Genomic DNA, 57671 nt, shown 5'->3' with positions numbered 1-57671 from the left:
CGTTTTAGTAAAACCGAAAGAACAAGCCCCGTGAATAGCGCCAATATTTCCCAGTTGCACCGCAACTACCAGGCATTTCTTTCAGCCCACCCCACGGCTGCGCAAGATTTTTCCGATGCCATCGAGGATGTTCTTTCGGAATTCGGTCTCACCTACGACAGGATCAGCGTCCGGATCAAAGAATGGCGGTCGCTGCGCGCCAAGGCCAAGAAACGCCGCGCCGACAACAGTCTCGTCTATCCCGATCCGTGGTCCGATATTCACGACATCATCGGGGTACGAATCACCACCTATCATTCCGCGGAAATCCCGCAGATTGTCGACGCATTAAGCGACATGTTCGAGGTGGTGCGCAGCGTCGACAAGGCCGCGCAAACCCGGTTAACCGGCGACTTCGGATACGGCTCGCATCATCTTATTCTCAAAGTCGATACCCGTGTCGAAGAACTGCGCGACTATATCGGCTGGGAATTTGAGGTTCAGATTAGAACCGTCCTCCAACACGCTTGGGCGGAATTTGAGCACGACATTCGGTATAAACGAAGCGGCGACGAACTGGCCCCGGAAGTGGACCGCGCGTTCACCCTCGCCGCCGGACTCATCGAATTGGCGGATCAGCAATTCGACATGATCGCCGCAGTGAAAGAACCCGCCCCCGTTTCAAGCGATTCCGATTTTGACGTCGAATTCAGCGCCAAAACGCTACCTGGGGTTCTGACCGTGTTGCAGGGAAATCGTTTTCCCCAGTCCCGGTCAGAGCATTACCAGTGGCTGGAAGAACTATTGCACGCCAATGGGATCACCACGGTCGCCCAGCTCAAAGACTTGCTTGCCGATAAAGCCGTCGAGCGGGTGCAACGTGCTCTCGGGTACCGGTTCCAGCCGGGGCATGTGCGCATCATCGATGATCTGCTGTTGGATAAATACGGACAGCAACACATCGAACGCACCGGAACCACTGGCAAATATTCTGCCCAGCGCCGCGGTCGACTGCGCAAGCGGTTAGCGCAGCTGAAAGCCGCAATGACCGAGGAATCCCCTACTTCCTAATGCCGGTTGCGTAAAACGCCCTAGCGGCGGCGTATCCCCTGAAGCCGGTCGATTTCACGGCGTTCCTTCTTCGTCGGCCGACCGGCGCCGCGATCCCGGCGCGGCATGGAGAGGATGATCTCTTTGTCCGGCGGTGGCGGCGAATGATCGATATAGCAACTGCGGGCTAGGGGTGCGCCGACTCGTTTTTTAATGGTGGCAACAACCTCTACCGTGCGGAGCCGGTGATCCGCCCATACGGTGACGGTGTCGCCGGGGACTACCTGCTGCGACGGCTTCACCGAATGGCCGTTGAGTTTAACGTGTCCCGCCTTGCAGGCGTCTGCGGCGGCGGAACGGGTTTTCAGCAGCCGAACCGCCCACACCCAGGAGTCGATGCGTACCGGTTCGGAGTGTGCTGAAAAGTCCAGTGTCATGCGTGGCCTTACGGTCTTTAGTAGTTGTCTTTGTGGTTGACGATCTGGTTGACCTTGCGCCAGAAGTACCCGACACCGGCGATGCCGAGCAGGAGGAAAAATACGAACACCGATAGCTGGCCCGATAAAGCCCAGAGCACTAATCCGGTACCGACGGTACCGACGCCGGTTTGCAGCGCCAGCCGGGAGTACCGCCGAACGGCTTGTTTACGTTGTTCGATGGGATTGCTGGGACGTGGTTGAAGTGTCATGGTTTCTTATTCTATTCCACCCATGCACTGCCGGAGGAACGCAAGTGTGGTTGTTCGCCCAAAAGGGCGGCTACCTGGCCGGTGAGTTCGTCGGAGGTGCCGGGTTCTATCGCCATGGTGATGGTGACGTTTGCGCCGTAGGTGACGTCGTAGATGGCAATGCCGCGGCTGCGTAGTTCCGATTCCACCCGTCCTGCCGCCGCGTGGCTGAAGTGGCCGGTATATAGTTCTTTGCGGCTGCGAGTGACCGCGCGGACAAGGGGGAGGCATTGGGCGACGGAGTCGGAATAGGCGTGTACTAGTCCCCCGGCGCCGAGTTTAATGCCGCCGAAGTACCGCACGGTGACGGCGGCGATGTCCAGCATCCCGGAACCGCGTAGCACGTCAAGCATGGGGGTTCCGGCGGTGCCGGAGGGTTCGCCGTCGTCGCTGGATCGTTCGACGGGGTTGGCGTCGTCGACGTGGTAGATATAGGCCGAGCAGTGGTGCCTGGCATCCGGGTAGCGGCGCTTGATGTCGGCGATGAATGCTCGTGCGTTCGTTTCCGATTCCACGCGGGTGATGAAGGTGAGAAATTTTGAGCGTTTTATTTCCAGTTGGTGGAAGAATTCTTCATCAGCTACGGGGCGGCGGTACATAGGTTGCTAGTCTAAAACACCGCCACCGGCTTTTTAAAAGGCTCACAATCTTCACCTCTCACCTGTGCTTGTTGGTTAAACTTGGGGGCATGTCTATTTCGCTGGTTTATCCACCCACCTTTGATTCGGCTGGCCGGAAGGTTCGGGAATTTCGATTGTGGGCGCCGTATGCCGAATCGGCGGAATTGGTGTTGCGGGGTGAATCGCTGCCGATGGCCCATGAAGGTGAGTTTTTCCACGTTAGGGCTCCGGCTGCGCATGGGGATCGCTATGGGTTTCGGCTTCTGAAGTCCACTGGTTGGACGCAGGTGCTTCCCGATCCGGAGTCTCAGTGGCAACCAGAGCAGGTGGCGGGTTTCAGCGCTGTTGTGGATTCCGATGTCGATTGGGGTGCGGACGGTGCGTTTCAGCCGTGTTTCGACGTGATCTATGAGCTGCATGTTGGGACGTTTTCTGATTCCGGTGATTTTGCCGGGGTGGAGCACGCATTGCCGTACCTGGCGGAGTTGGGGGTGACTGCCATTGAGTTAATGCCGGTGCAGCCGGTTAGTGGGAGATGGAATTGGGGTTACGATGGTGTGCTGTTCCATGCGGTTAGCGAGCGCTATGGCGGGCCGCTGGGGTTAAAGCGGTTGGTGAAGGCGGCGCATGCCCACGGCATCGCGGTGATCCTTGATGTGGTGTATAACCACTTCGGAATGGAGGGCAATTACGTCAACGCCTTCGGTCCGTATTCCACTGCGGATACGCCGTGGGGTGCTGGGGTTAATCTGAGTAACCCGCAGGTTAGGCACTATGTGTTATCGGCGGCGAACCGGTGGTTGACGGAGTTTCGGGTTGATGGGCTGCGGCTTGATGCAACGCATGCCTATGCCGATAAAGGGATCCTTCGGGAATTTTCCGAGCTGCCCGGGGTGATGATCGCCGAGGATTTGCAGGACGAAGCGAACTTGCCTGTCGACGCCCAGTGGAACGACCAGTTGCATCATGCCCTGCATACCGTGGTGTCCGGGGAATCGCACGCGTATTTCGCCGACTTTGGCCAGGTAGAACAACTGGTTGCGCAGTTGCAGTTACGCTACCCGAGCGTGGTGTACACCACCACCCACGACCAGGTGGGAAATCGGCCACGGGGAGATCGGCCAAGCATGTCGCTTTCTGCGGAGCAACAAATATTCAAGATCGCCCTAATCGCAGCCCTTGATGCGTGGGTGATGCTGTTTATGGGTGAAGAATACGGCGCCCAAACGCCGTTTCCGTTCTTTTGCGACCACGAAAGCGCGCAGCTTCGCCACGACACTGTGTGGTTTCGTGGCCGGATGTTTATCGAACACGGTTTGACGCAGCCACCGATTGATCCCACCTCACCGGAGGCGTTTTACCAGGCAGTGTTGGATTTTCGCGGCGACCCGGTAGTGGCAGATGGCTACCGCAGTATTTTAGCTTTGCGACGCTCCCACCCGATCCGTTCCCAGGAAGTAGCACATATTCCGGGAGGTTCCGTGATTGCGTTAGTGGGTGCCGACCACGCGTTGCTGGCGAATTGCTCTCACGAACCGGTGGACCTGACGGAAGAGGATTGCCACAGACTCGCGCCTTCCATCCGCTTGGCGGAATCTACCGTGGTGTTCGCTTCCCCGGCAACCCATGAAGCGGGTAGTAGCCTCGGTGGCACCGTGGCCCTCGCCCCGTGGTCGGTGCTGTGGCTTGCGCTGCCTTAAAAATCAGCTCACGACGAATTCGTATTCCGGGGTGCCAGGTTTCAAGTGCTGGCAGGTGATCCGGGAGGCTTCCATGCGCTCAATAAGGCCGTCGAAGTCGCTGGCCTTACCCAATTGCAATCCCACCAATGCGGTCCCGGTTTCCCGGTTATTGCGCTTGAGATATTCAAAAAGCGTGATGTCGTCATCTGGGCCCAAAATATCGGATAGGAAACTACGCAATTGCCCCGGTTCTTGCGGGAAATTCACGAGGAAATAGTGTTTCAGCCCCCGGTGCACCAAGGAACGCTCCACCACTTCCGCGTACCGCAGTACATCGTTATTGCCGCCGGAAATGATGCACACCACCACTTCACCTGGGGTGAGGTTTAATTCGTGCAAGGCCGTGGCCGATAACGCCCCAGCCGGTTCCGCGATGATTCCCTCGTTTTGATACAGCTCGATCATCTCGGTGCACACGGCACCTTCCGACACCACCATAGGGTGCAACCTACCGAGGTTAGCCTCAATGATCTTGTAATTAAGATCGCCGATTCGTTTAACCGCGGCACCATCGACAAACGGGTCGATGCTGTCCAAGGTCACGGGCCCATCTGCCGCCAACGCCGCCGCCAAGCTCGCGGCACCTTTGGGTTCCACCCCCACCACCGCGGTGCGGGGCGCTAATTCCGCGAGATAGCTTAAAACGCCGGAAATCAATCCGCCGCCGCCAACTGGAACAACAATCGTGTCCGGCGACTTGCCTAAGGCACTGAGCTGCGCGAGAATCTCGGCGGCGACCGTACCTTGGCCGATAATGGTATCCCGGTCCGCAAAAGGTTCCACCACCGTCGCGCCGGTTTCTTTGGCAAAAGCGTGCGCTGCTTGGGACGCTTCATCAAAATTGGCGCCGGTGACCACCAATTCCACGTTGTCGCCACCGTGGATCATGATCCGATCGCGTTTTTGCTTCGGGGTGGCAGCCGGGACGAAAATGTGCCCGGTTATCCCCATCGTCCGGCACGCCAACGCCACCCCTTGGGCGTGGTTACCGGCAGAAGCCGCAACGATACCTGCGGCCCGTTGGGCGTCGTCAAGCTGCGAAATGGCGTTGACCGCGCCACGGATCTTATAGGAACGCACGTCCTGGAGGTCCTCGCGCTTAAGGTACACCTCGCAGCCGGTGAGGTTGGACAACCGGGGGCAATACTGAAGCGGCGTGGGGGCGATGGTCGCAGAAATTCGTGCCTGTGCCAGCTGAATATCGGCAGCGTGGATCGCCTCATCGGCGAAGGAGCTAGCAGTGGCGGTCGAATGCTCTGCGGTTTTGTTCATAGCCTTACAGCATAGACCGTTTCCATACTTCGAATACAACCAGCATCAACCAACCGCACGATTAGCCCCGCTATTAACCGATCGCACCACGTTCGGTGAGACAGGTGAGAGTTTGCGGCTTTCAACACCTAATTACTGTTAATAACAGTTTCGACCTGATAACCTAGGCCATTGACTACAACTGATCGTGACATCATCCCAGTTTTATTTGAGGAGATCCCCGTGCGTGCCATCCGTACTACCGCAATCGCCGCGCTGACCGCCGTCGCATTGCTCACCCCCGGCCAAGCCTTTGCCCAGGAAACCGCAACCGAAGCAACCACCACCCTATCTTCGGAGAACTCCGCCGCAAGTTCCGACAGCAAGGACGACGGAAAGAAGAAAGACGACACCAACTCCGGCTCTGGCGCTAGCTCTGACGATAAAACCGATAAGGATAAGGGCAGCGCGCCTGGCCCTGGCTCTAATTCCGGTTCCCTCGATTTTGACGACAAAGGTTCCCTGATTCGCCTGGGTTCAATGGACGCCGACCACTTGAAGATCGCCACCGCCGTCGTTTCCCTGTTGAGCGCTATCGCTGGTGCGCTTGTTGTTGTCTTCAAGTTCATTCCTGGCGCCAAGGATTTCCTGCGTCGCTAACAACGCCAGGAAAGTCTCCGCAAGATTAAGTAGGTTTTCATGAAACGCACCCTCATCGCTTTAACCACCGTAACCGCAGTGGCCCTCGGTTCCATCGCGCCAGCCGTCAGCCAAGAAGCGACTGGTGAAACAACCGCCACGGCTACCGGCACAGCCAAAGCCACGGCAACAGCTACCGGCACAGCCAAAGCCAGTGAAACCACCACACCTGACGTTCCTTCCCCGAAGCCACCTGTGACGTCAAACAAGTCCTCCGACACTGGTTGGTCCTCTTCTGGAAGTACTCCCTTGGACCTGTTTCTCCTCGTCGGCGGCATCGGCACCGCAGTCTTCGCCGCGTTTCATATCTACCGGCTGGGACTAAAGGAATTTAACCGCACCATCCATGACGCACTCAGTTCCGGCCCGGGCGGCGCCATTTCCCAGCTGATCTCCGACCGGCTTTCCAGCGAAACATCTTCGCAGAACATCGCCCAATTCAAAGAGGCAACCGGGTCTTCCTAAAGCATCATCTACAACAAGCCGCAGCAGCCACCAATAATCCGTTGGCAGCTGCGGCTTTTGCGTGTCCGATCAAACTAGTGAGCCGTTACGGTGAACAAGCACGGCGGCGAGAACCACCACCGCCAGGAAGAATCCGCAGCCAACATACATAACCGCCGCGCTCATCCCGTAGGCTGACCACACCGGGCCGAAAATGAGATCGGTAACGGCCATCGCCATTCCGATTGCCGCGCTGAATATCGACCACTGCAAGTTTCGGTGTTCATCGGCGAAATTCTGGTGTGCGATGATCACTGTTGTCGTCAGACAAAAACTAATCACCACTTCCGTCAACAAAACCGCAACAATCGCGGTGACCGCACCCGGATACACCCCGAACGCCACGAAACTTAAGGACACGGCGCAAAGCCCAACCACCAACACGAGGCCTAAGCGCGAAGCGGAAAGCTTCCAGTTAGAACCCCACGCGCCCAGGGCTGCGCAGATCGTCATGAGCAGTAGCGACAAACCGTTGATTTCAACCCCGATGCCCGCTACTTCATTGAGCATCGGCTGCCAGGCAAACAGAATGACTGAGAGCAAACCAGCGGCGATCATCGACACGCAAAGCGCCACGGTCACTGTGCGGTTCCAACCAGTAGCAGCACGACCCAGAAATCCGGTGAACGTTGATGTTGTCGCGTGCTTCTCCGACTCGGGCCATCTCAGCGCCAACCACACAGCCAGGGTCACGAGAATCACACCGGCACCACCAACTAATTGGCGGAAGTCGAACACCCAGACACCGAAAAACACGACGGCACCGCCGCAACTGCGGCCGATCCACCCTGCAATGCTATGCCACCGAACCGCGTGATCCCGCCACGTAACTGCCTGCTGCGGAATCGCATTGATTGTCAACGACAACGGCGCACCCGAGTACAAGGCTTGCCCAATAGACCACACCGTCAACGCCCCCAGCATCAACAGCGGCATGGTTTCGGCGTAGACGAAGAGCACCAACGCCAGCCCCCACAGCGTCAAGCCGTAACAGGCGAGTTTCCGGTGTCCCCACCGATCGCCTAAGTCGCCGCTGAAAATCTCCACGACTGTTGCGATAGCCATCATGAGGAAAAAACCAACGCCTAATCGTTTCGGATCGAGGCCCGCTTCCAGCATCAATGTCACGTACACCGCGCCGAATACGAAATCGGCCAGCCCCACGAGAAACGCAAGCCACGCCAGGCGGGTGACCGCGCCTTTGTGGCGGTGTCGCTGCGGCACTGGTCTCCCCTTGTCGTTTCACATCTACTTGGTTGGGAATTGGCAAACTAAGCACTAGTAGCAATGATGCCATTAATCTGGCCCGGCGCGCAGCTAAACGCCGGAACCAGTGCTTAAGTGCCAGCGCCGCACTCAATCCTCGGCACGCTGAGACGTCGAAAAGCGGATTACCCCAAAATCCCGGGACCCATGGTTGCTTTCAGGTCGCCCATGAGGCTTGCGGAGCGATTAACGCGCAAGTGTTCGCCTAAGATAACCACCTTCGATTCCTCACCGCAGACCAGGTTCAGGTATACGTCCGAGTCGCCGCTATTGGCCAGCAGCACGCCTTTCAGCTTGGCAATATTAGCCATCGTGCATTGGTCGGTGCGCATTGTTAAACGCAACGGCAAGCCGGCACCATTGCCGGGACCTAATTCCGGAACCTTCATGTCGTCGCAGAACACGCCGAACCGATCATCACGAATGGAAACGTGGGCTTTGGCCAAGACGATATTATCTTCGACGATCTGCGGACCGACTATCGCATACACCTTGTTAAAGACCAACAGTTCCACCTGGACACCGTGCTGGTCTTCGATGGTGACGATCGCCCAGGGCGAACCGTCTTTCTTTGATACCCGCCGGTCAACGGCGGAAATGATGCCGCCGATGTGGACTTCCGCACCGTTTTTTAATTCCCCGGAAGCAATCAACGACAATGGGGTATCAATCTGGGCGTCTAGGGCGTCTTCGAACCCGTCCAGCGGATGGCCGGAGACGTACAGTCCCAGCATTTCTCGTTCCAGAGCCAATTGGTGTTTCTTGTCCCATTGATCGTCCGGAACCGTGACGTTGAAGACGTTCTGGGCGGTTTCGTCTTCCCCGCCGAACCCGGCGAATAGGTCGAATTGGCCTTTGTCCATGGCTTTCTTCGGACCGATGGCGGCGTCGACGGCGTCTTCGAATACCATCATCAGCCCCTTGCGGGAATGACCCATGGAGTCGAACGCACCGGCTTTAATCAGGGATTCCGTGACGCGTTTATTGCAGGCTGTCAGGTCGATCTTGTCCAGGTAGTCGGAGAAATCCTTATACAAGCCTTTGGCGTTTCGTTCCTTCACAATCGACGCCACCACATCTTCACCGACGTTACGCACCGCTCCTAGCCCGAAGCGGATGTCGGTGCCTACCGGCAGGAAGTTATAGGCGGATTCGTTCACGTCCGGCGATAGCACGGCGATGCCTTGGTGGCGGCAGTCGGCCAGGTAGATCGCGGATTTATCCTTTTTATCCGACACGGAGGTCAGCAGCGCCGCCATGTATTCCGCGGCGTAGTTCGCCTTCAGGTAGGCGGTCCAGTAGGACACCAGGCCGTAGCCTGCGGCGTGCGACTTGTTAAACGCGTAGGAAGCGAACGGTTCAATCGTTCCCCACAGGGCGTCGACGGCTTCTTTGCTGAATCCGTTTTTGAACATACCGGCGGAGAATTTTTCGTATTCTGCGGCCAGCACTTCGGGCTTTTTCTTACCCATCGCTTTCCGGAAACCATCGGCTTCGCCAGCGGTGTAGTTGGCCACTTTGCGGGAAATCGCCATGATCTGCTCTTGGTACACGATCAGGCCGTAGGTTTCGTCAAGGATTTCCTTGAGGTCTTCTTCCAGCTCCGGGTGGATCGGGGTGATCGGTTTGCGTCCGTTTTTGCGGTCCGCGTAATCCAGGTGAGCGCCCACACCCATCGGACCTGGTCGGTACAGCGCCAAGGAGGCAACGATGTCGTTGAATCCGGTTGGTTGCATTCGTTTCAGCAGCTCCTGCATGCCGCCGGAGTCTAGCTGGAACACGCCCAGGGTCTCGCCCCGCGATAGCAGCTCATAGACCGCCTCGTTGTCGGTGGTGAGGTTTTCTAGATCAATGTCCTCGTCGCGGTTGATCTTGATGTTTTCCAAAGCGTCACCGATGACCGTGAGGTTACGCAACCCCAGGAAGTCCATCTTCAAAAGGCCAATGGCCTCGCAGGCCGGATAGGGCCAGCCGGTAATCAGGGCACCGTCGGCTGGGCGTTTCCACATAGGGATGCAGTCGAGCAGCGGCACCGAGGCCATAATCACGGCGCAGGCGTGCACACCGGCCTGGCGGACCACGCCTTCAAGACCTCGGGCGGTTTCGTAGATTTGTTTAACATCGGGGTCGGTTTCGATGAGCTGTCGGACTTCACCGGCTTCCGTATAGCGTTCATGTTCTGGATCCATGATGCCCGCCAGTGGAATATCCTTGGCCATGATTGGCGGCGGCAGCACCTTGGTAATGCGGTCGGCAATCTGGTAGCCCGGCTGACCATACAGCGCACGCGCGGAGTCTTTCAGCGCTTGTTTGGTTTTCACCGTACCGAAGGTAATAACCTGGGCGATCTTGTCCTCGCCCCACCGCTCGGTGGCGTACCGAATCATCTCCCCGCGACGACGATCGTCGAAGTCGATATCAATATCGGGGGCGGAGGGGCGTTCGGGGTTGAGGAACCTCTCGAACAGCAAGCCGTGTTCCATCGGGTCGATATTGGTGATGGTGAGCGCATAGGCCACCAGCGCACCTGCGGCGGAGCCACGACCGGGCCCCACCCGAATTCCGATGCTGCGGGCGTGCTTAATCAGCTCGGCCACGATGAGGAAGTAGGAGGGGTAGCCTTTCATGTCGATCACGTCGATCTCGAAATTCGCCCGTTCGATGTATTCCCGCGGCACTTCCTTACCGGGGAACCGTTCCTGAAGGCCTTCCATCACCTGGTGCCGCAGCCACGTGGTGGGGGTGTGCCCTTCCGGGACGTCGGCGATCGGCATGCGGTCGTGGGGATGTTCGGCCCACACGGAGGAATAGTCTTGGACGCGTTCGGCGATCCACAAAGTGTTGTCGCAGGCGTCTGGCACCAGGTGATCCCAGATTTCGCGCATTTGTTCCGCAGACTTGACGTAGTAACCGGTTCCGTCGAATTTGAAGCGATCTGGGTCGCTCATGGTCTTGCCGGTCTGCACGCACAGCATCACCTCGTGTGCGTGCGCTTGGGATTCCAGAACGTAGTGGCAGTCGTTGGTGACCAGCGGCGGCAATCCGAGTTTCCGGCCGATTTCTAAAAGTTCGCTCCGCACCCGGTTTTCGATGTCGAGCCCGTGATCCATGAGTTCGAGGAAGTAATTGTCTTTACCGTAGATGTCCTGCCACATCGCGGCGGCTTCAAGAGCTTTGTCGAATTGTCCAAGCCGGAGCCGGGTTTGCACATCGCCGGAAGGGCATCCGGTTGTGGCGATGATTCCGGTGGCGTGTTCGGCGATCAATTCCGCATCCATGCGCGGCCATTTACCAAGCTGTCCTTCATAGGACGCCATCGACGAGAGGTAGAAAAGATTATGCAGACCTTCGGTGGTTTCGGCGATCATCGTTTGGTGCAGGTAGGCACCGGAGGCGGAGACGTCATCGGACTTTTGGGATTCGTCACCCCACCGTTGCCGCTTCATGTCGAAACGTGAGCCCGGCGCGAGATAGGCTTCAATGCCGATGATCGGTTTGATGCCAGCTTTGGTCATGGCGTGGTAGAACGCGTCGGATCCGAACATGTTGCCGTGGTCGGTCATGCCGACGGCGGGCATGCCTTGGCGTTTTACTTCTTCGGCGAGGAGATCGACTTTCGCCATTCCGTCCAGCATGGAGTATTCAGTGTGGTTGTGGAGATGGACGAAGGAAGATTTTTTGGCCATGGGGCTAGTTTAGTTATCGTGTCAAGCCTTCGTCATGCTGCGGATGTCTCGGTGTGTCGACGCTTGCTTTTCGACGTCGACAGGCGGCGGACACTACGATGTAGCCTATGATTTTTGCGCTGGCGGCTTATCTTTTGTGGGGGCTATTTCCGGCATTCTTCCCGTTATTAGAGCCCGCCTCCCCGGTGGAAATTATCGCCCACCGCATCGCCTGGACTGCGGTGATTATGGTCGGGGTGGTTGTTGTTACCGGCGGTTTCCGCCAGCTTCGCACAGCGTCGCTGAAGCTGTGGCTGCACATCGCGGCGGCTGGCGGATTGATTGCGGTGAATTGGTTGGTGTACGTGATGGCGGTTAATTCCAGCCACGTCGCGGACGCCGCGTTGGGGTATTTCATCAATCCGTTGGTGAATGTGCTTCTCGGCATTGTGTTTTTGCACGAGCGGCTGCGCCCAGCCCAGATGGCAAGCATCATCATCGCGGCGACTGCCGTGGCGATTCTGACGCTTCTTGCCGGGCAGCCGCCGGTTGTCGCATTGCTGTTGGCGTTTTCTTTTGGGTTTTATGGTTTGGTGAAAAAGCGGATTCCGCTGCCGGCCAGTGTGTCGTTGGCGGCGGAAACCTTGGTGTTAGCCCCGGTAGCGATCGGATACATTGTGGTTATTGAAGCCACCGGCACTGGCACGTTCTTAAGCCACGGTGCAGGACATAGTCTTCTGCTTGTCTCCGCAGGATTGGTGACGGCGGTTCCGCTTTTGCTTTTTGGGATGGCCGCCAAGCAGGTGCCACTGTCGACGATTGGCATGCTGCAGTATTTAACGCCGACGATGCAGATGTTGTGGGCGGTATTTGTCACCCGGGAACATATCGAACCCATCCGCTGGGTGGCGTTTAGCATCATTTGGGTGGCCGTTATCCTCTTCCTTTTCGATACGTACCGCCACCGCCGCACCCCACGCCCTGCCAGAAGCGCATCTGTCAGTAGCGAACCGGACGAACCGAGAACTGGTTCCACGCCGCGTCCGGCGGCAGAATCTCCACCGCCGCCACCGCCGGGTCATGACTGAGCCTGGCAAGAGCCGAAATTCGATCGCGCACCACTACCCCAGTGATCTTATCTGCGGGTAGGTTGTGGATGTGTAATTGCTGGACTATCTGATCTGCTCGGCTGGTGTGCACGGGCTCAGGAATACCCACTACCGGATTGTCTGGGATCTGGATGGCGTTGACTCGCGCAATGTTACCCACCACGGCTCCAGCAACCTGCGCTGATTGCGCTGGGCGAAAAGTCACCAAAGCATAGCCGATATAGTCGCCGTTAGACTGAGCCGAGGCGATAGATTCCGTGGCGCGGCGAACATATTCATCAAAACTTTCGGATGTTTCTTGGCCGAGACTGTCGCCGTTAATCCGCATGGGTTTTGCCACCCGGTCACTACCGGAAAGCACCGCTACCGCCGCCAGCAAAACGACGCAAGAGAATCCGGCGATTGCTACTCGCCACCGGTCGATTGTGTCCACAATGTATAAGAGTGCAGCACCTTATAATAAAAAGCCAAAACCGCGCAGCTTCAGCGATTGCCGACCGTGAAAGGGCGACTTATGCGGTGAGAAAAAGCTGCGCGGAATCTAGAAAATTATGGGTTACTGGTCTTATTTGGGTCGATATCGCAGGTGGACTTACCCAGAGCTTTGTAGATTGGGCAGAAGCCGATGATCGCGGTGACCAGGAGGATAACCGACAAAATCCACAAGATGAAGGTCACCAGCGCGCTGCTGGTGAGGAAGCTACCGAAGCCCACCAAGAAGGAGGCTACAATGCGGATAATGCGGTCTTGATTAGAAAGATTCTTAGTCATTCCATGTATGGTATTCCGACATCGGAAAAACACCAGCCATTGTGGCGCAAAACACAAGATAACCTGCGCTTTTCCTCACCCTAAAGTGGTAAACCACTAAAGCTTCTAATTATCAACCCGCAAGACATCAAGCGCGTGCTGCAAATCCGGCGGATACGGTGAGGTGATCTCCATCCACCTACCGTCGGCCGGGTGGTGGAACCCAAGAGTCACCGCGTGCAGCCATTGCCTAATAAGCCCTAAGCGCTTGGACAGATTCGGGTCCGAACCGTACATCGGGTCACCGCAACACGGATGATGCAAGGCAGCCATGTGCACCCGAATCTGATGAGTACGGCCAGTTTCTAAATGAATCTCCAACAGCGAAGCTTCCGCGAACGCTTCCAAGGTTTCGTAGTGAGTAACGGCGTGTTTGCCGTCGCTGGTCACCGCGAATTTCCACCCGGATGATGGGTGCCTGCCGATCGGCGCTTCGATCGTTCCGGTCAGCGGATCCATGTGCCCCTGCACCAAGGCATGATACGTCTTGGACACGGTGCGTTCTTTAAACGCACGCTTAAGCACCGAATAGCCCCGTTCGGAAGCCGCAACCACCATCACCCCACTCGTGCCCACGTCCAAGCGTTGCACGATGCCGTTTCGCTCCGGAGGGCCGGAAGTGGAAATCCGGAAACCGGCCGCAGCTAGGCCACCGACAACCGTCGGGCCGTCCCAACCGACGGTGGGGTGGGCAGCCACACCGACGGGTTTATTCACCGCGATCACATCGTCATCGGAATAGAGAATGTCCATTCCTTCAACAAGTTCTTCTTTGGGCAGCAAGGGTTTCTGCGGTTCTGGAAGCAGGACCTCCAGCCAGGAACCGTCGTTAAGCTTGTCCGACTTCGCCACCTGCTTGCCATCGACGGTCACATCGCCCGCTGCGGCAAGATCGGCCGCAACTGTCCGCGATAACCCCAGCAGCTTCGATAATGCTTGATCCACCCGCATGCCCGCCAGCCCCTCGGGGACCGGCAGGGACCTAAATTCCCGGCTCATTTCTCCCCCTCCTTACCGGCGCTAGCGATCCGCGAGTGGCGGCGCTCCTCAAAAAGCATCGCGGCGATAAACAGAACCACCCCGACCGTGATCGCCGAATCCGCGACGTTGAAAACCGCGAAATTGCCGACGGAAATAAAGTCCACCACGTGCCCCAGGAAAAACGCCGGCTCCCTAAACAATCGGTCGATAAGGTTACCCAACGCACCGCCACCGATCAGCGCCAACCCGAGCGCCGACCAGCGGTCTTCTACCTTGCGGGAATAGATGATGACGCCTAATAAAAAGGCGATTTGAAAACACGTAAATAGCCACGTTGAGCCGGAGCCGATGGAGAACGCCGCGCCGGGGTTAAATAACAGACGGAACCTAAACCAATCCCCGATTATGTAGATGATGTGACCGTCGGAAAGCAGGCGCAGCATCGTAATTTTGGTTGCTTGGTCAATCACCGCCACTGCCACGATGACGATCAGCATAAACGCAACAAATGATCGGGTAGTTCTCCTGTCTGTTTTAACCACCCGTCTATCTTTTCAAATACACACCAGTCTGCGCCACCTCAGAGGTAAACAACCTCGCTACAGTGGTGAGGGTGACTGATTTTCCAACGTTTGCCGACCGCCGCCCCAAGCTACAACCCGAAGCCGCCAATGAGCGTGCTTTTCGACGCCGCACAGCACCACATATATTGCTGTGTTGCGTTTTCTCCGCCAGCATTCTGTTTGCTTCTGCTTGTTCCGAAACCGACACCACCCCCAACGTCGCGGTGGAACAACCCGTGGGTGTGCAGTTAGAAACCCCACGGATAACCCTGACCGATCCCGGCACTGGCCCGTTGCAGGTGATCGAATTTGCCGACGTTGACCAGAAGAAACAGAAACTCACGCTCAGCATCGCCGACGGCTTCACTCAGTCGATTACCACCCCGGATAAAGTCACCGAAGAAGCCGACGATGCCGCTAAACCCAGCAATACGTTTAGCGCGCCGGTGACCGCACACACGCTAGCGGCGGAAAACAGTGAATCGTCAAGCCGCAGCGTGTTCTTAGAGCTGGACACTCCCACGTTAACCGGCGATATCACGCAGAAAGTGACCGATATTGACACCGCCCGGGGCTTTGCCTTCGGCTGGTTTGCCAATAACCAAGGGCAGGTTTCGTCGCTGAATTTCACCGCACCGGTAACCGCCAGCGATGAGGCACGTGCGATTACCGAACAATATCTCAGCGCCCTGGTGGGGATCCCCATTGTTTTCCCCACGGAAAAGATCGGTACCGGCGCAACCTGGATCGTGGAATCCCGGATCACCGGCCAATCCGCGATGCTGCAGACCATCACTTATACCCTGAAAAAGCTGGACGAAACCGAATCCGGCACCACCGTCACCCTTGATGTCGATGTTCAACGCCGCCCGGCGCTGGGCGCATTGCAATCGGAAGAAACCGACGACGAGCTGAAAGTGCTTTCCGCCACCACCACGAGCGAAGGCACGTTGGAAGTGAACCTTTCCCAGCCGCTGCCGAGCTCCGGCGACATAGAAATGACCACCCGGGTGGTCTACGGTGAGGAAAACTCACAAGTCCGGGTGGTGCAAGATACCGCCACTGCGGTGAGGTTTGAAAGCCGTTAACGCTTCACGGTCACCGAGTCGATGGTGACGGTTTCGGCTGGTGGGCCGTCGAAAAGCCCGCCCTGGGCGCCGCGATCGGTGATGGTTTTCAGCGTTTCCATGCCCTCAGGTTTGATCGTCCCGAACAAGGTATACGCTGGCGGCAGCTGCGAATCCTGGTAATTCAGGAAGAACTGGGAACCATTGGTATTCGGCCCAGCATTCGCCATCGCGATGGTGCCCGCCTTATACAGATCGGTTCCGGCGGATTCCGCCTCCGTCACCGGATACTCATCGGAAAACCTAAAACCCGGACCACCGCTGCCGGTGCCGGTGGGGTCGCCACACTGCAGCACGTAGATTCCCTGGGTGGTTATCCGGTGACACGTGGTGCCGTTGTAAAAACCGTTCTCCGCCAGATGTGCAATGATGCTGGTGGTGCACGGCGCTTTGTCCGCGTCCAAGGTCACCGGAATATCGCCAGAATTGGTGGAGAACGTCACATCCACCGTGCCTTCGGCCAAAGAATCCGGAACCAGCAATTCACCTGTGGCACCTTCAGCGGTGACACCGCACTTGTCCGCCACGGAGTTAGCCGCGGCCGTATCAGTGGATTTCTCTGAAGAACAGGCCGTTACCCCCAGCGACAGTGCGGCAACGGCGACAACGAAATGGGTTTTCAGTCTACGCATGGCGAACAGTCTAGCCCACCGGAGCCCATCGCCTATCCGAAACAATGAATCACCAGAACAACGGCGGTCATGGCAGACCTTTATTGTGATGGTTTTCGGCCGCACCCCTTTCCGCCGTCAGTCTTGACTAAACATATTAGAAAGTTTGCATGACGACATCTAGCGAGTACCAGATGTGACCACATGGACAAAAATATATTCATAGTGGCTAAATGTCGCCCACAGTCATACCCGATAATTAGTCTCGTATTGATTGGAAAAGTACTTGATCGGAAGAATTACGAACGGTTCCCCAGTTCATCCACCACGCAACCGCACCCCCAACACCACAAAACCGCCGCAACCTGATGCATTCACCAGGTTGCGGCGGCTTAAAGTTAGCCTATCAACCTCAGACGACTTAGTTAGCAGGCGGTTGATCCGCAGGAGGGGCATCAACCGGTGCATCCGCAGGTGGGGCGGGCTCCTCAATTGGGGCTTCCGCAGGTGCTTCCTCCGGAACGCCAGCATTAGCATGGCACATCGGTGGAACCTGCTCCGGCTCCACGGTGTTGGTAATCAAGGTACAAGCCCACGATTGGGACAACTTCCACACGCCGTTCTCGTAGACGAACTCAACGTTCTCCGCAGGCTGCGCCTCCCGATCCGGCAAGGTGAAATTCACCGTGGCCAATACTGAATCTGGGGTATAACCCGGAAGGATCGGCTGAACCACCTGGAAATCGGCTCCCGATTCCTGCTTAGACCGGGCCATGGTTTCGAACAATTCTGGGGCGGCCTCACCGTTTTGTACGGTCTGGGTACGCTGTTCGATCGGCGCATTCGGATCGGAGGCCAATGCCAGAATCGCATTGAGTTCTTCCGCGGTTGGCAAAGACAACGGCGCGGTCGCCGAGGCGGTGCTTTCTGCGCTGGAGCTACCGGCGTCAGACGTTGCCGATTCGTCACCAGAACACGCGGCCAAACCCCACACAGTCACCGCAGACACGGTTGCAACAAATAGTTTGGAAAACTTCACAGAAAACTCCTTTAAAGTTCTGCATCCACTCGGCATTTTTCTTCTTAGCCAAGCGCAACAAAATGCACCACACTTTCATACAGATCCCGTTTTGACCCATAAGGCGATGCGGTGGGATGGGCATCAATCTTTTACTACGAAATGGTAACGCCTAAATCTGAATTTCGCATAAACCTCACCATAAACGTGCGCACAATAACACAATTTCTACACGCTCCCCTAGGCCACACCCCACCGCGATCACCACGGAAACCCGCAGCTACACGCACCGTTAGGCGTCGAAAAGCTCCGCTAAACCTCACCCCCCACACACCAACAGCAAACCTGATAATAAAATTAACGCGGTTGGCGATCCCCCACCCCCAAATCAAAAATATGGCACTCTTTATACCCATGACCACTACCCAAGCCCTCCCCAAAGTAGTAGTAATCACCACCGGCGGCACCATCTCCTGCACCACCGACCCGAACGGCGCGCTCATTCCCACCGTTGACGGCGCAACACTGGTAGCACCCGTCGCCGAACGATTCGCCGGAAACCTCGACGTCGAAGTCCAGGAATTAAACCGGCTTGACTCCTCCGCCATGACGTTCGCGGACATCGACGAAATCGTCGCCGCCTGCCACAACGCGCTTGCCGATCCCACCGTCACCGGCGTTGTGGTCACCCACGGCACCGATTCAATGGAAGAAACCGCCATCGCACTCGATACCTTCCACGCCGACTCCCGCCCCATAGTGCTTACCGGTTCCCAAAAACCACATGACCACCCTGAATCCGACGGTTTTACTAACCTCTTCGAGGCAGTCATGATCGCCTCCGATACTTCCGCCCGCGACATCGGTGTCCTCATCGTCTTCGGCCACGCGGTCTTACCCGCCCGGGGTGCAACCAAATGGCATACCACCGACGAACTCGCCTTTGCCACCAACGCCCCTGAGGAACCACCCCGCGCCGACCTCGTTGCCACCACCGCTCTTGCTCGCACCCGCGTCGACATCATCCATGCCTACCCCGGCGCGCCCCGCACGCTTGTCGACGCCGCCCTCGCCGCCGGTGCCGACGGCCTGGTGATCGAAGCGATGGGTTCTGGAAATGTCGGCACTGAAATGGGCGTCGCGCTGGGCGAAGCCTTAGACAACGGCGTTCCGGTTGTCATCACTACCCGAGTGCCGCGCGGCGATGTTTCCGGCACCTACGGTGGTGCTGGCGGCGGTGCCACCCTGGCGGCCAAAGGCGCAATCGGTTCCACCTACTTTCGGGCCGGACAATCCCGCGTCCTGCTTGCCATTGCTATTGCCAGTGGTGTGAATCCGTTTACGTTGTTTTAAAACCGACCGAATACAAGCGACTGAATACAAACTCTAGAAACGTGCTCTGGGTGTATCCTGCGTGGTGCGAAATCCCTAGGAGCACGTTTTTGGAAAGAGCCTTCCGCGTCGTTGCCCGGGCTTTAAGCGCTGAACACCTCTCAACAGTTTTGCCCCGGTTGGGGGTCGTTACATGGTAGCTGGACGCAGGGCGCGAAGCTTGCGGTATGCATGAGGATAATCCACCAACCACCGCCCCGCCTACCGCCGCTGGGCGGGACTTAACTGCTGGTTTTCCCGCCGGTACCGCCGTCTCGTTGCCCAAACGCCGTGACCGTGATCGAGTTTTCGCACGTCGAATTGTCGGGTGCGCCCGAATTACAAAGGTGGGGTATTCGGGGCACATTTGTTGTGAGTTCTTGTCTAAAATAACCACGTAATGTGGAAATCGTCGGTGGGTTGTCATTGGCGTTTTCCAAGAAATCACAGCAAGCTGAAAGTGCACAATGACTGATTCTGTAGACGGTTGGATTCCTGCTGGCGACTATTTTCTCAAGCTGGAAGACGGGCGGATCGTCGCCCGGAATGCAAAGGGAAAAACCTTAAAATCTGTCCCGGCGAAGGTGAAAAAGACTCCCGAATTTGAGCAGTTAACCGGCTTGGTTACCGTGTTGGCGCAGCACGATGAGGAATGCGCAGACAGCGTTCGGGGGTGGTTCCTAGGGGGCCACAGCATTCCGGTTATTGCGGTCCAGCAGGTATGGCCGGACCCAATCTGGCGGAAATATTTGGAAAATCTGGTGGTTACTGACGGCACGGTGGTCGGGTTGCTGCGCGGGGTGACCGACACTGGTTTGGCGATCGTGGATTTGGACGGCGAGTCGGTCACCTGTGAATCGGAAACGATTTCGATTCCGCACCCAGCAGTGATTGAGGATATTGATGATTGGCGGGAGTTCGCCTCCGAACTGGGCGCCCAGCAGGGTATCGATCAATTGTTCCGGGAAATTCACCTCAAGCCCGCCGATGCGAAGTCGCTGCGTGAGCAGGTACGCAAGTATCAGGACGGCACGTTTGAACAGGCCTCGCATGTGATGAGCCGAGGCCGCAGCGGTGGTTTCCGCATGAATCTGTATTCCGCCAGCGTCGAAGTTGCGGAAAACGACCAATTGGTCACCGCATTCTTGCAGCTTGAGGCCTATGATCCGTTCGACGAGGCCCAGCTTGGGGTTTTGAGTTTCAGCGTTAATGAAACAGACATGAATTTGGAGGACGTGGGCCCGATCGCGTGGAGTGAAGGCATCCGCATGTGTGAGTACTTGTATGCAGGTCGCAAGGTGGAAAACGCTGAGGAGAACTAATCCATGGCTGTTGGCTTCATACGCCCACACGCAGAACTTAACGACGTCCCCCTGGTGGCAGCACGATACGAAACCGGATTAGGTGACGGTTATCCGGTGGTGCGACTTGTCGCGGAACCCTTGGTTGAAGCCGAAACCCGCGCATTAGGCGCAATGGGCTTGGCCAAAGCGGGGCAGACCGCCGTCGGGTACACCACCGCCCGTGCCGTTGGTTTCCCCGCATGGGCAATTCTCAGCGACCCGGATAATGCGCAACACGCCCTTAATCTGGTGACGGACGTGGAGTGGGCGCGTCGAAAAGCAAAGAATCATCCTGGCCAGGTGAAAGCACGCATCGACGGGTTAGTGGGTTCGTTGCAGGCTTCGGCCCCGCACTTCTTGCCAACGTTTTTGGAGGAAATCGCCCGGATTTTCGCGGCGGCGGACAACACCAATTACGCCAAGCAATACTTCGGCAAAGCCCGCGAAACTGAGCGTGTCCACGCGGTAGCGGTCGACCCGGATCGCCACGCCCAAGCGTTTAGGGAATTTGCGGCCTTAGGTGTCGTCAGCGCGAAGGCGCTTTCGGACGAATCCCGCGACGTTGCTAACCGCACATCGCCGAAACTCGCCTACGACTATTTCTTAAGCCTTGTCATCGACCAAGCACGCGCCGGGTCAGGGGTTTATACCAATGTGTTTAAGGATCTTCAGGCGCTGGGCAAGAAGATTGGGTTGAGCGCGCGTGAGGTAAATCTGGAGTTTACTGCGGCTTATATTCCAACCCGAAGCTTCCCGTACTCGCCGGATACGCTCTTGAACAAAATCTTGAGCCTGCTGCCGGAGCTGAAGAAAACTCAACCCAAGCTTGTCGATATTCTGTTGACCACGATCCCCTACAATTGGGATTTTGATACGTACCTTCAGCACCTAGAAAAGCTGGGGCTATGGGATGAGCTGCGCACTTCGCCGCAACGTTTTGCCCAGTGGCTTGATTCTTTGATCGACCACGGAAACTCACGTTCTGGTTTCTTACAGCATTCCAACGCCACATTATTATCGGCGGTCAGCGACCTCGCCGAAAGCGTGGCGGGTATGACGCTGCGGACCTTCAGTTCGCACTATCACCTGGATTACTTGGACGCTTTTCTTGCTGCCGGAATCAATTGGTCGTCCCTGCCGTTGAAAAACTCCTGGGATCGGATGTTTTCCTTCGCGGGTTGGTTGGAGCAGCATCACCGTGACCTGGTGCATTTGGTTTCGCACGTAGCGAGCCAAACCGATTTGATCGATTGTTTGAGTTTTGAGCAGGTCGCCACCTACACCGACGAAATACTCAGCGGCGCACCGACCAAAGCGCTCGTTTCGTGGAAACTGGAAACGCTGCGGAAGCCGCGTGAAGAGGCCACCGGTTCCAAGGCGTTATGGGCAACCGTCAGTCACAGTATGGAGTACATTAGCGACCCACGGTTGCGGGAGTTAAACCCCGAGGCGGTCGATGAGATTCTGCGGTTCGACGCCGCCGAGGAATTGGCCGAACGGCTACGTCGGGGTACGGCGGTGGAATACGCGTGGCCGACATTGGAGGAACTCGCGCCGAAAATCGATAAAGAAAAACTCAAGGTCCATGCCAATTTCCCGCAGGTAGCGGTCACTCAGGAACACAAAGTGTACGTGCTCGATGGCACAGATGTGACTGAGTATCAGATGCCAACGGGGTATTCGTTCACGGTGATTCCCGCCGACGACGATGTTTTTGTCATGTACTTCGATAATTCGGTGGCGGAAAAGAAGTGGCTGTGGCTAACCGACGGGAGTGCCCATTCATTCGTCGACAGTTCAAGCGCAGCTAATACCGGATCGTATTCGCAGGTGATAGGCGACACGCTCTACATTGGCCCCACTCCGGTCACCGCGAAACTAAAGCACGTCCCGAGCGGGTTGCAACTGGGATTCGGCCCAATCTACGCCGTTGCCAGCGAACAAGATACGGCGTTGACCGTGTTGCCGGACGGCGAAACGATCTCGCGCGAAGACTTCAAAGCGCAGTTTAAAGCAGGTACCTTGGCCGGGCTTGATGTGCCGCAGGCGATAGCCGTTGCCGCAACGCACGATGCCACGATCGACCTGGCGCTTAGCTTCACCGTCGATGCTACGGTTTCGACGTTCGAGTCGCCCTTCGGTGTTGATGATGCGCAACACTTCGGATTCTCGCTCCAAACCAAATCGCTGGGGCGGTATTGGGTAAGCCCACTAGGGACCTTCCATTCCACCGGCGAGTCGTTCCTCGCGGTTAAGAAACCGCAGGGTGATGTGTGGTACATGCGGTCTGCTCGGTACTACGGTGGCCGTGGGCATTCGCTTTACGACGCCACCACCGACGCGCCAATCGCGCCATCGCTTGATTACGATGGCACTCAGCACATCATCAACTACATGCCGTTTGCAGCCTTCCATCAGCTCCGGCCCCGGAATGAAGAGGTTAGTGCGAAGCTGCGCGCCTGCACGAAAGCGCAGGCGGCGGAATTGATAGCCAACCCACTGGGTATTCTCGATTTCACTGAAGGCGACGAGACCCTCGCGGCCGCTATCGCCGGGATTATCGCGGAGATCAGCGAAATCTTCGGTGCCGATATCACACTCCCGCCACTGGATACAGTGCCGCAGTTCCTGACCCATGTATACGAAACGGTCACACCAACTCACACTGTTGAGGAGGAGATTCCGCAGCCACCAGGCATCGACCCGCACGGCAGAGATTTCTACGAACTCCGGCACGTGCATAAGCTCGCTCAGATGTTCAGCGCACCTCAGATAGAAGGTGAGTTTTCGTTCTATTCGGTTAACAGCTTCATGCTTGACACAGTGGCCAACGAAAAACGGTGGCTATCGTGGCTAGCCTCCCCCGGGCTGCCAATAGAAACGGTGCGTATTTACCATGCCTTTTTATCGTGGTGTGTCCAATATGGCGTGTTAGGCACATGGCGGAAAGTTACTCTTCCACGGCCCGGCTACCACGACAAAACCCAGTGCCATTGGGACAACAACGTGCTGGTTATCGAGCATTACCACCATCAAACGCCCGTTCATGCCAGGTTATGGAACCCTGATTACAGCGCCCGGCCGGAGCAACCGTTGAAAGATAGCATCAGCATATGTGACGACGAGCTTTTTATGCCGAAAGAGAAGTTTAAAACCGCCCTCGATCGGATCCTTTCGTGGCATGAACAACGCCACAAGGCGAAAACCGCGATGACACCCAGGTGGGAAACGGCAACCATCGGGGAAAAGGCGGCGGAAGCTGCCGCGTTCTCTACCCTGCCGCCGCGCATCTGGTCGTATTTTTTCGCCGGTATCCGACAGGATCACACGATGCCGTATGCGCAAGAAAGTGAAGCGATTATCGCCGACATGCTCGGGGCATCCAAGCGGGAGATCACCGCGCTTGAAAGGTCACTGCCATCAAATCTCGGCCACCATGTCAACGAATTCCTCGGGATGGGCTGGCATGAGAATTTCCTCACCGACGGCCCCGACATTTTCCGGTTGCGCATACTGTGGGAACATCTGTGGGGCACGCCGTGGATTCACCTCACCGACGAAATCCTCGGCAGCATTCCAAGTCAGTTCCACCACTACATCAATGCGGGCTTCCACGGCCTAGCCAAATCGAGCGTCGATCCTGACAATTGGGTATTGCCGGAGTTACTGCCGATCTATCTCAACCTCGCACACGAGGTAGAACCTGGCAGCGAGCAGGCACACACCCTTGCTCACCGTATCCGGGTTCTAGCCGAAGGCGACCTCACATCCGCCGACGAACCATTAGGTGGTGATTATGACTCGGTGAGATACCGGCCTGAAATACTGCCGCTGTACGGCTTGAGGCTGGTGCAGGAAGGACACCTCACCCCGCTTCTTGAGTATCTGGAATCTGGTTCACCGATTGTCGGCGCCAAACAGGACCCGATGATCGCCGCGCCCGAAACCGTTTCTGACGTGGCAGAAACGCTTAAGATCAGCGACGATGCGGCCAGGTACTTTCTGCAAATACTGGCGTTGACCAAGCCGATGGACAAAGACATCAGGGCATGGAATGACTGGAGCAAAAATAAGCTGGCGCAGGTAGCTCAAGAGCTTCTTGATGACGGCCTGGTAATCAGCGCTAAACGGGCCGGGACCGGCCGGGCAGTGTTTTTGCCTGGCGGTTGGTTGGAGAAAACAGACGATGGTCCCGCCATGGAAGTGTGGAAAGCGCCCCACTACCTGTTGTGGAAAGCCCCCAAAAATCGGCCGATCGTGCCGACCTGCCCGCCGATTGTTCCGTACCCAGAATTATTCGCCGAAGTGTGGGACAGGTACGCCTCTGGCGATACGCCTGGCTACGAAGAACTCACCACCACCCGCTACCGCAGTAAACGCTGACCAGGCGGGTGCGTGCTGCCGGTAATCGTTAGCACGCACCCTCCAAACTTTTGCTCACTGTCGCTCGTTGCCATCGACTTTGAAAGTAGCCCATCAATGATTCGTTTGCATCATAACCACCATCCCAATGATGTCCCTTTAGCTGCAGTAACGTACTCATCCACCATTACCCGCCACCCGGTCGTTCGGCTCGTGCCTGAACCGTTGATCGCCGCCGAAACCATAATGCTCGGGGGCTTCGGGTTTCACGAGGATTCCCACACCACCGTTGGCTACACACCGGCACGCGCCATCGGTTTCCCCGCATGGCCGATCCTCACAGACCCCGACAACGCGCACCACGCCCTCAACCTGGTCAAGGACGTGGAGTGGGCGCGTCGAAAAGCAAAAACCGAAGCGGGTAAGGTGAAAAAACGCATCGACGAACTGGTCACAACGCTGCAATCCTCCGCCCCACATTTCCTACCCACCTTCTTGGAGGAAATCGCCCGAATCTTCGCCGGTGCGGAGAATCTCAGTTACGCGAAACAATACTTCGGCAAAGCCCGTGAGGTTGAGCACGCCCACGGTTTGCCCATCGATCAGGTACGTCATGCACAAGCGTTCACCGAGTTTGCCCGTCTCGATGTGGTGAACGCGAAAGTATTCTCCCAAGAAGCGCGCGATGTTGCCGAACGCCTCGACCCAAAACACGCGTACCGATACTTCTTCGACCTGGTGATCGCCCAAGCTCAAACCGGTGCGGTGACATACAACAAGGTGTTGAAAGACCTGCACTTTTTGGGCAAACGCGCCGGTTTCACTCCGCATGAGGTGGACCAAGAATTCGCGTGCGCTTACGTGCCCACCCGCAGTTTCGCTCACTGCCCCCACGAGGTGTTTGCACACGTGCTCGCAGTGCTCCCCGAAGTGGCGGGGACGCATCCTCAGCTGAGGAAAGCACTCTACTCTACAGTGCCCCAGCAGTGGGACAGCATCGGTACCTACATTGAGAATCTGCAGAAACTTGATCTGTGGGAACCCCTGGTCGCCGACCCTGAACAGTTCCGTGAGTGGGTTGTCCTCCTCGTTGCCCACGGAAATGAACAAGGTGGGTTCTTCAAGGACACAAACCTCGACTTGTTGCAGGCGCTCGACCATAATCACACTGCCCTAAGAGGGCTCAAGGTTAGAACGGTCAGTGATTGTTACCATCCTGATTTTCTTGACGCACTCATCGCTGCGGGTACGGTGTGGTCGCCGATTACACCCAAGTATGAGCGCCTCAAGCAGTTCCAGATGCTTTCCTGGATCAAGGAACATCACCGCGACCTTGCTTACCTTGTTGGGCAGGAAGAGTACCGCGATTGGTTCCTACGTGGGTTAGTAGAAGTAAATATTTCGCGCCACGCCACAGCGTTGTTGAGCGGGGAGCCGATCCGCACTGTGGTTCGGTGGAGGCTGGAGGCTATGCGGGCCGCGCAACAGAAAGCGCGGGGTTCACATACTAGCTGGCAAGAATTGAAGTGGAGTGTCAACCAGGTTTCCAGTTCGCGTTTGCGAGCGTACTTTCCTGAGCTTGTCACTGAGCTTCTTGCGATCAATCCCGCCGAGGAGCTTGCGGAGCGCCTGCGTCGCGGCACTTTGGTGGAGTACACATGGCCAGAGTTTGAGCAAAATGCGGCTGGTTTCATCAACGAGGACACGCCAGTGTCGGCGGCCTTCCCGCACGTTGTGGTCCATGACAACAAAACGGTACGTGTATTTAACGGTTCGAAGGTGCGTGATTTTTCGCTTCCCGTTAAGAACGTGGATCACATTGTTCCCACCGATGATGACGTTTTCATTTCCTACTCCACATACACCACGTCGGGGGCGGAAAATCATTGGATGTGGCTTTCTGAGCAGGTACCGTATCCGATTACCGCACACGAAGCTCACGATTATGACAACACGGTTGGCGAATACGCCACCACCATAGGCGGAACCATCTACATCGGCCCCACCCCCATCGCTGCGGGTGAGCTCACGTCTGCTCCTGTGGGGGTTCAGCTAGGGTTCGGTCCTGTGTATGCGGCGAACAAAGCTGAGGCACGCTCTGTTACGGTATTGCCCACCTTGGACACGATCACCCGGGCTGCGCTGGATAAGGAGTTCGCCGCAAGCACTCTTGCTGGGCTTGATTTTCCTGCGGCGTCCACACTGGCGGCTGAGCATGGCGCGAAGCTTTCCTTCGGTGAAAGCTTCACCACCCAAGCAACCCAATCCACGCTGGGTTCGCCGTTCGGGGAAAATGATGGTCATCATTTCGTGCTGGTGCTGGAGATTGAAGGGTCCGGTTCGTTTGCGGTGAGTCCTTTGGGCACGTTCCATTCCGCCGACGAGGCGTTTCTTCCTATACGCAGGCCACTTTCGGGGGTGTGGTTTCTGCGCGAATCAGTAATTTCGGGCATGGGCACGAGGCTTTACGACGCCGCCTCCGGGGCCCGAATTTCGCACTCGATCACCCCTAAGGGCACAGACCATATTCTTCACCGCCTCCCCCGCGCGGGGTTCCACCACCTTAAGGTCCGGAACGAAACCGCAAGTGCACGAATGCGCGAATGCACAACGGAACAGGCTGCCGCGCTGATTTCCGACCCACTACGCATCCTCGAATTTGCTGATAACGATGTGACCCTCGCCGCTGCAATCGCAGGAATCATTGCCGAAGTAGGCAATATTTCTGGGGTGGAACTCGCCTTGCCCGCGGTCGATGAGGTTCCAGAGTGGTTGCACTTTTTGTACGCAAGCCATGCCACTCAAATAGTAAGGGATACAAAGAAGCCGGTTGGGAGCAAACCCCAGGACGTGCCTCCGTCAGTTGAGGTGACTGAAACAACCCAGCCGAAAAAGGCAGCTGCGGTGAAAATTCCCAATCCACCTGACATTCGACCGCATATGTCGGGTGGAAAAGCTGTTGTTTCCATGCACAAGCTTGCAACAGTTCTCAACAATCCGCAGGAATCCGGAGCGGTCCATTTCCCCGAGATTTCCATCATGGTGCGTGACACCATCGGCCGGGAGAAAATATGGCTGTCGTGGTTGGCATGCCCAGGCCAGCCATTGGAACGAGTACGGATTTTCCACGCTTTTCTCTCCTGGTGCGCACAGAATCAGGTGCTCGGAACGTGGCGTCGTATCACCTGTGACCACAATAGCCCCAAGGTTAAAGGCGGAAGCCGCTGGGAAAACAAGATGATTCTGGTCAACGACTACGAACTTCGCGCTTGGTTGTGGAACCCCGCCCTGACCGAGCCTCCCCACGAACCGCCACAATCGGCCGCATGTGATGATGAACTTTTCGTGCCAAAAGACGAGTTCCAAACCGCCCTCGATAAAATCCTCGCATGGCATGAAAACCGTCACGCTACGGGAACTCAGTTCACACCGGCGTGGGGTACAACGACCATCGCCACGAAAGCCACTGCGGCTGCCGATGTTTCAACTCTTCCGCCACAAACGTGGGCGTGCCTGTTCACCGCTGGTTACAGCGAGAAAGCACTGCCGTTCCAGGAGGAATGTGTTGATCTCGCCTCTGGAATCTTAAAGCTTTCGAAGGTGACCGTATCGTCCTTCGATCGAAACCTTTGGTCCACATTCCACGATCACCACCGCGAAATTCTGGGCATGGCCTGGCACGACGACTACCTAAACACCGGCCCAGACATTGACAGCATTCGTGTCGCGTGGCAGCGCCTGTGGGGCAGGCCGTGGGTTCGCCTCACCGACGATATTTTAGAAGCTATTCCCGCCTCATATCACTCAGCGTTGAACTACGAATTCCATGCTGCGTCCAGCGCACGTTCGCCGCACACAAAAACCGCGAAGCTGTTGTTTGTATATATTCATCTCGCACATTTGGTTACACCTAGCACCGACGAGGCGCGTCGACTAGCGGAACACATCAGCGAAATCGCAACCTGTCATGTCCCATTCCCCAATGTGGTGTTGGGGTCAGACTTCACTGAGCAAGTAAAACGTTCAGACGCCGAGGTTTTCTACCCTCTAGTGGTTCAGCAGGGGCATCTCGATTCCCTTCTTGAGTATCTAAAAACCGGCACTCCTGTCACAGGTGGCAAGAAAGACCCACACGTATCTAGCCCCGAGACAGTGTCTAATGTTGCCGAGACACTTGAGCTTAGCACCGATGCAGCTAGGTATTTCTTGCAGCTTCTAGCGTTAACCAAACCCACCGACACCCAGGTGAAGAAGTGGAACGGGTGGAACAAGAAACAGCTGGAACAGGCTAGGCAGGAATTACTGGACAAGGAACTTGTGATCTCCGCCAAGCGTACTGGTGCGGGGCGAAGTGTATTTTTACCGGGCGGCTGGCTCGACAAATCACACACCGGTCCCGACATGGAGGCATGGAAAGCACCTCACTACCTGCTGTGGAAGGACACGAAGTGTCGCCCCATCGTGGAAACTTGCCCACCGCTAGTGCCCTACCCTGAACTGTTTACAGAGGTCTGGGAACGCTACAAATCAGGTGACATACCAGGCTATGAGAAACTCACCACCACCAGATACCGCACCAAGCGCTAACCACCACAGAAAGTACGACACGCAATGATCCAGATTAGCCCCGCCCAAGGAACCCACGACGTATCACTGGCTGCCGTCAGCTACAGCAGCGACCTTGGGCTTGCCCCGATCGTTCGACTCATCCCCGAACCTCTCATCTTGGCAGAAACACTCGGGTTAAAAACCCTTGGGCTCAACGAAACTACCCACACCTTTATCGGCTACACACCCAAACGCGCCATCGGCTTCCCAGCCTGGCCAATACTGACCGACCCAGGTAATGCGCAACACGCCCTCAACCTGGTGCAGGACGTGGAGTGGGCGCGTCGAAAAGCAAAAACCGAAGCAGGTGCGGTGAAAAAACGCATCGACCAGCTCACTGGTGTACTTCAGGCATCCGCCCCACACTTCCTGCCCACCTTTCTAGAAGAAATCGCGCGTATTTTCGTTGAAGCTGAAAACCTCCCCTACGCCAAGCAATACTTCGGCAAAGCCCGCGATGTTGAGCGCACACATTCACTAACGGTGGACGCGGAGCGCCACGCCCAGGCATTCGCCGAATTCGCCGCACTCGGCGTTGTCAGCGCGAAAGCGTTCTCCCAAGAAGCCCGCGACGCCGCAACAAGGATGCAGCCACAAGAAGCCTACGACTACTTCTTCAATCTCCTGATCGACCAAGCAAAATCTGGGTCCACAATCTACGCCAACGCGTTCAAAGATCTCCAGTTCTTAGGTAAAAATGCCGGGAAATCCGCAACCGATGTGGATCAAGAATTGGTCGCCGCCTATTTACCCACCCGCAGCTTCCCGAAGTCACCGGCATCAGTGCTGAAGAAAATCGTTGCGGTCATGCCAGGTCTACTCGAAACCCGCCCCGAAAGCAGCGAATACTTCTACACTTCCATCCCTGAAAAGTGGGATGTCGTCGAATATGTCACAACTTTAAAGAAACTCAATCTGTGGGAGCCCCTGCACACAAACCCAGAGAAGTTCGTTCCCTGGATTGAAGCACTGGTGGCACACGCTAATTCCGCATGGCGCTACATAACAGCATCCGACCCTGACTTGCTAGACGCAATCGTTGCCAACAAAAATGCACTTGCTGGACTCCCGCTCCTGGTTGAAGCTTCGCAGTACCACCTCGATTACCTCGACGCATTCAGCGCCGTCGGCATGAAATGGGAACCGAAGCCCAACCAATATTCATGGCGTCCCTTATTCAGTTATGACGGGTGGTTCAAAGTTCACCACCGTGACCTTGAGTTTTTACTCCGCAGGGAGGACCTTCGCGATCAGCTTGTTAAGGATCTAGAACCAGCTGCGCTCGAAGAGGACTGCACCGCGTTGTTGGAAGCCGAACCTACCCGGAAGCTGGTGGGCTGGAAGCTGGAAACCTACCGTAAGCTGCGGGAAAACGCCACTGGATCAATGGCTGAATGGCAAACTCTCACACACCACACCGAGCACATTAACGATCCGCGTATCCGCGAACTTTACCCCGACCTCGTGGCGGAGCTTTTGCACATCGACCCTGCCGTTGAGCTGGCAGAACGCCTACGCCGTGGCACGATCGCGGAATACACGTGGCCCACGTTTGAGAAAACCGTGAGCACTATGGCTGAGGATGATATTACAATTTCCGCTACCTACCCGTGGGTGTGTCTTCGTGCCGAGAAAGACCTCAGTGTTCTCAGCGGTGATGTGGTGCGCACATACCGCCTTCCCAGCATGATGTACGCACAAATGATCCCCACTGACGACGATGTGTTGGCACTCTACTATGATTCCTCTAGCCATGAAAACAAGTGGATGTGGTTAAACGAAGGCACCTCCTACACCATTGAAGAAACTTTCTATAGTTCCCATTGTGCGGACTATATCAGCACAATTGACGGAACCTTGTACATTGGCACTATCCCAATCCGAGAAGGTAATTTGAAATCCTTACCGGTGGGTAACCACGTGGGATTCGGCCCAGTGTACGCTGATAAAAATGGTCAGATTGTCGTTCTTCCCAGTGGAGAAAAAATTTCGTCGGAAGATTTTAAAAAGCAGCTAGCGCAAGGCACATTACCTGGAATCGATCTTCCTGATGTTAGTGCTGTGGCAGCCGAAAATGGCGCGGAGTTCTCCTTTAACAATAGCTTCACTACAACCACCACTGATGCAACGTTGCACTCCCCGTTCGGTGTTGACGGCGATCGCACGTATGGTATTTCCTTGGAAAAAGACTCGGAAAAATACTGGTATATAAGCCCGCTAGGTACCTTCGTGTCCGATGAAGAGTTTTTCGCGGTGCGCAAACCCCAGGCTGATGTGTGGTATCTACGCAAACACTGGCGTACTGGACATGTGCTTTACGACGCCGCCACCGACACCCAAATCGCACCATCGCGCATTCATACTGGCAAGGATCACCCGCTGAGTTTGCTGCCACCGGCCGCGTTCCACCAGCTTACGGTCCGCAACGAGAAAGTCAGTGCAAGAATGCGTGCCTGTACCACAACGCAGACGGCGGAATTAATCGCTAACCCCTTGAGCATCGTAGAGTTCGCCGATAATGATTCGGTCCTTGCGTCGGCGATTGCGGGAATTATTGCCGATATTGGTGTGATTGACACGGCATCAGTTGAGCTCCCTGCCCTTGACACTGTGCCAGAAGAATTAGAGCACCTTTACGCACGTTTTTCTCCTATGGAGCAATCTGAAGAATCCGTCATTCCCCTACCTCCGTCTCGCTCTGAAAGTGAGATAGAGGAGTCCTTCATCATTAACATGCACCAACTAGCTTCAACATTGAACAACCCGCAGGAAGCTGGCGAAGCAAACGTTAGCCATGACTGCTCCCAGATCGTTGGTACCATTGGGCGGGAAAAGATCTGGCTTACACGACTAGCAACACCAGGGGCTGCATTGGAGGATGTCAGGTTCTTTTGCAAGTTGTTGCATTGGTGCGCCGACTATGGCGTGCTGGGTGTGTGGCGCCGACTGAACCTAACCGACGGTTTCTATCAGGATAGGTGGGAGAACAAGCAGCTTTTTGTTTCGCTCTCCAACGTTGTGCTGTGGAATCCCGACATCAGTGATCGCCCCAACCATGTGGAAAAACCCCACACTTTTAACGATGAACTTTTCATGCCCAAGGCTGAGTTTAAGCAGGCTCTTGACGACATCTTGGCGTGGCATGAAAAACGCCAAGCTGAGGGATCAGACAAAGTTCTCGCTTGGGGTGACGTTACCGTCACCGAAGCGGCTGCTCAAGTAGCCGCGGTGACCACTCTGACACCGCGACATTGGGAGTGCCTGTTCGCCGGAGTATTCGACGGCCCACTGACAAGGTACAGCGCTCCTATGACGTGGACTTCAAGAATCACCCCCGAGGAAGCTTCGGAAGTACTGGGCTATACGGAGCGGGAAATCGCATCGTGTATAGAGCACTATCACAAGAACTTCGGCTACTACTTTCAAACCTTTCAAGGGCTTGCCTGGCACAAGGACTACCTCACCGATGGCCCCAGCGCTGCGGCAATCGGTGCAGCTTGGGAAGAAATGTGGGGCACACCATGGATTCATCTCACTAATGAAATGTGGGATACTCTCCCTACTCAATTACAAAACAACGTCGACCACGTTTTTCACGGTGGAATTAAGACAATCAATGGGTCTATCAATTGGTGTTTGAGCAAGGTGATGCCGGTTTATCTCAACTTGGTTCAATTCGTAGAACCATCAAGCACAGAAGCGAAGAACCTTGCCGAACGCATCCTCGAAACCACTCAGTGCACAGTTGATGATCCTCAGGTGCCGTTGGGCTGCGAGTACACCTCAAAACTGTTTAAAAAATCTGAGCCCAATGAGCACTCACTCCGGTTAGCCAAGGAAGGGTATCTCGATTCCCTTCTCCACTACCTCAACACAGGTAAAGCTATAGAGGGAATCGAAGAAGACCCCACCATCAGCGCACCAAACATTGTGGCCGATGCGGCAAAAACCTTGGGCATCAGCACCGATGCGGCACGCTACTTCCTGCAACTTTTGGCACTCACCCGCCCCATGGATACCCACGTGAAAAAGTGGAACGGGTGGACGAAGAAACAACTCGACCAAGCAACCGAGGAACTCCTTGAAAAGGAACTCGTGGTTACCGCGAAACGCGCAGGCACAGGACGCAAAGTCTTCCTCCCCGGCGGATGGTTAGAGAAAAGTACCACCGGCCCCGCCATGGAAGTGTGGAAAGCACCCCACTACCTGCTGTGGAAAGACGCCAAATGCCGACCCATTGTAGAGACCTGCCCACCGCTAATGCCCTACCCTGAACTCTTCACCGAAGTATGGGAACGCTACAAATCAGGTGACGTACCAGGGTACGAGGAACTGACCACGACACGTTACCGCAGAAAACGCTAACTAGGAGGCTTACACAAGTTTCATTCTTCCCCACACCAGCGCAAACATTTTATCCGCACAAGGAAAAGCTTTTTCAACACACCATGATCCGCATTCATCGCAGCCAACACACCCACGATGTTCCCCTCCTCGCGGCCACTTTCAGTGGTGGACTCACTCTTCCACCTATCATTCGACTCATACCCGAACCCCTTATTGAGGCCGAAAAACTTGCCCTCGAAACTTTCAATATTCACGAAACCACCCGCACTATGGTGGGGTACACGCCCAAGCGTGCTGTTGGGTTCCCCGCCTGGGCAATCCTCACCGACCCAAGTAATGCGCAACACGCCCTGAATCTTGTTGCGGACGTGGAGTGGGCGCGTCGCAAAGCAAAAACCGAAGCGGGTGCCGTGAAAAACGCATCGACAAACTGACTGCAACACTGCAAAACTCCGCCCCACACTTCCTTCCCACATTCTTGGAGGAAATCGCCCGCATATTCGTCCTCGTCGGCAACAGCGTGTATGCGAAACAATACTTCACCAAAGCCCGCGACGTTGAACGCGTGCACGCCCTCCCCATCGACAATGAACGCCACGCGCAGGTCTTCGCAGAATACGCCACCCTCGGTGCAATCAGCGCGAAAGCATTCTCCCAGGAAGCCCGCGACGCCGCAGCACGTATGACCGCGCAGGACGCCTACGACTACTTCTTCGGCCTCGTCATCGACCAGGCGAAAACTGGGGCGGGGGTGTACGCGAACGCCGTCAAGGATCTCCACACCCTAGGCAAAAAGATTGGGAAAAGCCTCCACGATGTCGAACAGGAATTTGTTGCCGCGTACCTGCCCACACGCAGCTTCGCGAAAACCCCCGACAGTCTCCTTTCAACAATCCTTGCTCGGTTGCCCCAGATCCTTTCCGCACGCCCCGAACTAGGCGACGCTCTGTATGCGGCAATCCCTGAGAAGTGGATGCTCGGTGACTATGTGGACGCGCTTGTCACACTCAACCTGTGGGAACCGCTGTGCGCTGACCCCAACAAGTTTGTGCCGTGGCTGGAATCGACGGTCAGCCACGGCAACAGGGTCTATGGTTTCTTCCGGCGAACTGACTCGCGTGTGCTCGACGCGATTGAGCGCAACAGTGATGCGCTTCAAGGCCTGGTGTTGAAAACGAGAACTCGGCAGTATCACCTTGACTATCTTGACTCGCTGATCGGTGCAGGTGTGGGCTGGTCCTCGATCCCCTACCCGCACGAGTGGCAAATGATGCCCACCTTCGACGGCTGGATTGTAGAGCACCACCGCGATCTGAAACACATCCTTGCCCACGCAGATACCCGCGCTTACCTGATGCAGCATCTGCATTTTCCAGACCTCGCCAAAAATTGGGATGTGCTTGTTAGCTCTGAAGCTGTGCGCGGGATGATCCGCGAAAAGCTTGATGATCTCCGTGAACAACGCAAAGCCGCCACCGGGTCGAAGGCGGCGTGGAAGTCGCTGGACTGGAGCCGCCAACACATCACCGACCCCAGAGTGCGGGAAATCAGCCCCCGCACCGTTGACGAAATCCTCCACATCGACCCTGCTGAGGAGCTTGCTGAGCGCCTGCGCCGCGGCACAATCGTGGAATACACTTGGCCCACGTTTGAGAAAGGCGCGAAAACGTTCGCCACCAAATCCGCCCCAGCCGTCGCGGCGTTTCCGTACGTTGCAGCACACAAAGGCACAAAACTACGGCTTTTCGACGGCGACACCATGCACACCTTCACAGTTCCACGAATCGAGGAATTAGAGTGCGCAATCTTCCACAACGATGATGTCCTCATCGTCTATCGAGAACCCACCAACTATGAGTTGATGTGGATGTGGCTTTCCAAAGGCACACCCCACCTTGCACCCAATGCCAACACATACACACAGTCTTGCGATTACCCCCACATCATCGAGGATTCCTGCTACATAGGTGGCGCGGACATTTCCACTGGTCACTTGGAGCATCTGGGTGGGGTGCACCTTGGATTCGGCCCCACCTATGTCGCCGGTGAAAAGCAGGGGCAAGAGTTCACTATCCTGCCTAGTGGTGAGACAATGCTGGCTGCTGATTTTCATGCGCGGTTTGCTCAAGGTGACCTACCAGGATTGGACATTCCCGCAGCGGCCAGCCTGGCGTCGCAGCACGGTGTGCAGCTGTCACTCACCAAAAGTTTCACCACCTGGGCCACCGACACTACCGCGCAGTCCCCTTTCGGGGTGGATGGTGGAAAGCTGTACGGCCTCGTTTTCCCCACCGATTCTGGTAGTACTCACTACGTCAGCCCACTGGGGACGTTCCAGTTCAGTGATAAGAACATGCAGTTCGCGGTGGTGAAACCTGGTGATGGGGTGTGGTTTGTTGGGCATTCGTTGGATCTGGGTCATGTGCTTTACCACCCCGCCACCGAAACCGAAATCGCGCACTCTCTCACCCACACAGGTGCCGAGCATGTACTCAATTTCCTCCCACCGGCCGGATTACACCAACTTAAGATCCGCAACCAGAAAGCCAGTGCCGCTATGCGGGCTTGCACAACTGCGCAGGCAGCCGAACTCATCACCAACCCCGAACGCATCCTCAGCTTCGCCGATGGGGATCAAACCCTTGCGGCAGCGATCGCCGGAATGATTGCGGAGATCGGCGAAATTTTCTACGTGCAACTTCCCCTCCCCGCACTGAAGACGGTGCCGGAATACCTCACGCACCTGTATCAAATTCTGGGTGATCACATCCTGCTGCCGCCCGCTGTTGATCCTGACAACCCGAAGCAGTATTTTGCTGAAAAGATGGTTCGTTTAGCTCAGGTCCTTGCCGACCCACACGACAGCGGTGACGTGGACCTTAGCTTCGGAATCGGCATGATTACGGAGACGATCGGCAAAGAAAAAGTATGGTTGGCGCAGTTAGCAACCCCAGGTCTTCCCATTGAGTGGGTGCGAAACTTCCACGCGTTTCTTACTTGGTGCGCCGACCATCACGTGTTGGGGACGTGGCATCGGGTGAGCCTACCAACCGTGTTTCATACCAGTGAGTGGAACAATAAGGTCCTTGTTTTAGGCACGTATGGTGGCCACGCGCTTTTGTGGAACCCCGCTCTCAGCACCCGCCCGGAACTACCAGAACATCAGGTTCACCTCAACGATGATCTCTTCGTTCCCGCCGACGAATTCACAGCCGCCCTCGATGAGATTCTCAACTGGCATGAGAAACGGCATGCGGCGGGAACAACGAACACCCCAGCATGGTCGCACACAACCATCGCGGAAGCGGCCTCCCGCGCATCATCGGTGTCCACACTTCCACCGCGCGTGTGGGCTGCACTATTTGCGGGAGCGCATTTTCGCCCATTCCAACAAGATTTCCTCATCGCCACCGACGAGATTGCTAGGGCGCTGGGGGTTTCACCGAAAGACGTGGCAAAACTTCGCGGCTGCGTCAACGGGAACTTCGACTCACTCCACGACTCTGTTCTGGGGCTTTCCTGGCATGAAAACTACCTTTCCACAGGGCCCTCCATCCAGGCGCTTGACGACGCGTGGACCAGGTTGTGGGGCAAACCGTGGGTTCACCTCACCGACGATATGTGGAATGAGATTCCCCCGGAATTATTCAGAAGGGTTGGTGCCGCATTCCATGGGTCGATTGGCACCCACGATGAGCACCGCAGTTGGAAAATGGATCAGGTTCTTCCCGTGTATCTCCACCTCGCCCAGCTCCTCGACCCCGGCAGTCAGGCGGCAGTAAACCTCGCCCAACGGATCACAGACCTTCGCACCTGCGACGCAGACGAGCACCACTACCCATGTGTTAGTGCCGTGCATGACGGTGAATTCGATTCACTGATCAGCTACCTCAAGGCGGGCAGCCCAGTCGTGGGAATAAAACAAGATCCTCTCATCAGCGCACCAGAAACCGTGGCTGACGTGGCACAAACACTTCGCTTAAGTGAAAACGCGGCAAGATATTTTCTGCAGCTGTTGGCACTCGCCCGCCCCATGGACAAAAACATCAAAGAGTGGAACGGGTGGACGAAAAAACAACTCGATCAGGCACGCGAAGAACTTTTAGAAAAGAAACTTGTGGTCACGGCGAAACGCGCGGGAACGGGCCGCAGCGTCTTCCTGCCCGGCGGCTGGTTAGACAAAAGTGACACCGGTCCCGCTATGGAAACCTGGAAAGCACCCCACTACCTCCTGTGGGATGACACAAAATGCCGCCCCATCGTAGACACCTGCCCACCGATCCTGCCCTACCCGAATCTTTTCGCCGAGGTCTGGGAACGCTACAAATCAGGTGACGTACCAGGCTATGAAGAACTCACTACAAAACGGTATCGAGGTAAAAATAATCTCCGTTTCCTCTCGAACATTGAAGCGAGTAACTACAATTTACGACCATGATTCGCCTGCATTCCACCCCGCATCGCAACGATATTCCTGCTCTAGTTGTCACCTATGCCACGAATCAATTAACCTCGCCAATCATTCGGCTAGTTCCCGAGCCTTTGGAAACAGCAGAAACAGTGGCTTTTTCTGCGGTTGGTGTGGAAAAGATGAATCAGACCCACATCGGTTTCACCCCGAAACGCGCCGCGGGTTTCCCCGCGTGGGCCATTCTCACCGACCCAGACAACGCGCAACACGCCCTCAACCTTGTTGCGGACGTGGAGTGGGCGCGTCGAAAAGCACATACCCACGCGGGGCAGGTGAAAGACCGCATCGACGAGCTCACTGTGGCCTTACAGAACTCCGCGCCGCATTTCCTGCCTACGTTTTTGGAGGAAATCGCCCGCATATTCGCACTCGCCGGGAATATCCCCTACGGCAAGCAGTACTTCAACAAAGCCCGCGATATCGAGGAATTCTACGCCCTCCCCATCGACAACGAACGCCACTCCCACGCTTTCACGGAATTCACCAAACTCGGGGTAGTCACGGCGAAAGCACTGTCCAACGAAGCAAAAAACGTGGCCACACGCATGGAACCACAGGAAGCTTTCGACTACTTTTTCAATCTATTAATCGACCAAGTTCGCGCTGGTGTCAGCTTGTACGTGAAGGTCTTCAAAGACCTTGAAGCTCTGGCTAAAAACGCAGGCATAGACCCCGAAGCCGCCACAATTGAGCTGATCGCAGCGTACCTGCCCAGCCGGAGCTTCCCCGAAACCCCCGAATCGTTGCTGAACACGATCCTCACGAAGATGCCGCGCGCAGTTGCTCAGCACCCTGACCTTGCGGATATCTTCTACACAATAACCTTCGGAAATTGGGACATCAATGACTATGTGGCGGTGCTACAGAACGCTCAGCTGTGGGAGCCGCTGTGCGCTGACCCCCAAAAATTTGTGCCCTGGCTTGAAGCCAAGATCGCGTTCGGGAACTGGCGATTCAATTTCTTCCATAACACCAACCAACACCTCCTCGACGCTATTGACCGTAACAAGGATGCGCTTCGCGGTCGTCGAATCGCCACCAATCGTGCCACCTACCATCTCGACTACATCGATGCACTTATTGCTGCCGGTGCGCGGTGGTCAACGCTCGATTCCCGCTTCGGGCGGTTAATGGTCGAGTTTTTCGACGCCTGGCTCGCCGACCACCACCGCGACCTCAGCCATCTACTGGGCCGGGAAGAAATACGGTGGGATTTTGTTGAATACCTCACGTTTCAGCAACTGGCGAAAAATTGGGACCTGGTTTTCGCGAATGAAACTGTGCTCGGGATAGCCACAGATATGCTTGAAAATCTCCACAAGGAGCTTACGTCTGCCACGGATTTCGCCCGAAAGAAAATGGTGAAGGAAAACCGCAACTATCTGACCGATCCCCGGCTCAAGGATATTCACCCTGAAGTGATCGCCATGGTCGTTCCTGATGAAGCAACCACGGAGAATACGCAAACCGCATCGCTTTCAGATTCCGCAGCTTCTCAAGGCCTCGCTACTGGTGCGCTGAATAAGATTCCGAAGCCGCCGGAGCTTTGCTCCGACTACACACATTTATGGTTCAATGCGTCCCTGCACAAGCTGGCCGAAGAATTTAACGATCCTAAAAACACTGGTCATGCGTTGCTTGACTGCCGTCTCCAGGTCTTCGTGGGCAGCATCGGGCGGGAAAAGGTCTGGCTCGCATCCCTCGCCGCGCCAGGAATTCCACTCGATGTAGTGCGCACCTACTGTGAATTCCTGCATTGGTGCGCCGACTACGGTGTTCTCGGCGCCAAGCTTTCCAGCACCGTGCGTAGTCAACAAATATATGTCCACTCCCAACCGCCCGCCGATCTGAGAGCCTACGACGACTTTTTCGTCCCCAAATACGACTTTAAGAAAACCCTCGACGAAATCCTAGCGTGGCACGAAAAACGCCACAGCGCGGGGAAACTTCCAACGCTTGCATGGGATAACGTTTCGCTTTACGACATCGCCACGCGCGCTGCTGCCACTTCCACACTCCCACCACGGGTGTGGGCCAGCCTGCTGACAGGAAGCTACCTCCACAAGATCGCGGAACAAACACGCATCAACACTCCCGAACTAGCGAAAGCACTCGGAACCTCCGTGACTGCGCTCAAGAAGCTACGCGCCCACACAGGTGACAATTTCTGCGAACACGACGAAATACTCCTCGGCCTCGGCTGGCACGATAACTACCTCACTGAAGGCCCCAACATCGATGCAATCTGTACCTTCTGGGAAGATAAGTGGGGTGTGCCGTGGATTCACCTCACCGACGACATGTGGGATGGCATTCCCACCCAGTTATACGAAAATATCAGCGCAAGTTTTCACCGTGAGCCCTTCCCCAATGACGCATATGTAGCATATAAATTCACCAGCCTCCTGCCCGTTTACCTGCATTTAGCCCACCTAGTGGAACCAGGAAGCGAGGATGCACACACGCTTGCTGGCCGCATCAACGCCATGCGTGACTGCGACTATTCCTCTCCGGTATTCCACGAAACCCGTCATCAGCTCCACTCACTGCAGGCAGTACGCGAGGGCCACCTCGATACGCTCCTCAACTACCTCACGGAAGGAACCCCAATTGCGGGAACCAAGCAAGACCCTCTCATCAGCGCACCAGAATCCGTGGCCGATGCAGCGGAAACTTTGGGCCTAAGCGAGGAAGCAGCCAAGTACTTCCTTCAACTTCTCGCACTTAGCGAACCCACCGATGCGGCGGTAAAAAAGTGGAATAACTGGACGAAGAAGCAGTTCGACGAAGCCCAGCAAGAACTCATGGATAAAAACCTTGCTGTCACAGCGAAACGCACAGGTGCTAAGCGCGGCGTCTTCCTGCCCGGCGGCTGGTTAGAAAAGAGCGACACCGGCCCCGCCATGGAAATGTGGAAAGCACCCCACTACCTCCTGTGGGATGACACAAAATGCCGCCCCATCGTAGACACCTGCCCACCGATCCTGCCCTACCCGAATCTTTTCGCCGAGGTCTGGGAACGCTACAAATCAGGTGACACCCCAGGCTATGAAAAACTCACCACGAAACGCTACCGCAGCAGGCGTTAATTCTTCCGCCCCAGAAAGTTCTTACGAAAGGCATCCCATGAAGATCACAGTCCTCGTTGATGGCAACGAATTCTTTGAATACGCATCAGTTTTTCACACCATCGACTGTGACCGGTCGGCTGGAAGTTTCAGTGTTGAATGTGGGGTGCTGTTTGTTCGCACCGAACGAGGCTTATTTGTTGGTGACCCCTATGATGAGGATTCGTACCGGGTGGAAGAAATTGAGTCGCTTCCTGGCAGTGCCCATCGGGCATTTTTGGATTCCGGTGACGTGCTGAATATTCAATGCGAAAATCCGCTGGATAGCTATGTTTTTCAACAGCTATGGGTCGGCGTCGCGAGGCCGGAGGGAAACGAGGTTTTTGATTCCATCACGGTCGTTTTTAGCCCCGATGGCCTAAGCAGTTGTGATGTGTACCGCGATCCTGACTCGGGAGACCTGATGGAAAGAAACTTTGCGTTGTCCTTACACGTGGGTAGTTCGGAAGGTACGCGTCGGCTCAGGCTTTCCGAGTTCGGGAACGTACTGCACAACCACGAAGAAGTATCCTCGATAGATTTCGTGGAAAGCTCTCTTGTCTGCCACCTGACTAATGGCGCGACGGTTGAACGTGAATTAAAGCTTGCTGGTTTTCTCACAAAAATTATCAATGATCTGCAGGAAATGTGCAGAAATCCGGCATGATCCCCCTCTCGCCCCTTTTGCGCATGATTACCATGGACACACGATGAAAACCGAACCACGCTTGCACGAAACTTTGCACGCTACGATCACCACGTACGGTGATGTCAGTGAATATGTGGCAGCTATCGAGTCACTTGGCCTGTGGGAACGCCTAACCACCGACCCGGAAGAGTTTGTGCCGTGGTTTCAAGCCGCCATCAACTACGGTAATTCGGCACAGGAGTTCTTCTACCCCACCAGTGCCAGGTTGCTGGATGCGATTGAGCACAATGCCAACGCACTTGCAGGGCGTGCGATAAGGCTGCGGATCAATTTTTTCCACCTCGACTATCCGGACGCGCTTCTTGCAGCGGGTGTTCAGCAGTCGCAGATTCGCTTCGACCCTAGTTGGCTTCACCCAGTCTTTGATGGCTGGATTGCACAGCACCACCGCGATCTTGGGTGTCTTTTAAGCAATGAGAGAATCCGTGAAGAATTATCGCGGAATTTTCGGTTCAACCTGGTAATTGGCAATGTGGACGCGTTTCTTGGTGCCTCGCCGGCGAGGGAGTTTTTAAGTTACATTCTTGAGCGGTGGCGCGATCGCCGCAAAGAACTTACTGGGTTCTTAGGCGAATGGGCGGCGGCGGAATCGACGCTGAAACTTATCGCTGCCGAGCCCCGACTACGGGAAATTAATCCGCAAGCAGTGGCGGAAATCCTGCACTGCGATGCGGCTGAGGAGCTCGCCGCACGCCTGCGCCTAGGCACTCTCGTGGAATTCACCTGGCCCGCTTTCGAACAGGGTGCGGTGTCGCTCATCGGCACGAACGAAAACGCGCAAGTGGGGGAAGCTTTTCCGTATGTTTCGGTACGTAAGGGCAAAAAGTTGGTGCTTTTCGACGGCGAAACCACCCGCAGCTTCCTCATCCCCGATACCGCACCCCCAATAGCTGTTGTGTGGCCCGCTTTTCCCATTGACGATGATGTCCTTATCATCTACGAGAACGCCGAGCCCCCGTATGACTACGAATGGATGTGGCTTTCTGATTGCCAACCCCACCTGATGCCCGATGGTTCGTTCGATGCTGTTTCTTTCAATTATCCCCAAAAGATCGGCGACCAGTATTTTATTGGCGGCAATCCAGTTTCCGCTTCTAGCCATGAAATTTCACCGGTGGGGATTCGTCTCGGGTTTGGGCCGACGTATGTCGCTGATGCTGTGGATTCGGAAAACCTCACGGTACTTCCTTGCGGTGAATGCATTCCAGTTGAAGAATTTGATCGGCACTTCGCCGCAGGAACTTTAGATGGCCTCGACATTCCAGAAGCCGCTGCGGTTGCGGCTGAAAGTGGTGTTCCCCTATCGTTTTCGAAAAGTTTCACTGCCACAGCATCGGATTCCACCGCGCATTCCCCCTGCGGTGTTGATGGCAACCGACTGTACGGGTTTTCTTTTTCTGGGTACCTTGACGATGTCACGTTCCAGACATGCTATGTCAGCCCATTAGGCACGTTCTACTCCCATAAGATTCCAGACTTTTTCGCCGTCGAAAAGCCTGCAAGCACCATCTGGTACGTGTGCGAGCCTGAATTTTACGACGACACCATTCGCTTGTACGACGCCGCCACCGAAAACCACATAGCGCCTTCACTCACCCACACGGGCGATCTTCATGTGTTGAACTATCTGCGGCCAGCAGGTTTCCATCAGCTTCGTGTGCGCAACAAGAAGGTTAGCGCGAAGATGCGGGCCTGCACCACCGAGCAGGCACGTGCGTTGATCGACAACCCGTTAAGCATCCTCGACTTTGCCGAGGGCGATGAAACTTTGGCTGCTGCGATCGCGGGAATTCTCGCCGAAATCCGCCAACTTTCCCACGTCGATATGGATCTACCGCCTCTTACGAGCGTGCCGAAATTCCTCACATACCTGTATGAATAGGATTGCGATTGCTAACCCCGCAGATTGTCGGCTGCCTGCGGTGGGCGCGTCGACAAGCAAAACGACACCGTCGGATGGGCAGTTACCCTGTTCTCTTGGAAGAAATCGCACGTGTTTTTCGATACTGTGACAGCGAGCGTGATGGGGTCGGAACCTAGCTCACTGTGGGGAAATGAAAAACTTTCGAAAACCGCCCACTTTTCGAACAAAGATAATGGAAAATAGTTGCTAAATCCGTTGATCCCCACTGTAAAAAGAACGACCGCCATGAGAAGCACAGCACCACTGTTTTCCGCCCACAACCACCCGTCAAGCATTCCGCTCATGGCGGTCGCATTCACCGCAGATGTTGGTCTCGTTGCCCCGCTGGTTAAGCTTATTCCTCAGCCAATAGTGGAAGCGGAATCGCTCGCGCTTGCGGCATTCCGTCTTATCAAACAATCCCACACCCCGATTGGCTACACCACCCACCAGCCGTCAAGTTTCCTAGCCTGGGCAGTGCTCACTGACCCCACAAACGCACACCACGCGCTTAGCCTGGTTCGGGAGCTACAGAAGGCACGTCGACACGCTGATGATCAGGCGGGGAAGGTGAAAACGCGGGTAGAATCCGTCGCGGCAACCATGCAGGAATCTGTCCCCCACTTTATCCCCGCTTTCTTTGAGGAAATCGCCCGCATTTTCCACCGCGTAAACAACCTTAACTACGCGAAGCAGTTTTTCGGCAAGGCCCGCCAGCTTGAAACGGATCTCAACCTTGAAGTCGATCCCGAACGCCACGCCGCGGTGTTCTCTGAGTTCGCGGGGTTGGGTGTGGTCAGCGCAAAAGTGTTCTCCCTTGAAGCTCGCCGCGTGCTCGCCCTCATGGAACCGCTTAGGGCCTACCAGCATTTTCTCGCATTGGTCATCGCGCATGCACACGGCGGGGTTCCCGCTTACGCGGATGCGCTCAAAGACCTGCGGGGTTTAGGCGCCGCAGCAGGCCTCGAAGCCAAAGATGTGGATAATGAATTCGTGCTCGCCTACGCCCCCACTCCCGGATTCCTCCGCACCGCTATGGCGCTGCAGCGTAAAATTCTGCCCACACTGAAACGCCTTGTGCCCCAGCACCCGGAGGCTGGTGTGCACCTTGCCGAGTTTATCCCCACAACAACCACCATCGAAAGCTACATTGACCTGCTTAAAGCCGCCAACCTGTGGGAGAAGTTGCGCACCGACCCGGCGCGGTTTAGGGCATGGGTTTCGCTGATTCTCAACGAGGCCTACTACATCGACTCGTTTGCGCAGGAACCCCACCGTGAGTTTCTTGAAGCGATCGACGCGAACGCCTCCACCCTTACTGGTTTGCGGGTGACGGGTAACCTGCGTACGTTCCACCTGGATTACCTTGACGCCTTTGTCGCCGCCGGTATTGAGTGCGTGGGGCTAACATCCCGCTACCGCCGCGACATTGCTTTCGACTTCCCCTCGTGGTGTCAGCGCCATTACCGTGACCTTTCCGCGCTCATGGCGGTCAAGGAAATCAGGTGGCGGCTTGTCGACGATCTATCGGCGCGCGTACTTACCGACAATCTCGACGTATTCCTCGAAACGGAAACCACAACCACACTCGTAAAGGAGTGGCTGGAACAGTTCCAGCGGAATTGGGTGGCGTCGATAAGTTCCAGCCCCGTCGCAAACTTGTATTCCAGCCGCAAACTGCTCACCGACATGCGGCTTTACGACGTTCACCCGCAGGCGATGCTTAAGATTTTCGGCACCAGCCCCGCCCTAGCACTACAGGAGAAGCTTGTCGACGAAACCTGGAAAAATGCCATCCCTGATGACGAGCAGGCCGGGGTGAATAAGTTCCGCCTGCCCCGAGTCACAGCCAAGCTGGCGAAGTTAACTGAGAAAGAATGCGCCCAGCTGATTGACCAGCCCCTGACGATTCTTGAGGTTGTTGAAGGTGACGAGGTACTCGCCACCACCATAGCGGCAACCATTGCCGAGATTGGGCAGCTTCCCGATGTGACGCTCATGCTCCCCGAACTCACGGAAATCCCCAGCTGGTTAGGCGTAATGTATGGGGTCGCACCGAAAGAAGAAGGCGACGACCCCACCACCCTTTTCCCACTACCACCCACGTTGGGCCAAGAGTTCTCCGTCAACGATGCTCAGTTCCTTGCCAAGCTGCTGTATAGGCCGAAGCAAACTGGGGAGATCATGATGGATCACTCCTGCAAGAAGCTTGTCGAAAACATTGGGCAAGAAAAGGTCCTACTTGCCCGACTGTCACGCCCCGGCATCCCCATCGACACAGTACGGAAGTATCACACGTTCTATTCGTGGTGTGCGAACCTGAAACTTTTAGGCACGTGGCGGCGGGAAACACTAGCCGATAACGCGTTCCCGACCTACGGCTTTACCCCACACTGGGATAACAACGCGCTCATCGTGCACACAAACAGCGGCTTCTTACGGTTGTGGAACCAGGATGTTTCCAACAAACAAGCTAATGGCGATGACTTCTTCGTGGCGCAGGAAGAGTTTTTGAGCGCACTCGATGAGATCCTCACGTGGCACGAAGACCGCCACGCAACTCACGCCACCACTGATCCCGCCTGGTCTAATGTGACGGTTGCACAGAAAGCTTTAGAAGCGGCACAAGTATCGACCCTCCCGCCGGAAAGCTGGCGCTACTTCTTTGTTGTCGACCGTGACACCTACAACCCCGCAGCGTGGACGGATGAGTGGGAACACAATGCCCAAGAAATCCTAGGGCTCAGTGCTAATAAGCTGGAGCGCGCCTACCACGATTGCGCTGCCCAATTCGGGGAAGACCAGTTTGAGCTGCTCGCCACCGCATGGCATAAGGACATGGTGCGCACCGGCCCCGACATTGGGAAGCTGGCGAAAGCGTGGGCAAAACGGTGGGGTTCTCCTTGGATTCACCTCACCGATACGATGATGGCGGAAATCCCCGCCCAATACCACCATAAGCTAAGTGAGAAGTTTCACCGAAACCCCCACGACAAACCTGATCCTGAAGGGTGGGCCTTTCGCACATCCCTGCTGGTTGTGTACCTGTATGTGGCACAGCTTGTTGAAGCCTCCAGCGATACTGCACGCGCTCTGGCCCAGAAAATCTCCCACTTTCACGACTACCCGGTTGCCGATGACGCCCCTGAACTATGCGGCAGCATCGAAAAATTCGGGTTCTTCCACAGCGCACTCGAAGACGAGGCACCCCGCGTGGTGTCAGAAGGCTACCTCGATCCCCTCATCAACTACCTAAAAACCGGCACCCCCCTTCACCGGTACCGGCCAAGACCCACGTGCAAGCGCACCCACAGTCGTTGCCGACGTGGAGCACACCTTAGGGCTCAGCGCCGACGCGGCCTGCTATTTCCTGCAACTATTGGCACTTCTCAACCCCACCGACACCAACACCAAAAAGTGGAACGGGTGGACCAAGAAACAGCTCGACACTGCACGCAGCGAACTGCTGGTGAAAAAACTTGTCGTCGAAGCCAAACACACCGGTGCCGGCAGGAGCGTTTTCCTGCCCGGTGGGTGGTGCGAAAAAAGCCACTCAGGACCAGGACTAGAGGTGTGGAAAGCACCGCACTACCTGCTGTGGAACACAGAAAAAGCCACACCCGTAATCCCCACCTGCCCACCAATCCTGCCCTACCCACACCTGTTTGCTGAAGTGTGGCAGCGCTACACTTCAGGCGACACCCCTGGGTATGAAGAACTCAGAACCGAACGTTACGGACAATGACACACACCATCAGAGCCAACAAACGTGACGGCGACGTGCTGGTACTCGCCATGCGGTTTCACAACCCGCACACCAACCTAACCCTGGTCAGGCTCGTGCTCGAACCACTTGCACAAGCCGAAACACTCGCACTCACACGCATCGGGATGCGGGAGGAAAACCACGCGACCGTGGGGTACACCCAGCCCAGAGCGCTCGGTTTCCCCGCGCATCTTATCCTCACCGACCCCGACAACGCGCACCACGCGCTCAATCTTGTTGCGGACCTACGGTGGGCGCGTCGACAAGCAAAAACCAAGCCCACGGCGGTAAAAACCCGCATCGATGAGCTAAGCTCCCGCCTCGAAGCATCCGTACCCCACTTCCTGCCCACCTTTTTCGAGGAAATCTCCCGCATCTTCACCACGGCAGGCAACGCGCACTTAGCAAAGCACTACTTCGGCAGAGCCCGCGAAACAGAACGCGCCCACGGCCTTGCCATCGCCCCAGAACGCCACGCCCAAGCCTTCGCCGAATTCGCCGCTTTTGGGGCCATCAGCGCCCACACATTCACCGAAGAAGCCCACCGCCTGGCAGCACACATGCACCCCGAAGAAGCCTACCGCTACTTCTTCAACCTGCTGCTCAACCAGGCGCAAACCGGTGTGGGGCTCTCACTTGTCAACCTCACGGACCTAGAACACCTCGGTGTCGCATCTGGGCTTTCCGCAGCAGAAGTCGACGCGGAATTTTTCGCGGAATACGTCACCACGCGCAGCTACCGGAAAAGCTCAGCCAGGCTTCTCACAAAGGTGCTGGCAGCCATGCCTACCGTGGCGAAAAACCACGAAGCCGCCCACGCATTCACCTACACAATCCCCACACGCATGACGGCGAAGCAATACTTCGCCGCACTCAACGTATCTGGGTTGTGGGAGGTGATCCGCACCCGCGCTGAAACGTTCCAACAGTGGCTTCACACACTCATCGACCAGGAACAATACTCAGGATTTTTCTCCCATTCCGACGGTGATTTCATCGCACAGATCAGCCACTGCGCTCGGCAAGCAACGGGTATGGTGATCACCAATTATCCGCTTTCCTGCCACCCGGATTACCTCGACGTTTTCCTCGAAATAGGAATCACGATCACCGTAACCAGACGCGAAGAAACCCTGAACTTCTATAACTGGAAAGCCAGCCACCACCGCGACCTTAAGTATGTGGCGAAAGACCCCACCTTGCGCCCCATCGCGGTGGACACTTTCTTCCGTGTTTACTCCTACCTCAGCTTCGATCCATCTTTCTTCAATCCCTTTTTCGCACTGGACCCCACCCGCGACCTGCTGCGCGAATGGTTGGACAAGGTGCGGGAAAAGAAACAGCAGGCCATTGGTTGCCACAGGCTGTGGAACGAACTCGATGGGAGTGTCTTCGTGGGAGTAAGGTTAGCGGGTGGGGTTACCCTTAGCAGGAAGCACAATTGGTTAATGATCCGTTGAGTATTCTCAATTTTGCTGAACAGGACAAGGTTCTTGCTGCTGCGATTGCGGGAATGATCGCGGATATTCGCGAAATCTCCCATTCAAATTGTGCGTTGCCTTACTATGAGTCGGTGCCCGACTTCTTGGCTCACCTCTACGACGATTGATCTTCGACCACTATGAGTGCATTGAGTATTCCCCAACGGCCACGGTTAGCATCGGATGGTTCTGACGCCGAGTTTGTTGCAGCAGTTCACCGGGTGGCGGTGGCGCTTGCCCACCCGCTGGTAGAAGGTGCCGCTGATTTCAGCGATTGGGATTTTGTGGATACCATTGGCCGCGAAAAACTGTGGCTAGCAGCGCTTTCGCGTGCGCATCTTCCACTTAATGTGGTGCAGCGTTGGCACGGGTTTCTTTCGTGGTGTGCCACTTATGGTGTGTTGGGTACGTGGCGTCAAACCCCGATCACTGCGCACTCACCCTACCCGCATGTACAGGAGCATTGGGAGGATTATTCCCTTGTGCACTATTTGTATAATGAGCAAAACTTGTTGTGGAATCCTGCCCTGACCACCACACCACCGGTTGCATGCCGGGTTGAGGATTTGTTTGTGCCCGCTGATAAGTTCCGCTACGCCCTTGACCAGATCCTTATCTGGCACGAGAAGCGATCCCCCGCGAACCATCCCACCAAGAATCCGTTTGGGGAATTGCTTCAGAAGAAAGCGCAGGAAGCAGCATTATTCACTCCCCTGCCTAAGAGCGTGTGGGTGCGTATTTTTGAAACCCATTTTCTGGGCAAACCACACACGCGCCCGCCTGCGGGAATAAGCAAGCGGAATGTCACCGCGTTTCATAAGGCAGTGACTGAGTATATAAATGTTTCCACTAGTGTTTTCACGTTGGAGCTCCCTAGCTTTTTCTTTGCCGAATCGTGGCACCCGCTTTTTCATGTGAAGGGCCCCTCCATGAAAAGTTTGCGGGCTGTGTGGGCTAGGCGTTGGGGTCAGCCGTGGATTCGTTGTGAAGATGAGTGGCTAGACCAGATCCCCCGCTCGATGTATCCGCAGCTTGCCCAGCTGATTTTCGCTCATATTCAAGACGGTAATGAAGTATCCGCATGCTCGTGGCAGGATCGGCTTCCTGTGCTTACCTGCCTGGCGCAGGTGGTTTCCCCGGGTACTCCGGCAGCACGCGCGGTTGCGGATCAGATTGAAGCGGGAATTGCTGTAAACAGCCACGAAATCTCTTACTCTACCCATGAGACTAACCCCCGTGAGCTCCTTGAGTACTTGCGATCTGGCGAACCCCAGCGCTCCCCCTCCCCTTGAGTCCTAAGCCCGTGTGACATGGCAGCGGGTTCACGTTTTCCATAACAAATCGCAAACTTGGGTGATTACGCGACAAATTTGTTGACCTGTACTAACCGACCACCTTTAGTTTCCCTCACTATGATTGACCTGCGCTGATCACTGAATCATACTGGGTTTGCGATAGGGCATAAAGAGCCCGCCCACTCCAATAAACACCACTGTTAATCAACACGATCGCAGATTCTTTCCCTACAATCGCGCGGCGCCCTCGGTTTTATCCCCCTCTTCAAACACGCAATCTCGCCGACTAGCAGGGACGATTCACACTCGTCGCATCACCTATTCAAAACAACCCCACCCCGCCACTAAACCCTCTAAGCTTTTGAAATAAGACCGCCATATTTTTGAGGACGTGATTGTTATGAAGAAGCAATTACTTGCTTTAACCGCCTGCTCCTTGGTTCTTGCGGGTTGCTCGAATTCTGATACACCCAAAACGACAGAAGCCGCCCCCACAACGTCCCATTCGATCCCTGTACCAAAAACTTCGGTGGAAAATAAGACACCTCTGGCGGATACCGACGTGGGATTTTTGGGGTTGCAAGCTCCCGAAGGCGCAGTCGATATTCATCGTCATTCCTTCAACGAATACGACCCATCAGTCATTGAAGCATTTCCACATTTGCGGCAATATGAGCCAGAAATTCACAGGTGGATGGGTAATTATCCCCATGTCACATACGAACAGATCCTTGAGAAGGTTCGCACTACATTGGGTGAAGATCGCGCTTTTGGGGAGATCAATGGCATGAAGTATGCGGAAATCACCAGCATTCCGAACCCACTCCTCCTTCAAACTGAAGATGGGCAGCAAATGAAAGAGCATCAGCTTTGCTGGGAGGAACAAATAGGGGAAGGTGCCTACCGCTCCCTGACCATTTTTATCCGTGAGTTTCAGTACCCTGAGATGCCAATTTCTGGTGTGGAATACTACTACGCAACCCCGTTCGGCTCCGATTGTAATACTCTGGCGAAAACTGACTTCGACGCTTTGTCACAGGGAGGATAAGACTCCAACGATCGCTGAGGATTGCCACACCCCTTGAGATTAGCCAGGTTATCCCTGGTGAACCTGACTTACTTTAAGGATTCCCCACTTTTGTGCGCACGGTTTGGCGTCATGTGCTTTTCGACGCCAAACTAGGCCGCCCCATCGCACCTTCCCGTAGTGCTCCAGGTAGAAAATACCCGTTGAGCCTGCGTAGCAGCGGCGGCACGTTATTCCTCGCAAATCGCACACATGGGTGATTATTGCTCGCTACAATTTTGTTGATCTGCACTAACCAACCGCCCTCATCTCGCCCCTCACCATGATTACTCCGCGCTTATCCCCTCACCCCACGGATGTCCCTCTCGTCGCGGTTTCCCGCCGATCACCTGCGCTTTCCCATCCGATTGTTCGGCTGTGCCCAGAACCCATCGTCGATAGCGAAGTGGAGGCGTTGGGCATGTGCGGTTTATCTGCAACTGGGCAGTCCTTTTGTGGGTTTACGGCACCGCGTGGCTTGGGTTTTTTCGAAAGAACGCTCTTGCACAGCCCCCAGCATGCGTACCGCGCCCGCGGGCTTGTGGCGCGGCTACGGTGGGCGCGTCGACAAGCGAAGGTTGATCCCGAAAAAATCAGTGTTTGGGCGGAGAAAACCGCAGACGGCCTGCGCGAAACCGCCCCGAAGCTGTGTGAGTTTTTCCTAGACAAGGTCGCACGGATCTTCGTCGCTACCCGCAACTTTGAATGTGCGCAACGCTTTTTCAGCCGAGCACGTGACGTTGAACGCGGGCTTTGCCGCACCCCCGACACCATCCATGTAATCCGCGAGTTTGCGGCCCTTGGGCTTATCGACGCCGCCACTTTGTCGCATGAAGCCCGCAGCGCCGCGCGGGGCTTGTCGCCGCAGTATAGGTGCCAGTTTTTCGGCGAGCTTCTCCTTGCTCAGGCGTATGCGGGGGTGAGCCTGTATGAGGAGGCTTTCGCCGACCTGCATCATGTAAGCACGCAGTGCGGCAAGGGATGTGCTGACGCTGACGTGGACTTCGTTGCCGCATACTTGCGCACCCCAGCTTATGCCGACACTGCCGCGGGCCCGCTTGAAAGCATCGCTCGGGTACTGCCTAAAGCTATACGCAAGCACCCTGAAAGTGTGGAAATCCTGCTCACGGTCATCCCGCCGAAGTGGCAATTCGTTGATTATTTTCACATGCTTGACAAGTCTGGACTGTGGGAGGTTTTGTGCGACGATCCAAATCGATTGCGCCGCTGGTTCAGCACTGTGGTTGATTGTGCGGGGCACACAAAGTTCTTTAGCAAAACCGATAAGCAGTGTCTGGAGGCTTTGCTGGAAACCGGCACAGCATTAGAGGGACTAACAATCACTATTGGGGTCGAATCCCTGTGGTCTGAGGATAAGTACAGGTTTCACCCTGATTTCGCGGATGTATTGTGCGAGTTGGGTGTTAGGGTGCGTACCCGCATCGAAGACCCCAGTGCTTTCACACACTTTGATCTTGGTGCGTGGGAGGACAATCACCACCGCGATCTGAGCCATCTTGTCGCATGTTCGGATCTTGAGCAGCAGCTTCTTGATTCCGTCACTAGGTGCGGTCGGTGGCGCGTATTCGATGCCCTTTTCGATACCCCTGCCACCCGGGTGTTGGTGGCCCGCTGGCTTGATCGTGTCAACGACCAGCAGCGTGCAGCGGCCGGTTCGTTTTCGACTTGGATTGCTTTGGACGAAGAGCTTGCCTGTTTCGAGAATCTTCGCCAAGATCCGCGTCTTGAGGCGATCAACCCGGACGCGTGTGCGGGGATCATGGGGGTCGATCCCGCTGCGGAGCTGGCCGAACAGATCAGGCGCGGAACGATTGTGGAATACTCGTGGCCCACGTTTGAAAAGATTCTGGGCCCTTTCACCCATGGCAAGAATCAGTCGGTTTTGGGGCATTTCCCCGAGGTGTTTATTGAAGATGATGGGCATTTTTATCTGATTAATGGAACCCACGAACGCATTTTCCACACAACCGAAAACCCGGAGGTTTATCAGGTTTCACTCACCGATGATGATGTTTTCATTATTTTTGAAGACCGCCACACCATCGCATCACGGTCGATGTGGCTTTCCGAGGGAATTCCGCGCCCTATTTACGCGGAAGAGTTTTGTTACGAGGGGGATTATCCCCTCACGATCGACGGTGTCCCGCACCTTGTCACCACCTCCATCGCCCCTGGCACCCCAGTGCCCGAGTTTGAGCTGGGCGCACACATCGGTGTGGGGCCGGTGTATGTGCAGTCGTGGGAGGATGACGAAGACATCGTCTTTGTACTCCCCGGCACTAAAACTTTGACCACCGCGCAGTTCAATGCCCAGTTGCGCGCCGGTACGCTTCCAGGTGTGCCGCTGCCAGAAGACGCTTTCGGGTTCCTGCCGGAGGACGCCGAGCTGGATTTCTCGGAAAGTTTCGTGGTGCCAGCAACTGACACCACCGAAGATTCCCCGCTGGGTGTTGATGCTGGTCTGCACTATAATTTCTGCTTCACCAGCAATTCTGAGCCCGGCAAAAATTGGTGCATTACGCCACTGGGCGCCTTCTGCTTTACTGGTGAACCTTTCGGCGTGGTCCCGATACCCGGCCACACCGATGCCCATGGCGGCACCCCAGTGTGGTTGATCCGCAAAGATCGTTTCGGCCGCACGGCTACGCTTTTCGACGCCACCACCAACGCCGAGTTTTTCCCACCGTACACAGGTGCAGGCGATTTCCATGCCCTCAATTCCCTGCCCGTGTCAGGTTTTCACCACCTTCGCGTCCGCAACGAGAAGGTTTCGTCCAAGATGCGTTCCTGCACCACCGGTCAAGCCGCCAAGTTTTTGAAGAATCCGCTGGCCATCCTCGACTTTGCCGAAGGTGACGAAACCTTGGCTGCCGCCATTGCCGGAATGATACCGGGAACCCGATGGCTGCCTGGGGCAAACGTTAAACTTCCCCACCTTGATTCGATTCCTCCACCGTTGCGGTTCCTCTATGAGCAGCTAGGTCCTTCTGAAGAGACTGCACTATGAATGCGTTGCCACGAGTATCCGCATCCCATGATTGCCTAGCCAAGCCGGTGCACGCTGTCGCCTTCACTACGTCTTTAAGCCTTCGCATGCCGGTGATAAGGATTGTCCCCCACCATCTCGTTGCGGTGGAAACACAGGTGCTGGGAGCCGTTGGGTTTGTGAAGGAATCAGAATCTTTGGTGGGGTTTATTACCGAGCAACCACCGCGTCTCCCCAACCGGCTGACCCGCATTGACCCCCGCATTGCGCATCACTCCGGTGATCTTGTTCCGGTTGTGTGGTGGGCGCGTCGAAAAGCGGAAACTTCCCCAGAACGAGTGCGTAACCGCATCTACAAGCTGGCGTTTCAGTTAGAAGACACGGCGCGGGAAGTGTTGCCGAATTTTTTAGAGGAGGTTACCCGTATTTTCGCCGCCGCCCGATTATCACCGAAGTTCACTTATGATTTTCCCTTTGCCCCAGTTTTTCCATTTATCTTGATTATTATTTTTACTCCAATCTTTAGGCCTAATGACCTTTATTTTTGATAGAGAAAAATTCGGTAATCGGAGTTGATGAATAAACTAACCTATCATAGACACACGCGAGTTTAGCACGATGAGTCCTCTCTAAATCAGGCAAAATCTTGTGTACTACCTCAATAAAATCCTGAGAATCAATCAATCTTAAGTAAACCAACCACATTAATGATTCAACCAAAAAATAACTTTTAAATTCCGATTCAAGTAACTTATTCACCAATTCTGGGTCCCTATTGAAATCACTTTCTTTATTTTCGATTTTAGGAAGTGAACCTTTGAATTCTCCACAAAGTCGAATGTATGAATCCAATTTCAGGGTAATTTTATTGTTGGCAAGAGCCTCAATTACAGGATTTAATCCCGAAAAGTTAACCACCCCATCAGCTGAAATACGTCCACTTTTTTGCAAGTATTTCCAGGTAGGAAGGTATTGATTGCTCCGCGCTTTAATATGCTTGACTATACCGTAATCTAAAATGTTACTCGATTCCATGGGCTGAGGAGCTTTCTCTAACACATCCATTACCAAGTCGTCAGTTTCGAGAATCTTCTCTGTAATAGTCATTGCCTGTGAAGTGTCAATTCCTTTAAACTCACCAAGTCCGAAAACAACTTTCTGCCCCTTAGCTTCAGGCGATTCTAAAGGCAAAGCAATTACTTTTTCTCGATTTGGCTCATCATTCAGAATCGTTACAATGTCATACAGCTTTTCTCTCAGCTGTCGAAGCAACGGCCCTGAAAAACTCCTCTCCAAACTTGCTAGAACTTCCCAGATCCATTTAAAACTATGCGTATAGATACGCGTAACAGGAAATCGTTTACCTCCCCTTTCCAACGAACATGTCTCCATCACCGGAACGCTGTCAGGATCATCGTTCCATTCAACTAAATAAAAACGTGTACTTAAGGTATTGATTTTTTTGTCATCGACTGCTAGCGAAATACTCTCTATGATTTCGTTAAGATACTTATCATTCATGCTGTATCCAACGAATATGATTGGGTTTTCAGCAAAAATAGTCAATAATTTAGCAGCTAGATAAGCATTTCCTCTTTCAAATTCCTTATAATCCGCATCCGTAAGTATTAAACTATTAGCATCACTTATGCAGCCGTGAATCTTATAAATCTCAGCAATGAATTGAGCGTCCCCCAGTAGAAGTTCCTGCTGTCCGATGTATGGTCTGAATTCGGGAAAAATCTGCTCACAAAGCGAGTCGTAATTTGTGGTAATAATGCCATCTACGGATACTTTCGAAAGGATCCGCAGCTCCTCAGCCATATCACTGGCATCGACACCTGGAACTCCCGCTTTTAACTGACTCTTCTGCTTGATATATTCGGAAACCGCAACTTTAAGGGCTCCAGATTTCCCTTTTATTTTTCCCCGATATTTGTTTTTCTGTTCAGAATACTTCTCCGTATGCCACCAAAAATCATGAAATTCCTCTGCGATGACGGACGCTACTGTAGGGAGATCGTTATCATGTGACGCGGTCAAATAGTCAAAGTCTTTGCCCAGTTCATCAGAGAATAGTTTTAGAAGGCCTCCCCAATCGGGGAGCCCTAAGTATCTTCTGGAAAGACCGCTCCCAAGGAATAGGTAGGGCATATAAGGACTTTCCCTAGTATACTTTTCTAACGATTTCTTAAAGTCATCCGCAATCTGCATTGTTACTTCACTCATCCTTCTATTGTATCTGGTTAAGTTTTCTCGATTTAGGGATTGAAGATTTTCCACTAGGCTTTGTCGTGGGTAAGGTGTAGAAAAAATTCTTCTACTTTTCCATTTCGTAGCAAACCACGAGAGTGGGGAAATAGCGGATACCACGTTGAGAGTGTTTGATGAATGCAGCGATCTCCTTCAGGTTGGAAAACGAAAAGTTATCCGCCTGTTTTGTTTACTTTTGTCATATGATTTCAGTTCTTCATGGAACCAGCGTCAGCTTCAACTACAGATGAAGCCTCCCCTAACGATCAGTACAGTTCACAATCCTGAGAAGACTCCGTTAAAACGTCAGCTGCGCTCCAGACACTCAAGAAATCTCTCACACAGCTCAAGCCCACCATCGATTTCATAGAGGGCGTTCACGAAGTGAGCGATGTGTGAGTCTTGTTGGTCGTCGGGGGTGACGTTGGTGAGGAAGTCCGTATTCGATAGGAAAAACACCACACGAATAATCCGCGCGTCGCGGTCGTCACGTTGGCTGCGATCCCAGTAGCCGGTTGCATCCCCATAGTTTCTGAATGCGGATTCTAAAGCCTTTGCAGTTATAGCACCGTCAAGGAAACCGAAGCCGCATTCCACCAGTGAGGCTACTGGTGCAGGGTCGGTGGCAAGCGGCACCACCTTGTCTTTTATAAAGGTGAGGACTGTGCGAATAAACGCGTCGTAGTTATCCATCAGGGTGCCGTCTTCAATGGCATCCACAATGTCGTTGAACCGACTAATCTCTTCAGGTTTCATCCCCACACTCCTTTAAACAAACAAGGAGGTTTTCTCACCGGGGAAATGGGTGTGAATTTTTGACCTGTGGTTTTGGGGTTTTGGCGGGTGTGTCGTAACAAAAG

38 protein-coding genes are annotated in these 57671 nt (G+C 55.2%); 24 read left to right on the top strand and 14 right to left on the bottom strand.

Features of this window, described 5'->3' with window-relative positions:
- Nucleotides 1-30: 30 nt before the first annotated feature.
- Nucleotides 31-1050 carry a GTP pyrophosphokinase family protein gene (locus Q4D85_RS08865; RefSeq protein WP_303199787.1) on the top strand — a complete coding sequence of 340 codons (1020 nt, stop codon included), beginning with the start codon at nucleotides 31-33 and terminating at the stop codon, nucleotides 1048-1050.
- Nucleotides 1051-1070: 20 nt separating this feature from the next.
- Here Q4D85_RS08865 and Q4D85_RS08860 read toward each other — a convergent pair whose 3' ends face one another.
- Genes Q4D85_RS08860 through Q4D85_RS08850 form a run of 3 tightly spaced genes read right to left on the bottom strand, consistent with a single transcriptional unit; the run spans nucleotide 1071 to nucleotide 2355 of the window.
- Complete coding sequence (locus tag Q4D85_RS08860; RefSeq protein WP_303199785.1) at nucleotides 1071-1466, bottom strand: RNA-binding S4 domain-containing protein; 396 nt, start codon at nucleotides 1464-1466, stop codon at nucleotides 1071-1073.
- A gap of 17 nt (nucleotides 1467-1483) precedes the next feature.
- A complete protein-coding gene (locus Q4D85_RS08855; RefSeq protein ID WP_303199784.1) occupies nucleotides 1484-1717 on the bottom strand; it encodes a hypothetical protein in 234 nt (77 codons plus the stop codon).
- 11 nt (nucleotides 1718-1728) lie between these two features.
- Nucleotides 1729-2355, bottom strand: a complete 627-nt coding sequence (locus Q4D85_RS08850) for a YigZ family protein (RefSeq protein ID WP_303199783.1) — start codon at nucleotides 2353-2355, stop codon at nucleotides 1729-1731.
- 89 nt (nucleotides 2356-2444) lie between these two features.
- Here Q4D85_RS08850 and Q4D85_RS08845 point away from each other — a divergent pair, with 89 nt between their 5' ends.
- Nucleotides 2445-4076, top strand: coding sequence for an alpha-amylase family glycosyl hydrolase (locus Q4D85_RS08845; RefSeq protein ID WP_303199780.1), 1632 nt, complete (start codon nucleotides 2445-2447; stop codon nucleotides 4074-4076).
- Nucleotides 4077-4079: 3 nt separating this feature from the next.
- Here Q4D85_RS08845 and ilvA read toward each other — a convergent pair whose 3' ends face one another.
- Complete coding sequence (ilvA, locus tag Q4D85_RS08840) at nucleotides 4080-5390, bottom strand: threonine ammonia-lyase IlvA (RefSeq protein ID WP_303199778.1); 1311 nt, start codon at nucleotides 5388-5390, stop codon at nucleotides 4080-4082.
- A 171-nt stretch (nucleotides 5391-5561) separates the two neighbouring features.
- Here ilvA and Q4D85_RS08835 point away from each other — a divergent pair, with 171 nt between their 5' ends.
- Nucleotides 5562-6029, top strand: coding sequence for a hypothetical protein (locus tag Q4D85_RS08835; protein WP_303199776.1), 468 nt, complete (start codon nucleotides 5562-5564; stop codon nucleotides 6027-6029).
- 39 nt (nucleotides 6030-6068) lie between these two features.
- A complete protein-coding gene (locus tag Q4D85_RS08830; protein ID WP_303199774.1) occupies nucleotides 6069-6533 on the top strand; it encodes a hypothetical protein in 465 nt (154 codons plus the stop codon).
- Nucleotides 6534-6602: 69 nt separating this feature from the next.
- Here the strand turns inward: Q4D85_RS08830 and Q4D85_RS08825 are convergent, their stop codons facing one another.
- Both Q4D85_RS08825 and dnaE read right to left on the bottom strand, forming a co-directional pair.
- Nucleotides 6603-7796: an MFS transporter gene (locus Q4D85_RS08825; RefSeq protein ID WP_303199773.1), complete on the bottom strand. Its 1194-nt coding sequence runs from the start codon at nucleotides 7794-7796 to the stop codon at nucleotides 6603-6605.
- 167 nt (nucleotides 7797-7963) lie between these two features.
- Nucleotides 7964-11524 carry a DNA polymerase III subunit alpha gene (gene dnaE, locus Q4D85_RS08820; protein WP_303199772.1) on the bottom strand — a complete coding sequence of 1187 codons (3561 nt, stop codon included), beginning with the start codon at nucleotides 11522-11524 and terminating at the stop codon, nucleotides 7964-7966.
- Between the two features lie 107 nt (nucleotides 11525-11631).
- On the opposite strand from dnaE, the gene rarD reads away from it, so the two are divergent.
- On the top strand, nucleotides 11632-12591 hold the full coding sequence (gene rarD / locus Q4D85_RS08815) for an EamA family transporter RarD (protein WP_303199770.1): 960 nt from the start codon (nucleotides 11632-11634) through the stop codon (nucleotides 12589-12591).
- Here the strand turns inward: rarD and Q4D85_RS08810 are convergent.
- The 4 genes from Q4D85_RS08810 to lspA all read right to left on the bottom strand — a co-directional run bounded on the left by Q4D85_RS08810 (nucleotide 12503) and on the right by lspA (nucleotide 14900).
- The gene (locus Q4D85_RS08810) at nucleotides 12503-13045 is read right to left on the bottom strand and encodes a hypothetical protein (protein ID WP_303199768.1); all 543 of its coding nucleotides are present in this window, start codon (nucleotides 13043-13045) and stop codon (nucleotides 12503-12505) included. The genes rarD and Q4D85_RS08810 overlap by 89 nt on opposite strands.
- A gap of 116 nt (nucleotides 13046-13161) precedes the next feature.
- Nucleotides 13162-13383 (bottom strand): DUF2892 domain-containing protein, encoded by a 222-nt coding sequence (locus Q4D85_RS08805; RefSeq protein WP_303199767.1) that lies wholly within the window; start codon nucleotides 13381-13383, stop codon nucleotides 13162-13164.
- Nucleotides 13384-13488: 105 nt separating this feature from the next.
- Nucleotides 13489-14421 (bottom strand): RluA family pseudouridine synthase, encoded by a 933-nt coding sequence (locus Q4D85_RS08800; RefSeq protein ID WP_303199766.1) that lies wholly within the window; start codon nucleotides 14419-14421, stop codon nucleotides 13489-13491.
- Entirely contained in the window at nucleotides 14418-14900 is a 483-nt protein-coding gene (gene lspA, locus Q4D85_RS08795; RefSeq protein ID WP_303199801.1) for a signal peptidase II, read from the bottom strand. The genes Q4D85_RS08800 and lspA overlap by 4 nt, the downstream gene beginning before the upstream one ends.
- A gap of 116 nt (nucleotides 14901-15016) precedes the next feature.
- On the opposite strand from lspA, the gene Q4D85_RS08790 reads away from it, so the two are divergent.
- Nucleotides 15017-16054 (top strand): hypothetical protein, encoded by a 1038-nt coding sequence (locus Q4D85_RS08790; RefSeq protein WP_303199765.1) that lies wholly within the window; start codon nucleotides 15017-15019, stop codon nucleotides 16052-16054.
- Here the strand turns inward: Q4D85_RS08790 and Q4D85_RS08785 are convergent.
- A complete protein-coding gene (locus tag Q4D85_RS08785) occupies nucleotides 16051-16725 on the bottom strand; it encodes a peptidylprolyl isomerase (protein WP_303199764.1) in 675 nt (224 codons plus the stop codon). The genes Q4D85_RS08790 and Q4D85_RS08785 overlap by 4 nt on opposite strands.
- 400 nt (nucleotides 16726-17125) lie before the next feature.
- The gene (locus Q4D85_RS08780) at nucleotides 17126-17743 is read right to left on the bottom strand and encodes a hypothetical protein (protein WP_303199763.1); all 618 of its coding nucleotides are present in this window, start codon (nucleotides 17741-17743) and stop codon (nucleotides 17126-17128) included.
- 393 nt (nucleotides 17744-18136) lie between these two features.
- Between Q4D85_RS08780 and Q4D85_RS08775 the strand changes: the two genes are divergently transcribed.
- The 18 genes from Q4D85_RS08775 (at nucleotide 18137) to Q4D85_RS08690 (ending at nucleotide 55106) form a co-directional block, all read left to right on the top strand.
- Nucleotides 18137-19075, top strand: coding sequence for an asparaginase (locus Q4D85_RS08775; RefSeq protein WP_303199761.1), 939 nt, complete (start codon nucleotides 18137-18139; stop codon nucleotides 19073-19075).
- 206 nt (nucleotides 19076-19281) lie between these two features.
- A complete protein-coding gene (locus Q4D85_RS08770; protein WP_303199759.1) occupies nucleotides 19282-19494 on the top strand; it encodes a hypothetical protein in 213 nt (70 codons plus the stop codon).
- Nucleotides 19495-19560: 66 nt separating this feature from the next.
- Nucleotides 19561-20415, top strand: coding sequence for a DUF4132 domain-containing protein (locus Q4D85_RS08765; protein WP_303199758.1), 855 nt, complete (start codon nucleotides 19561-19563; stop codon nucleotides 20413-20415).
- 3 nt (nucleotides 20416-20418) lie between these two features.
- Entirely contained in the window at nucleotides 20419-24819 is a 4401-nt protein-coding gene (locus tag Q4D85_RS08760) for a hypothetical protein (RefSeq protein ID WP_303199757.1), read from the top strand.
- A gap of 96 nt (nucleotides 24820-24915) precedes the next feature.
- Entirely contained in the window at nucleotides 24916-29385 is a 4470-nt protein-coding gene (locus Q4D85_RS08755) for a hypothetical protein (protein WP_303199754.1), read from the top strand.
- Between the two features lie 24 nt (nucleotides 29386-29409).
- Nucleotides 29410-33771, top strand: coding sequence for a hypothetical protein (locus tag Q4D85_RS08750; protein WP_303199753.1), 4362 nt, complete (start codon nucleotides 29410-29412; stop codon nucleotides 33769-33771).
- Nucleotides 33772-33854: 83 nt separating this feature from the next.
- Nucleotides 33855-34187 carry a hypothetical protein gene (locus Q4D85_RS08745; protein WP_303199752.1) on the top strand — a complete coding sequence of 111 codons (333 nt, stop codon included), beginning with the start codon at nucleotides 33855-33857 and terminating at the stop codon, nucleotides 34185-34187.
- Nucleotides 34188-34231: 44 nt separating this feature from the next.
- On the top strand, nucleotides 34232-38191 hold the full coding sequence (locus Q4D85_RS08740; RefSeq protein WP_303199751.1) for a hypothetical protein: 3960 nt from the start codon (nucleotides 34232-34234) through the stop codon (nucleotides 38189-38191).
- A complete protein-coding gene (locus tag Q4D85_RS08735) occupies nucleotides 38188-41313 on the top strand; it encodes a hypothetical protein (RefSeq protein WP_303199750.1) in 3126 nt (1041 codons plus the stop codon). Before Q4D85_RS08740 ends, Q4D85_RS08735 begins: the two co-directional genes overlap by 4 nt.
- Nucleotides 41314-41350: 37 nt before the next feature.
- Nucleotides 41351-41998 carry a hypothetical protein gene (locus Q4D85_RS08730; RefSeq protein ID WP_303199749.1) on the top strand — a complete coding sequence of 216 codons (648 nt, stop codon included), beginning with the start codon at nucleotides 41351-41353 and terminating at the stop codon, nucleotides 41996-41998.
- Between the two features lie 43 nt (nucleotides 41999-42041).
- Entirely contained in the window at nucleotides 42042-43922 is a 1881-nt protein-coding gene (locus Q4D85_RS08725; protein WP_303199748.1) for a hypothetical protein, read from the top strand.
- 267 nt (nucleotides 43923-44189) lie between these two features.
- Entirely contained in the window at nucleotides 44190-47615 is a 3426-nt protein-coding gene (locus tag Q4D85_RS08720; protein WP_303199747.1) for a hypothetical protein, read from the top strand.
- A 69-nt stretch (nucleotides 47616-47684) separates the two neighbouring features.
- Nucleotides 47685-49169, top strand: a complete 1485-nt coding sequence (locus Q4D85_RS08715; protein WP_303199746.1) for a hypothetical protein — start codon at nucleotides 47685-47687, stop codon at nucleotides 49167-49169.
- Nucleotides 49166-49318, top strand: coding sequence for a hypothetical protein (locus Q4D85_RS08710; protein WP_303199745.1), 153 nt, complete (start codon nucleotides 49166-49168; stop codon nucleotides 49316-49318). The genes Q4D85_RS08715 and Q4D85_RS08710 overlap by 4 nt, the downstream gene beginning before the upstream one ends.
- Nucleotides 49319-49330: 12 nt before the next feature.
- Nucleotides 49331-50482: a hypothetical protein gene (locus Q4D85_RS08705; RefSeq protein ID WP_303199744.1), complete on the top strand. Its 1152-nt coding sequence runs from the start codon at nucleotides 49331-49333 to the stop codon at nucleotides 50480-50482.
- A 403-nt stretch (nucleotides 50483-50885) separates the two neighbouring features.
- The gene (locus Q4D85_RS08700; RefSeq protein ID WP_303199743.1) at nucleotides 50886-51533 is read left to right on the top strand and encodes a hypothetical protein; all 648 of its coding nucleotides are present in this window, start codon (nucleotides 50886-50888) and stop codon (nucleotides 51531-51533) included.
- A 301-nt stretch (nucleotides 51534-51834) separates the two neighbouring features.
- The gene (locus Q4D85_RS08695; protein WP_303199742.1) at nucleotides 51835-54579 is read left to right on the top strand and encodes a hypothetical protein; all 2745 of its coding nucleotides are present in this window, start codon (nucleotides 51835-51837) and stop codon (nucleotides 54577-54579) included.
- The gene (locus tag Q4D85_RS08690; RefSeq protein WP_303199741.1) at nucleotides 54576-55106 is read left to right on the top strand and encodes a hypothetical protein; all 531 of its coding nucleotides are present in this window, start codon (nucleotides 54576-54578) and stop codon (nucleotides 55104-55106) included. The genes Q4D85_RS08695 and Q4D85_RS08690 overlap by 4 nt, the downstream gene beginning before the upstream one ends.
- Here the strand turns inward: Q4D85_RS08690 and Q4D85_RS08685 are convergent.
- Together Q4D85_RS08685 and Q4D85_RS08680 are read right to left on the bottom strand one after the other, a co-directional pair.
- Nucleotides 55087-56787, bottom strand: a complete 1701-nt coding sequence (locus Q4D85_RS08685; RefSeq protein ID WP_303199740.1) for an SIR2 family protein — start codon at nucleotides 56785-56787, stop codon at nucleotides 55087-55089. The genes Q4D85_RS08690 and Q4D85_RS08685 overlap by 20 nt on opposite strands.
- Before the next feature lie 330 nt (nucleotides 56788-57117).
- Nucleotides 57118-57567, bottom strand: coding sequence for a hypothetical protein (locus Q4D85_RS08680; RefSeq protein WP_303199739.1), 450 nt, complete (start codon nucleotides 57565-57567; stop codon nucleotides 57118-57120).
- Between the last annotated feature and the right edge of the window lie 104 nt (nucleotides 57568-57671).

The organism is Corynebacterium sp. (assembly GCF_030532965.1).
Taxonomy (GTDB): domain Bacteria; phylum Actinomycetota; class Actinomycetes; order Mycobacteriales; family Mycobacteriaceae; genus Corynebacterium.
This window is presented reverse-complemented; position numbering and strand designations above follow the sequence as displayed.

Bases quoted from the DNA above. Each gene is read 5' to 3' on its own strand.
- Q4D85_RS08690 (WP_303199741.1), top strand. From the start codon at position 54,576: ATGAATGCGTTGCCACGAGTATCCGCATCCCATGATTGCCTAGCCAAG.
- Q4D85_RS08755 (WP_303199754.1), top strand. From the start codon at position 24,916: ATGATTCGTTTGCATCATAACCACCATCCCAATGATGTCCCTTTAGCT.
- Q4D85_RS08830 (WP_303199774.1), top strand. From the start codon at position 6,069: ATGAAACGCACCCTCATCGCTTTAACCACCGTAACCGCAGTGGCCCTC.
- Q4D85_RS08695 (WP_303199742.1), top strand. From the start codon at position 51,835: ATGATTACTCCGCGCTTATCCCCTCACCCCACGGATGTCCCTCTCGTC.
- rarD (WP_303199770.1), top strand. From the start codon at position 11,632: ATGATTTTTGCGCTGGCGGCTTATCTTTTGTGGGGGCTATTTCCGGCA.
- Q4D85_RS08745 (WP_303199752.1), top strand. From the start codon at position 33,855: ATGATCCGCATTCATCGCAGCCAACACACCCACGATGTTCCCCTCCTC.
- Q4D85_RS08850 (WP_303199783.1), bottom strand. From the start codon at position 2,355: ATGTACCGCCGCCCCGTAGCTGATGAAGAATTCTTCCACCAACTGGAA.
- Q4D85_RS08725 (WP_303199748.1), top strand. From the start codon at position 42,042: ATGAAAACCGAACCACGCTTGCACGAAACTTTGCACGCTACGATCACC.
- Q4D85_RS08750 (WP_303199753.1), top strand. From the start codon at position 29,410: ATGATCCAGATTAGCCCCGCCCAAGGAACCCACGACGTATCACTGGCT.
- Q4D85_RS08805 (WP_303199767.1), bottom strand. From the start codon at position 13,383: ATGACTAAGAATCTTTCTAATCAAGACCGCATTATCCGCATTGTAGCC.
- Q4D85_RS08845 (WP_303199780.1), top strand. From the start codon at position 2,445: ATGTCTATTTCGCTGGTTTATCCACCCACCTTTGATTCGGCTGGCCGG.
- Q4D85_RS08785 (WP_303199764.1), bottom strand. From the start codon at position 16,725: ATGCGTAGACTGAAAACCCATTTCGTTGTCGCCGTTGCCGCACTGTCG.
- Q4D85_RS08685 (WP_303199740.1), bottom strand. From the start codon at position 56,787: ATGAGTGAAGTAACAATGCAGATTGCGGATGACTTTAAGAAATCGTTA.
- dnaE (WP_303199772.1), bottom strand. From the start codon at position 11,524: ATGGCCAAAAAATCTTCCTTCGTCCATCTCCACAACCACACTGAATAC.
- Q4D85_RS08770 (WP_303199759.1), top strand. From the start codon at position 19,282: ATGCATGAGGATAATCCACCAACCACCGCCCCGCCTACCGCCGCTGGG.
- Q4D85_RS08765 (WP_303199758.1), top strand. From the start codon at position 19,561: ATGACTGATTCTGTAGACGGTTGGATTCCTGCTGGCGACTATTTTCTC.
- lspA (WP_303199801.1), bottom strand. From the start codon at position 14,900: ATGCTGATCGTCATCGTGGCAGTGGCGGTGATTGACCAAGCAACCAAA.
- Q4D85_RS08730 (WP_303199749.1), top strand. From the start codon at position 41,351: ATGAAGATCACAGTCCTCGTTGATGGCAACGAATTCTTTGAATACGCA.
- Q4D85_RS08760 (WP_303199757.1), top strand. From the start codon at position 20,419: ATGGCTGTTGGCTTCATACGCCCACACGCAGAACTTAACGACGTCCCC.
- Q4D85_RS08705 (WP_303199744.1), top strand. From the start codon at position 49,331: ATGAGTGCATTGAGTATTCCCCAACGGCCACGGTTAGCATCGGATGGT.
- Q4D85_RS08735 (WP_303199750.1), top strand. From the start codon at position 38,188: ATGATTCGCCTGCATTCCACCCCGCATCGCAACGATATTCCTGCTCTA.
- Q4D85_RS08680 (WP_303199739.1), bottom strand. From the start codon at position 57,567: ATGAAACCTGAAGAGATTAGTCGGTTCAACGACATTGTGGATGCCATT.
- Q4D85_RS08775 (WP_303199761.1), top strand. From the start codon at position 18,137: ATGACCACTACCCAAGCCCTCCCCAAAGTAGTAGTAATCACCACCGGC.
- Q4D85_RS08720 (WP_303199747.1), top strand. From the start codon at position 44,190: ATGAGAAGCACAGCACCACTGTTTTCCGCCCACAACCACCCGTCAAGC.
- Q4D85_RS08800 (WP_303199766.1), bottom strand. From the start codon at position 14,421: ATGAGCCGGGAATTTAGGTCCCTGCCGGTCCCCGAGGGGCTGGCGGGC.
- Q4D85_RS08855 (WP_303199784.1), bottom strand. From the start codon at position 1,717: ATGACACTTCAACCACGTCCCAGCAATCCCATCGAACAACGTAAACAA.
- Q4D85_RS08860 (WP_303199785.1), bottom strand. From the start codon at position 1,466: ATGACACTGGACTTTTCAGCACACTCCGAACCGGTACGCATCGACTCC.
- ilvA (WP_303199778.1), bottom strand. From the start codon at position 5,390: ATGAACAAAACCGCAGAGCATTCGACCGCCACTGCTAGCTCCTTCGCC.
- Q4D85_RS08715 (WP_303199746.1), top strand. From the start codon at position 47,685: ATGACACACACCATCAGAGCCAACAAACGTGACGGCGACGTGCTGGTA.
- Q4D85_RS08700 (WP_303199743.1), top strand. From the start codon at position 50,886: ATGAAGAAGCAATTACTTGCTTTAACCGCCTGCTCCTTGGTTCTTGCG.